Annotated in this window: 42 protein-coding genes, 1 tRNA gene and 3 rRNA genes (1 of these 46 running past the window's edge); 13 read left to right on the top strand and 33 right to left on the bottom strand. The window is 45.2% G+C overall.

What is annotated here, in order from left to right:
* The 5 genes in view from ilvA to ilvG are tightly spaced (at most 51 nt apart) and all read right to left on the bottom strand, a layout consistent with a single transcriptional unit that may run on beyond the window.
* A protein-coding gene (gene ilvA, locus DXX93_RS00230; protein ID WP_116006293.1) for a threonine ammonia-lyase, biosynthetic crosses the window boundary here: on the bottom strand, positions 1 to 436 show its start. It extends 1,124 nt beyond the left edge of the window; 436 of the gene's 1,560 nt are visible here — the first part of the coding sequence; the start codon lies at positions 434 to 436; the stop codon falls past the left edge of the window.
* A 19-nt stretch (positions 437 to 455) separates the two neighbouring features.
* Complete coding sequence (gene ilvD / locus DXX93_RS00225) at positions 456 to 2,330, bottom strand: dihydroxy-acid dehydratase (protein ID WP_116006292.1); 1,875 nt, start codon at positions 2,328 to 2,330, stop codon at positions 456 to 458.
* A gap of 44 nt (positions 2,331 to 2,374) precedes the next feature.
* Positions 2,375 to 3,301 (bottom strand): branched-chain amino acid transaminase, encoded by a 927-nt coding sequence (locus DXX93_RS00220; RefSeq protein ID WP_116006291.1) that lies wholly within the window; start codon positions 3,299 to 3,301, stop codon positions 2,375 to 2,377.
* Positions 3,302 to 3,352: 51 nt separating this feature from the next.
* Positions 3,353 to 3,622 carry an acetolactate synthase 2 small subunit gene (gene ilvM, locus DXX93_RS00215; RefSeq protein ID WP_116006290.1) on the bottom strand — a complete coding sequence of 90 codons (270 nt, stop codon included), beginning with the start codon at positions 3,620 to 3,622 and terminating at the stop codon, positions 3,353 to 3,355.
* A 36-nt stretch (positions 3,623 to 3,658) separates the two neighbouring features.
* The gene (ilvG, locus tag DXX93_RS00210; protein WP_116006289.1) at positions 3,659 to 5,335 is read right to left on the bottom strand and encodes an acetolactate synthase 2 catalytic subunit; all 1,677 of its coding nucleotides are present in this window, start codon (positions 5,333 to 5,335) and stop codon (positions 3,659 to 3,661) included.
* A 568-nt stretch (positions 5,336 to 5,903) separates the two neighbouring features.
* Between ilvG and DXX93_RS00205 the strand changes: the two genes are divergently transcribed.
* The gene (locus tag DXX93_RS00205; RefSeq protein ID WP_116006288.1) at positions 5,904 to 7,427 is read left to right on the top strand and encodes a YifB family Mg chelatase-like AAA ATPase; all 1,524 of its coding nucleotides are present in this window, start codon (positions 5,904 to 5,906) and stop codon (positions 7,425 to 7,427) included.
* A gap of 9 nt (positions 7,428 to 7,436) precedes the next feature.
* On the opposite strand, the gene ilvY is transcribed toward DXX93_RS00205, so the two are convergent.
* Positions 7,437 to 8,327 (bottom strand): HTH-type transcriptional activator IlvY, encoded by an 891-nt coding sequence (gene ilvY, locus DXX93_RS00200; RefSeq protein WP_116006287.1) that lies wholly within the window; start codon positions 8,325 to 8,327, stop codon positions 7,437 to 7,439.
* 159 nt (positions 8,328 to 8,486) lie between these two features.
* On the opposite strand from ilvY, the gene ilvC reads away from it, so the two are divergent.
* Together ilvC and DXX93_RS00190 are read left to right on the top strand one after the other, a co-directional pair.
* Positions 8,487 to 9,971, top strand: coding sequence for a ketol-acid reductoisomerase (ilvC, locus tag DXX93_RS00195; protein ID WP_116006286.1), 1,485 nt, complete (start codon positions 8,487 to 8,489; stop codon positions 9,969 to 9,971).
* A 314-nt stretch (positions 9,972 to 10,285) separates the two neighbouring features.
* Positions 10,286 to 12,193: a methyl-accepting chemotaxis protein gene (locus DXX93_RS00190; RefSeq protein WP_181902094.1), complete on the top strand. Its 1,908-nt coding sequence runs from the start codon at positions 10,286 to 10,288 to the stop codon at positions 12,191 to 12,193.
* Positions 12,194 to 12,357: 164 nt separating this feature from the next.
* On the opposite strand, the gene DXX93_RS00185 is transcribed toward DXX93_RS00190, so the two are convergent.
* Positions 12,358 to 13,398 carry a sel1 repeat family protein gene (locus DXX93_RS00185; RefSeq protein ID WP_116006284.1) on the bottom strand — a complete coding sequence of 347 codons (1,041 nt, stop codon included), beginning with the start codon at positions 13,396 to 13,398 and terminating at the stop codon, positions 12,358 to 12,360.
* 216 nt (positions 13,399 to 13,614) lie between these two features.
* Between DXX93_RS00185 and DXX93_RS00180 the strand changes: the two genes are divergently transcribed.
* Both DXX93_RS00180 and DXX93_RS00175 read left to right on the top strand, forming a co-directional pair.
* On the top strand, positions 13,615 to 15,234 hold the full coding sequence (locus DXX93_RS00180) for a response regulator (RefSeq protein WP_116006283.1): 1,620 nt from the start codon (positions 13,615 to 13,617) through the stop codon (positions 15,232 to 15,234).
* Between the two features lie 103 nt (positions 15,235 to 15,337).
* Positions 15,338 to 16,654: a spinster family MFS transporter gene (locus DXX93_RS00175; RefSeq protein ID WP_116006282.1), complete on the top strand. Its 1,317-nt coding sequence runs from the start codon at positions 15,338 to 15,340 to the stop codon at positions 16,652 to 16,654.
* A gap of 222 nt (positions 16,655 to 16,876) precedes the next feature.
* Here the strand turns inward: DXX93_RS00175 and DXX93_RS00170 are convergent.
* The 4 genes from DXX93_RS00170 to DXX93_RS00155 form a co-directional block, all read right to left on the bottom strand.
* Positions 16,877 to 16,961: transfer RNA gene (locus DXX93_RS00170), tRNA-Tyr, on the bottom strand.
* Between the two features lie 43 nt (positions 16,962 to 17,004).
* Positions 17,005 to 17,119: ribosomal RNA gene (gene rrf, locus DXX93_RS00165) — 5S ribosomal RNA — on the bottom strand.
* Between the two features lie 177 nt (positions 17,120 to 17,296).
* Positions 17,297 to 20,173 (bottom strand): 23S ribosomal RNA (locus DXX93_RS00160).
* A 383-nt stretch (positions 20,174 to 20,556) separates the two neighbouring features.
* Positions 20,557 to 22,113, bottom strand: a 16S ribosomal RNA gene (locus DXX93_RS00155).
* The 16S, 23S and 5S rRNA genes sit together here with 1 tRNA gene alongside, the layout of an rRNA operon.
* A gap of 732 nt (positions 22,114 to 22,845) precedes the next feature.
* Here DXX93_RS00155 and DXX93_RS00150 point away from each other — a divergent pair.
* A complete protein-coding gene (locus DXX93_RS00150) occupies positions 22,846 to 23,388 on the top strand; it encodes a gamma carbonic anhydrase family protein (RefSeq protein ID WP_116009775.1) in 543 nt (180 codons plus the stop codon).
* A 40-nt stretch (positions 23,389 to 23,428) separates the two neighbouring features.
* Here the strand turns inward: DXX93_RS00150 and DXX93_RS00145 are convergent, their stop codons facing one another.
* The 6 genes from DXX93_RS00145 to DXX93_RS00120 all read right to left on the bottom strand — a co-directional run bounded on the left by DXX93_RS00145 (position 23,429) and on the right by DXX93_RS00120 (position 28,853).
* Positions 23,429 to 23,662 (bottom strand): hypothetical protein, encoded by a 234-nt coding sequence (locus DXX93_RS00145; protein WP_116006281.1) that lies wholly within the window; start codon positions 23,660 to 23,662, stop codon positions 23,429 to 23,431.
* Between the two features lie 29 nt (positions 23,663 to 23,691).
* Entirely contained in the window at positions 23,692 to 24,513 is an 822-nt protein-coding gene (gene aroE / locus DXX93_RS00140) for a shikimate dehydrogenase (RefSeq protein ID WP_181902093.1), read from the bottom strand.
* A gap of 182 nt (positions 24,514 to 24,695) precedes the next feature.
* Complete coding sequence (locus DXX93_RS00135; protein WP_116006280.1) at positions 24,696 to 25,436, bottom strand: OmpW/AlkL family protein; 741 nt, start codon at positions 25,434 to 25,436, stop codon at positions 24,696 to 24,698.
* Positions 25,437 to 25,670: 234 nt separating this feature from the next.
* Positions 25,671 to 26,579, bottom strand: a complete 909-nt coding sequence (hemF, locus tag DXX93_RS00130) for an oxygen-dependent coproporphyrinogen oxidase (RefSeq protein WP_116006279.1) — start codon at positions 26,577 to 26,579, stop codon at positions 25,671 to 25,673.
* Positions 26,576 to 27,121 (bottom strand): L-threonylcarbamoyladenylate synthase, encoded by a 546-nt coding sequence (locus DXX93_RS00125; RefSeq protein WP_116006278.1) that lies wholly within the window; start codon positions 27,119 to 27,121, stop codon positions 26,576 to 26,578. Before DXX93_RS00125 ends, hemF begins: the two co-directional genes overlap by 4 nt.
* 103 nt (positions 27,122 to 27,224) lie before the next feature.
* On the bottom strand, positions 27,225 to 28,853 hold the full coding sequence (locus tag DXX93_RS00120) for an acyl-CoA synthetase (RefSeq protein WP_116006277.1): 1,629 nt from the start codon (positions 28,851 to 28,853) through the stop codon (positions 27,225 to 27,227).
* Positions 28,854 to 29,079: 226 nt separating this feature from the next.
* Here DXX93_RS00120 and purE point away from each other — a divergent pair, with 226 nt between their 5' ends.
* Positions 29,080 to 29,562, top strand: a complete 483-nt coding sequence (gene purE, locus DXX93_RS00115; protein WP_116006276.1) for a 5-(carboxyamino)imidazole ribonucleotide mutase — start codon at positions 29,080 to 29,082, stop codon at positions 29,560 to 29,562.
* Between the two features lie 4 nt (positions 29,563 to 29,566).
* Positions 29,567 to 30,718, top strand: coding sequence for a 5-(carboxyamino)imidazole ribonucleotide synthase (locus tag DXX93_RS00110; RefSeq protein WP_116006275.1), 1,152 nt, complete (start codon positions 29,567 to 29,569; stop codon positions 30,716 to 30,718).
* Positions 30,719 to 30,733: 15 nt separating this feature from the next.
* On the opposite strand, the gene DXX93_RS00105 is transcribed toward DXX93_RS00110, so the two are convergent.
* The 4 genes from DXX93_RS00105 to DXX93_RS00090 form a co-directional block, all read right to left on the bottom strand.
* Entirely contained in the window at positions 30,734 to 31,309 is a 576-nt protein-coding gene (locus tag DXX93_RS00105) for a DNA topoisomerase family protein (protein WP_116006274.1), read from the bottom strand.
* Positions 31,310 to 31,459: 150 nt separating this feature from the next.
* Positions 31,460 to 31,936 carry a DUF494 family protein gene (locus tag DXX93_RS00100; protein WP_116006273.1) on the bottom strand — a complete coding sequence of 159 codons (477 nt, stop codon included), beginning with the start codon at positions 31,934 to 31,936 and terminating at the stop codon, positions 31,460 to 31,462.
* A 2-nt stretch (positions 31,937 to 31,938) separates the two neighbouring features.
* Positions 31,939 to 33,039 carry a DNA-processing protein DprA gene (gene dprA, locus DXX93_RS00095; protein ID WP_116006272.1) on the bottom strand — a complete coding sequence of 367 codons (1,101 nt, stop codon included), beginning with the start codon at positions 33,037 to 33,039 and terminating at the stop codon, positions 31,939 to 31,941.
* 181 nt (positions 33,040 to 33,220) lie between these two features.
* Complete coding sequence (locus DXX93_RS00090) at positions 33,221 to 34,351, bottom strand: LysM peptidoglycan-binding domain-containing protein (protein WP_116006271.1); 1,131 nt, start codon at positions 34,349 to 34,351, stop codon at positions 33,221 to 33,223.
* A 115-nt stretch (positions 34,352 to 34,466) separates the two neighbouring features.
* Here DXX93_RS00090 and def point away from each other — a divergent pair, with 115 nt between their 5' ends.
* The 4 genes from def to trkA are packed head-to-tail and all read left to right on the top strand — an operon-like array spanning position 34,467 to position 38,750.
* The gene (gene def / locus DXX93_RS00085) at positions 34,467 to 34,979 is read left to right on the top strand and encodes a peptide deformylase (RefSeq protein WP_116006270.1); all 513 of its coding nucleotides are present in this window, start codon (positions 34,467 to 34,469) and stop codon (positions 34,977 to 34,979) included.
* 28 nt (positions 34,980 to 35,007) lie between these two features.
* Positions 35,008 to 35,991: a methionyl-tRNA formyltransferase gene (fmt, locus tag DXX93_RS00080; protein WP_116006269.1), complete on the top strand. Its 984-nt coding sequence runs from the start codon at positions 35,008 to 35,010 to the stop codon at positions 35,989 to 35,991.
* Positions 35,992 to 35,996: 5 nt separating this feature from the next.
* Positions 35,997 to 37,316 (top strand): 16S rRNA (cytosine(967)-C(5))-methyltransferase RsmB, encoded by a 1,320-nt coding sequence (gene rsmB, locus DXX93_RS00075; protein WP_116006268.1) that lies wholly within the window; start codon positions 35,997 to 35,999, stop codon positions 37,314 to 37,316.
* Positions 37,317 to 37,373: 57 nt separating this feature from the next.
* Entirely contained in the window at positions 37,374 to 38,750 is a 1,377-nt protein-coding gene (trkA, locus tag DXX93_RS00070; RefSeq protein ID WP_116006267.1) for a Trk system potassium transporter TrkA, read from the top strand.
* Between the two features lie 79 nt (positions 38,751 to 38,829).
* Here trkA and DXX93_RS00065 read toward each other — a convergent pair whose 3' ends face one another.
* From DXX93_RS00065 to DXX93_RS00050, 4 genes are all read right to left on the bottom strand, one after another.
* Positions 38,830 to 40,281, bottom strand: coding sequence for a TrkH family potassium uptake protein (locus DXX93_RS00065; RefSeq protein WP_116006266.1), 1,452 nt, complete (start codon positions 40,279 to 40,281; stop codon positions 38,830 to 38,832).
* Positions 40,282 to 40,440: 159 nt separating this feature from the next.
* Positions 40,441 to 41,136 (bottom strand): YigZ family protein, encoded by a 696-nt coding sequence (locus DXX93_RS00060; RefSeq protein WP_258872551.1) that lies wholly within the window; start codon positions 41,134 to 41,136, stop codon positions 40,441 to 40,443.
* The gene (pepQ, locus tag DXX93_RS00055; protein WP_116006265.1) at positions 41,129 to 42,448 is read right to left on the bottom strand and encodes a Xaa-Pro dipeptidase; all 1,320 of its coding nucleotides are present in this window, start codon (positions 42,446 to 42,448) and stop codon (positions 41,129 to 41,131) included. Before pepQ ends, DXX93_RS00060 begins: the two co-directional genes overlap by 8 nt.
* A 188-nt stretch (positions 42,449 to 42,636) precedes the next feature.
* Positions 42,637 to 44,580 (bottom strand): transglycosylase SLT domain-containing protein, encoded by a 1,944-nt coding sequence (locus tag DXX93_RS00050; RefSeq protein WP_116006264.1) that lies wholly within the window; start codon positions 44,578 to 44,580, stop codon positions 42,637 to 42,639.
* Positions 44,581 to 44,845: 265 nt separating this feature from the next.
* On the opposite strand from DXX93_RS00050, the gene tusA reads away from it, so the two are divergent.
* On the top strand, positions 44,846 to 45,088 hold the full coding sequence (gene tusA / locus DXX93_RS00045; RefSeq protein ID WP_116006263.1) for a sulfurtransferase TusA: 243 nt from the start codon (positions 44,846 to 44,848) through the stop codon (positions 45,086 to 45,088).
* An 87-nt stretch (positions 45,089 to 45,175) separates the two neighbouring features.
* On the opposite strand, the gene glyS is transcribed toward tusA, so the two are convergent.
* The 8 genes from glyS to dnaA all read right to left on the bottom strand — a co-directional run.
* Positions 45,176 to 47,251, bottom strand: a complete 2,076-nt coding sequence (glyS, locus tag DXX93_RS00040) for a glycine--tRNA ligase subunit beta (RefSeq protein WP_116006262.1) — start codon at positions 47,249 to 47,251, stop codon at positions 45,176 to 45,178.
* Positions 47,251 to 48,198 (bottom strand): glycine--tRNA ligase subunit alpha, encoded by a 948-nt coding sequence (glyQ, locus tag DXX93_RS00035; protein ID WP_116006261.1) that lies wholly within the window; start codon positions 48,196 to 48,198, stop codon positions 47,251 to 47,253. The genes glyS and glyQ overlap by 1 nt, the downstream gene beginning before the upstream one ends.
* Positions 48,199 to 48,578: 380 nt before the next feature.
* Positions 48,579 to 49,103 (bottom strand): nuclear transport factor 2 family protein, encoded by a 525-nt coding sequence (locus DXX93_RS00030; protein WP_116006260.1) that lies wholly within the window; start codon positions 49,101 to 49,103, stop codon positions 48,579 to 48,581.
* A gap of 255 nt (positions 49,104 to 49,358) precedes the next feature.
* Positions 49,359 to 51,788 (bottom strand): FG-GAP repeat domain-containing protein, encoded by a 2,430-nt coding sequence (locus DXX93_RS00025; protein WP_116006259.1) that lies wholly within the window; start codon positions 51,786 to 51,788, stop codon positions 49,359 to 49,361.
* Between the two features lie 257 nt (positions 51,789 to 52,045).
* Positions 52,046 to 54,481 carry a DNA topoisomerase (ATP-hydrolyzing) subunit B gene (gene gyrB, locus DXX93_RS00020; RefSeq protein WP_116006258.1) on the bottom strand — a complete coding sequence of 812 codons (2,436 nt, stop codon included), beginning with the start codon at positions 54,479 to 54,481 and terminating at the stop codon, positions 52,046 to 52,048.
* Between the two features lie 5 nt (positions 54,482 to 54,486).
* Entirely contained in the window at positions 54,487 to 55,605 is a 1,119-nt protein-coding gene (gene recF / locus DXX93_RS00015) for a DNA replication/repair protein RecF (protein WP_116006257.1), read from the bottom strand.
* Complete coding sequence (dnaN, locus tag DXX93_RS00010; protein WP_116006256.1) at positions 55,605 to 56,708, bottom strand: DNA polymerase III subunit beta; 1,104 nt, start codon at positions 56,706 to 56,708, stop codon at positions 55,605 to 55,607. Before dnaN ends, recF begins: the two co-directional genes overlap by 1 nt.
* Positions 56,709 to 56,735: 27 nt before the next feature.
* On the bottom strand, positions 56,736 to 57,671 hold a 936-nt coding region (gene dnaA / locus DXX93_RS00005; protein WP_115998547.1), incomplete at its 5' end, for a chromosomal replication initiator protein DnaA.

Raw genomic sequence — 57,671 nt, 5'->3', positions numbered from 1 at the left:
ACGCTTGTTGCGCATCGTTATAGCTTTTGCCAACTAAGCGCACCTCTGCCCCTAAACGACGCACATTATCGACTTTAATATCTGGCGTTGTAATTGGCATAAAAATAGTAGCATGAATACCCAGTTTGCTGGCAGCCAGTGCCAAGCCTTGCGCATGGTTACCGGCAGAGGCGGCAACAACACCATGAATGCACTGGGCTTCAGGCAGGTTTGCTAATTTGTTATAAGCACCGCGTAACTTGAACGAATGTACGGGCTGCTGATCTTCCCGTTTTAAGAAAATCTGGTTACCTAAACGCGCTGAAAGTTTAGTCAGTGGCGTTAAGTCTGTTTCCTTGGCAACATCATAAACAGGCGCCAGCAAAATACGGCGCAGATAGTCTACGCCGAGTGCTTGTGCGCTTTGTGCTTGATGTTCACCTGCATGATTAGCCATTGGTTGCCTCTTACTTGCCCTAGGTTTTAGCTGAGCCGTCTGATACGGCACTGTCGAGTAGCTCGCGATTGCGCACTGCGCCTTTGTCTGCACTGGTGGCTAACATGGCGTAGTTCTTTAACGCATAGCTGATTGGACGCACGCGCTCGGCTGGGTGCCAACTGTTAGGCTTAGCATCCATATCAGCACGGCGCTTCGCTAATTCATCATCACTGATATTGAGCTTGATAGCACGGCTTGGAATGTCGATAACAATTTCATCACCATTTTCAACGAGCGCGATTGCTCCGCCACTCGCAGCTTCTGGCGAGACATGACCGATTGATAAACCTGAGGTACCACCAGAGAAACGGCCATCGGTGATTAACGCACAGGCTTTACCTAAGCCCATGGATTTGAGGTAAGTGGTCGGGTACAACATTTCTTGCATACCCGGGCCACCTTTTGGCCCTTCGTAGCGGATCACGACGACTTCGCCTGCGACAACACTGCCATTTAAAATGCCTTCAACGGCATCGTCTTGGCTTTCAAAGACATGGGCAGGGCCAGTAAACGTTAAGTTGTCTTCGCTTACACCAGCAGTTTTAACCACACAGCCATCAAGCGCTAAATTACCTGATAGTACGGCTAAGCCGCCTTCGGTTGAGAAAGCATGGTCAAGCGAGCGAATACAGCCATTTTCGCGATCGTCGTCGAGCGTATCCCAACGACAATCTTGGCTGAACGCTTTGGTGGTGCGAATACCAGCAGGGCCTGCGCGGTAGAATTTTTTAACCTCTTCGTCGTCAGTGACTTTAATGTCGTACTGGGCTAAATGTTCAGTTAGTGAAGTGCCTAGCACGTTAGTGACGTTCGGCTTTAACAGCTTGGCGCGCGCTAGTTCACCTAAAATGCCAATAACACCACCGGCACGGTGGACATCTTCCATGTGGTATTTCTGCGTCGATGGCGCCACTTTACATAGCTGTGGCACTTCGCGAGACAACTTGTCCATGTCAGCCATGGTGTAATCAATACCCGCTTCTTGGGCGACCGCCAACAAGTGCAAAATGGTATTTGTTGAGCCCCCCATGGCAATATCTAGGCACATGGCGTTGTGCATCGCATCGCGGTTGGCGATATTACGTGGCAAGGCTGACGCATCATCGTCGAAGTAGTAACGCTTGGTAAGCTCAACAATTTGCTTACCTGCTTTTTTAAATAACTGCTCGCGATCAGCATGCGTTGCCAGCATTGAGCCATTGCCCGGTAGGGCTAAACCTAGCGCTTCGGCTAAACAGTTCATTGAGTTAGCGGTAAACATACCTGAACAAGAACCACAGGTTGGGCAAGCAGAACGCTCTATTTGGTCACTCTGCTCGTCGCTTACCGTGGGATCTGCCCCTTGGATCATGGCATCGACTAAGTCGAGCTTGATGATTTGATCAGAAAGCTTGGTTTTACCCGCTTCCATTGGGCCACCGGAAACAAAAATGACCGGAATATTCAGGCGCATTGCCGCCATTAACATGCCCGGCGTGATCTTGTCACAGTTAGAAATACACACCATGGCATCCACGCAGTGGGCATTAACCATGTATTCCACCGAGTCGGCAATCAAATCGCGCGATGGCAAACTGTACAGCATGCCGCTGTGTCCCATGGCGATACCATCATCAACGGCAATGGTGTTAAATTCTTTCGCGTTAGCGCCTGCGTCTTCAATGGCACGCGCGACAAGTTGACCCATGTCTTTTAAATGCACATGGCCCGGTACAAACTGAGTAAATGAGTTAACCACGGCAATAATAGGCTTGCCAAAGTCCCCATCCGTCATCCCTGTTGCTCGCCATAATGCGCGAGCGCCCGCCATATTCCGGCCTTGTGTAGACGTTGCTGATCGTAATTTTGGCATTTTCTTATCCTACTATTGCTGTATTCGTTAACTGCTATAAATTGCTAAGCAACTGGCTCTAACCAGTTCCACTTATCTTCTGTCGTGCCATCAAAGATACCGAAGAAGGCATCTTGCAGGGCTTTAGTCACTGGGCCACGTGAGCCTTTGCCAACGGGTAATCCGTCAACGGATTTCACTGGTACAATTTCAGTTGCGGTACCTGTCATAAAGAACTCATCAGCCAAGTAAAGTGACTCACGAGAGATTGGCTCTTCACGCACTTCGTAACCCAAGTCACGTGCTAGGGTAATCACCGCATCACGCGTTAAGCCTGGTAAAATTGAGGCTGTACTAAACGGTGTGTAAATTACGCCATTGCGCACTAAGAATAAGTTTTGCCCTGCCCCTTCACTGACCATGTTATTTACGTCGAGCGCAATACCTTCAGTATAGCCGTGGCGACCCGCTTCCATTGAGATAAGCTGCGAAGATAAGTAGTTACCGCCGGCTTTTGCTGCTGTCGGCATGGTATTAGGGGCAAGACGATTCCAGCTTGAAACCCCCACTTCAACACCACCTTCAATGGCGTCAGCGCCTAAGTAAGCTTCCCAGCTAAATGCCGCAACCATTAAATCCGCTTGTGCATCTAGTGGTGGACGAAGACCCATACCAATGTCGCCGAGAAACGCTAAAGGTCTCAAGTATGCGGCTTTTAAGCCATTTTTAGCCACGGCATCTTTACACGCTTGAACAACCTCTTCATTCGAGTAAGGGATATCCATGCGGTAAACTTTTGCTGAATCAAACAAGCGATCAACGTGTTCTTGTAATCGAAAGATACAGGTACCTTTGTGTGTGTTGTAGGCGCGAATGCCTTCAAACACCGATGAACCATAGTGCAGAGCATGACTCATCACATGCACGGTCGCATCCGCCCAAGGGATGAGTTTACCGTTAAACCAAATGAGTTCTGCGCTTACTTTAGCCATAATAATTCCTATCTAATGGGCCTGATGACCTTATCTGTTATTCCACCGACATTATGCGCGACATTGCGCGCCAGCGGTATCTTGAATTTCAATTGTTTTAATATCGAACAATTTACTTAATTGTAACTGCAACTGGCTAACCGGGTGATCAGATGAGACGGTCATTTCGATATCGACCGCATCACTGCTTTGTTCAGTAAACATATTAATCCCGCTAACTTGAAAACCACGGTAGCGCGTTACTTGTAAAATGCGTTCTAAAACAGTGGTTTGCTGAGCAGCAGAGATTCTTAACGTGTGTTCTGGTCGAGCAGTTTGCATGGCGATTCCTATAGACTTTGTCTTAATGGTTCAGGGCTAGTTAGCGTTATCTTGCGTTTCTATCATTTTGTCGTTGGCAGTTTCCGGTGGCACCAATGGCCACACGTTTTCTGCTTCATCAATTTTGACCTGCAATAAATACGGGCCGTTATGCGCGAGCATTTCATCGATCGCCGAAGATACCTCGGCTTTGGTAGTAATTTGTTTGGCTTTGATGCCAAAGGCATTGGCTAGCATGACAAAATCAGGGTTGTCAGACAGATCGGTTTCGCTTAACCGTCCATTGAAGAATAGGTCTTGCCATTGGCGCACCATGCCAAGCTTGCTGTTATCGATAAGGACAATTTTGACAGGCAACTGAAAGCGCTTAATGGTCGCCAGCTCTTGCACATTCATCATAAACGAGCCATCGCCGGTCACTGCGATGATAGTATCGGTTGGGCGACTCACTTGCGCACCAATAGCAGCAGGTAAACCAAAGCCCATAGTGCCAAGGCCACCACTGGTTAAAAAGTTTTCAGGGCCATCAATGACCATGTGCTGTGCGGCCCACATTTGATGTTGACCAACATCGGTAGTCACCACCGCACCTGCTGGCATTTTGTGCGAGATTTCATTCAATACTTTAGGCGCGTAAATGCCCTCACCCGGATGATTGTAATCCCACGCGAAGCTGTCTTTTAGGTGCTGGCATTTTTGCTGCCAAGGTGCAATTGATAACGGCATGGCAAGCGCGGGCAAGTTGACTTTCAGCTCACCTAGTACCGCAGCATTAGCAAACCGACGTTTACCCACTTCGGCGTGGTCAATATCAAAATGAATGACTTTGGCATGTGGTGCAAATTCGGCAAGTTTACCAGTAACGCGATCGTCGAACCGGGCGCCTACAGCAATCAATAAATCGCATTCTTGTACTGCCAAGTTAGCGGCTTTCGTGCCGTGCATACCCAGCATACCCAAGAAATATTCATTGTCGGCAGGCACTGTGCCTAAGCCTTTTAGCGTCGACACGCTTGGCATTTGCGTATCCGCTAGGAATTGATGAAGTTCAGGTACGGCATCCGCCATGCCAACGCCACCACCAACATACAGGATTGGCTTTTGCGCTTGGCTCAGTAATGCCAGTGCTGTCCCCATATTCGCTGGCTCATTTGAAACAGGGGGCACACTGCTCGGCACAGCTTCCAGAGTTTTAGTCACCGTTGCCAATTGAATATCTTTTGGGATATCAACTAGCACTGGCCCTTGTCGACCTGATAAGGCGATTTCAAATGCTTGGTGAAGTGTTGACGCCAATTCGTTTACATCGCGCACTTGGAAACAATGTTTAGTGCATGCTAACGACAAACCGATGATGTCAACTTCCTGAAAAGCATCAGACCCCATAGCACTGGTCGCCACTTGGCCAGTAATGGCAACGATCGGAATTGAGTCTGCATAAGCATCCGCTAAACCTGTGATTAAGTTAGTCGCACCCGGGCCAGAAGTTGCAAAGCACACACCAACTTGCTTCGCTGCTCGTGCATAGCCAACCGCTGAAAATGCCGCTCCCTGCTCGTGACGGCATAAAAAGTGCTGAACTTCACTGTCATATAGCGCGTCATAAATTGGCATGATGGCACCACCAGGGTAACCAAATACATGTTTTACCCCATGCTGCTGTAATACGTTTAAAAGCATGGTTGCACCTGTATAAGTATGTTCAGTTGTCATTGCCAAATTCGCTATATTATCTTTTTAATCAAAAGGTTAATCTGTCATCTACGGTTTGCTGTTAACTCTGTTTCTCAGCGCGTAAGTCAGTCACTACTTGGGTAAAAAATAAAAACTAAGCCCTAAGTAAAACAAAACCCCCGGTCCTTTCGGAGCGGGGGTTGGTATTTTGTTTTCAGAAAATTTTCTTAGCGCCACCAACTTCCCCGCGATGATTTAATAATCACCACGACGAGAATGTTAATAATCACTGCGCTTACGTTAGTCATGTTTTGCTAAGTTTTTTACCAAGAAAATGTGAATAGTTATTTATCTTTTCTGAAAAAATATTTAACTGGTTAATCTTTTTAAATTAGTATCACAGCCGTTCCCCAGTGTGCAAGTACTTTTCTAAACATTTTTACGTATTTATTCTACTCGCTAACAAATAGTCAATATTGTCCGTATTTATCCAGTGTTTTATTAGCTGACAGTCATGCCAATCTTGAGCAAATTCACCAACAAATTAGCCAACTAAACGCTTTAACACTACACTCAATAAAAGTGGATTGATTTGACAAGGATTTTTATGTCACTCGCCTGTGTTTATAGCCGTGCTCGCCTTGGTTTATCCTCGCCTCTGGTTACCGTTGAAGTACACATTTCAAATGGTTTACCTGCGTTTTCAATTGTCGGCTTACCTGAAACCTCGGTAAAAGAATCGAAAGACCGGGTGCGTAGCGCCCTCATTAATTGCGGTTATGAATTTCCTGCAAAACGCATCACGGTCAATCTGGCACCAGCAGATTTGCCCAAAGAAGGCGGCCGCTTTGACTTACCGATTGCCATGGGTATTCTGGCGGCTTCTAGCCAGCTGCCGGATCATGATTTAGCCCAATATGAATTTGCTGGGGAGCTAGCCTTATCAGGCGCATTAAGACCCATTGTTGGTGAAATTCCGTTGACGCTCGCCTGCCAAGCAGCAGATCGCACACTGGTGCTGCCAACGAAAAACGCCAATAAAGCGCAATGGCTTGAAGCCCCGAAAGTTATCGCGATTGATCACCTACAACAGCTCTTCCCACACTTCGCCAGACAGTCACTATTGCCATTTTTTACTGGCCAGAAAGAGCAGATGCCAAGTAATAAAGCACAACTGGATATGCAAGATGTTATTGGTCAGCCCTTGGCAAAGCGCGCATTGGAAATCGCCGCCAGCGGTGGCCATAATTTGTTGTTTGTCGGCCCGCCGGGGACAGGGAAAACCATGCTAGCGAGTCGCTTACCGGGGATTTTGCCGCAAATGAGCCGCGACGAGGCGGTAGAAAGCGCCGCCATTCTGTCAATTAGCCAACACGACATCGATCATTCCACATGGGGCGTTCGACCATTCCGCTCCCCCCATCACACCGCAACAGCGGCAGCACTGATCGGTGGAGGCTCTAACCCGCAACCAGGGGAAGTATCCCTTGCCCACCACGGTGTGCTCTTTCTTGACGAGCTGCCAGAGTTTGATCGCAGAGTACTCGATGTGATGCGTGAACCCATGGAGTCTGGTGAGGTCACCATATCACGAGCCAATCACAAGCAAACCTTTCCCGCACAGTTTCAATTGGTTGCGGCCATGAACCCCAGTCCAACCGGTTTTTACAATGACAAACGCAGTACCCCGGAGCAAACACTGCGTTATTTAAACCGCTTGTCAGGCCCATTTCTCGATCGCATCGATATTCAAATTGAAGTAGCTCGCCTGCCCAAAGGGATTTGGAGTGATAACCAACAGCAAGAAGAAACCAGCGCGGTGATACGCGAGCGCGTGATGCTCTGCCGCACGGCACAACTCGCTAGGCAGGGAAAAGCGAATGCCCTACTAAGCAGCAGAGAATTACGCCAGCATTGCGCATTATCTCCTGAAGATAACGAGTTTTTAGAATTAGCCGTTGAAAAGTTAGGGTTATCGACACGCGCCCATCACAAAATACTCAAAATAGCGCGAACACTGGCAGATATGGATAACTGCCAAGCCATTGCCCATAGCCACCTTATCGAAGCACTGTCGTATCGGGCGATGGATCGTATTTTACGCCACTTAACCGATGCACTAGCCGTTTAGCACCTTTATTTACATTGGACTAATGGCGATTGATTGCAAAAACGCTTTCACTAAAGGCTGCTCTTTGCGAATGTTTAAGCAACAAACACCTAGATCAAACGGTTTGATGCCATGCTGAATGTCTAAGGCGTACACTCTGTCTTTTACTGGGCTAAGGTCAACCACCACTTGCGGCGCAATACCGATACCACACCCCAATGCCACCATACTTACGATCGCCTCGTGGCCTGAAACCGTTGCGTAGATATTAGGTTTGCCAAACTGCATGCTGCGCAACCACTTTTCAAAGCGCGTTCGCGCCGAACCATGCTCAGGCAGAATGACGGGAATTTGTGACCAATTCACCATATTTGCTTGCAGTTGCTGCTGCACATGACACGCCATGGTAGGCGCAATAATGTTTAACGGCACTTGCTCGATGTGATGAAAGTGATAGCTGCTGGATAAGTTTTCTGGCATCGCCGCTATCGCGATATCGACCTGTTGCTGCTGTACTTGCGGCAATGCGCCTGCGGCATCGCCCGTGGTGAGCATAAGCTCAACCAAAGGGTGCTGCTGACGAAAACTATCAATCAATTTTGGCAGGTGGCTGTATGCTGCTGTAACAGAGCAGTAGATATGAAGTTGACCTGTTAGTTGCGCCTGCTGCTGATTGAGTGACAGTTTGAGCAGGGACAGTTGCTCGAGTTGTTGCTCAGCATAGTGTTTCAGTTGCTCGCCTGCTGAGGTGAGCTTAGCGGTTCGGTTATCACGCACCAAGAGCTGGCAACCAAGCTCCTCTTCGAGCCGAGTGATAGTGCGGCTTAGTGTTGATGGACTTACATAAAATTGCGCTGCCGTTTTGCCAAAATGCAGTTGCTTGGCCAGATGATGAAACATCGCTAACGCTTTGGTATCCATATTATCGACTCCCTCTATCCGAAACCTAGAACCTGAAACCTCAAAAAACAATCACGTTGCCAATATTACAACATAGCAATGCAGATAATTCACTTTAAGCAATAATACCCTTGCGCTATGGTGTCCTCAACTAATTAATTCGGAACATGAGAAACCACTATGGCTAACTACTTCAACACATTGAGCTTGCGTGAGCAGCTTGCACAACTTGGCAAATGTCGTTTTATGAAACGCGAAGAGTTTGCTGACGGCTGTAACTTTATTAAAGATTGGAATATTGTCATTGTCGGTTGTGGCGCACAAGGTTTAAACCAAGGCTTAAACATGCGTGATTCAGGCCTGCGCATCAGCTACGCCTTACGTGAAGCGGCGATTGCTGAAAAACGTCAATCGTGGCGCTGGGCAACGGAGCACGGCTTCACCGTAGGTACATACGAAGAATTAATTCCTCAAGCAGACTTAGTACTTAACTTAACCCCAGACAAACAACACACTTCAGCAGTGAGCGCGGTTATGCCACTAATGAAGCACGGCTCAACATTAGCCTACTCACACGGTTTCAATATCGTAGAAGAAGGTATGCAGATTCGCCAAGACATTACTGTTGTAATGGTTGCCCCTAAGTGCCCAGGTACTGAAGTACGCGAAGAATACAAACGCGGTTTTGGTGTTCCTACGTTAATCGCTGTTCATCCAGAAAATGATCCTAACGGCAACGGCTTGGCGATTGCGAAAGCTTATGCATCAGCAACGGGTGGTGACCGCGCGGGTGTACTTGAGTCATCATTTATTGCCGAAGTTAAATCAGACTTAATGGGCGAGCAAACCATTCTTTGTGGCATGTTGCAAACAGGGGCAATCTTAGGTCACCAGCAGTTAGTCGCTAACGGTGTAGACGCGGGTTACGCTCGCAAGCTTATTCAATACGGTTGGGAAACGGTAACGGAAGGCTTAAAGCACGGTGGTATCACCAATATGATGGACCGCCTATCGAACCCAGCAAAAATTAAAGCGTATGACATGGCTGAAGAGTTAAAAGTGATTCTTCGTCCATTATTTGAAAAGCACATGGACGACATCATCGAAGGCCACTTCTCTGCCACTATGATGGAAGACTGGGCAAACGACGACAAGAACTTGTTAACGTGGCGCGCTCAAACGGCTGAAACGTCTTTTGAAATGGCACCAGACAGTGACGCAGAAATTACCGAGCAAGAATACTACGATCGCGGTGTTTTCTTAGTTGCTATGGTTAAAGCCGGTGTTGAGCTAGCATTTGAGTCTATGGTAGCGGCAGGTATTATCGAAGAATCAGCTTACTACGAATCACTGCATGAAACGCCACTTATTGCGAACTGTATTGCCCGTAACAAGCTATATGAAATGAACGTAGTAATTTCAGATACAGCGGAATACGGTAACTACTTATTTAGCCATGCAGCTGTGCCTTTACTATCAGACTTTGTGAGTAAATTAAGCCTTGAAGATTTAGGTGAAAGTTTAGCGTCAGCAAGCAACGGTGTTGATAACGTGCGGTTAATTGAAGTGAACGAAGCCATTCGCATCCACCCAGTGGAAACTGTTGGTAAAGAGCTTCGCGGTTACATGACAGATATGAAGCGTATTGTCGAAGCAGATCTATAATCGAATAACGATATATAGTTAGGGCTTGGCTTTTGCCAAGCCCTATCATATTAGACACCACAATTTTAACGCTAGCCTTCAACTTACTCGTTTTACCCCCCTTCTGGACTATTCCTCAGTATTTTTACACCTTATTCCGACACTTTTGATATCGCTCAGACGTTATGGGCTATAACGAATTGGTATGCCATTAAATCAGCTGCTATTTCATGGACTTAACAGATAGCCTAAGGCAATTCAATTAGTTTCTAATGGGTTTCCTGAAATAACTTGATAGAATGCGCCGTTTTTGTTTTAGATCAAGGAATAAGCAATTGTTTTCCATTAACAAAAAAATAACATTAGCACTACTTCTCTGCGTGTTATTAACGGCATTATCCGTCGGTACGTTTAGCCAATTAGTCGCCAGAAAGGTTGTAGAAACCCGCTTGCTGGAAAAAGAGCTCCCCAGTGCAATACAGCAAATTAGTGGCGAAATTGACAAAGAAATTGCCTTGATGAGTATCGTTGCCAAGCAACTTGCCAACGATCCTTTTTTACTGAGATGGGCAAAAGCTGGTAGCGACAAAACACAAGAACCACTAGTGATTAAAAAGCTCGCCGAAACGGGCCGAGTTAATCACTTTAGCAGTACTTCATTTGCTGATCGACGCAACGGTAACTATTGGAATGAAAACGGCTTTTTAAGACAATTAACAAAAGCAAGTGGCGAAGACGATTGGTTTTTTGCCTACCGAGACAGCGGTCAAGAAACATCGATTAGTATTTATCGATACCCTGACGGTCAACGAGTCGACCTTTTTGTTAACCACCAACAGCCCAATGGTTTAGGCTTATCGGGCATTGCGAAATCGTTTGAAGATGCCGTTAATCTGCTCAATACATTTCGCCTTGAGAAAACTGGCTTTGTTTACCTTGTCGACAAAAACGGAAAAATCCAGCTCCACAAGAACGAAGCATACATAGGTAAAAACATTACTGATATTTACGGCCAACAAGCAAAACAGCTACTAAACCTTGCGAAGTTCAACCAAATTAATGCGGAAATTGAAAATCAAAACCTATTGGTAAGCTCTAGCTATGTGCCAAGCGCCCAATGGTTTGTCATTGGACAGTTACCTGAGAGTGAAGCCTACGAGCAACTCAATAATGCGACAATTAATATGATTGTTTGGACTTTAGTTATTGTTTTAGCGACGATAGCTGTCGCTTTGGTGATTGCTCGCTCCATTACACAACCGATTAACAAGTTAGCGCAGCTTTTTACCCGTATGGGGCAAGGTGAAGCAGATTTAAGCTACCGCATTCCAGAAAGCGGTCAGCAAGAGCTAGTGGCGGTTGCTAAGGGCTACAATGCATTTATTGGCAAACTGGCTGAGTTATTTGAAACCATCGCCGCAAGTAGCCGAGAGTTGCGAAGCACCGCCGATGAGCTAGCGCTCAAAAGCCAACATACGCAAACCAGCGCCGCGAGCAACGATACCAATACCCAGCATATTTCCAACGCACTTTCGCAAATTAATACAACGGTTTCTGACATTGCGCAAAGTGCGGTACAAGCCTCAGATCTCGCCGAAAACGTTCGCCATAATGACAGCGAAATTACCCATGTGATTGTCGAGACAAAGTCTGATATTGAGCAGCTTGGCGGTAAGATTAACGATGTTTCTAACGTGATCGCGACACTAACAGAGAATACCGAAACGATTGCGCAAGCACTGGGCGTAATCGAAGCTATCTCTGATCAAACAAACTTACTCGCCCTGAATGCCGCCATTGAAGCTGCGCGCGCAGGCGAGCACGGCCGAGGGTTTGCGGTAGTAGCAGAAGAAGTGCGAAGCTTGGCGGGAAAAACGGCTGATTCAACCACAGAAATTCAAACCATCATGGAGCAGCTCAAGCAAACTTCCACAGTGGCAACCTCTGAAATCGAAGCGATTTTGGCTCAGTCTGCCAATACCAAGGCGTCAATCAGCCAAGCACAAGAAAAACTGGAATTAAGTGGTGAGCTGACACTGCAAATAACTGACACCAATCACCTTGTTGCCACAGCAACTGAACAGCAAGCTATTTCGCTCAATGACATCAATAATAACATGTCAGACATTCGCACTATCTCTGAACAAAACATGGCGAATGTCCAGGCAATTGCCAGTAGCGCTGAGCAGTTGAATAAACTGGCAGAAACACTCGATACCTTAGTTAAACAATTTGAGCAATAAGGTTATCGGCATACCGGATATAGCACAAAGCGATGCCAATGCATCGCTTTTTTATTGAACTTCATTTACCGCTGAACGACAACAAATCGAGCTAGGTCAATGTGATAATGAATAACGTCTTTATGCCATAATCGATCTCTGGCTTTGAAATTGAGATCAACGAGTTAATCTACTCGATGCAAATTAACGCCGTGATCTACGAGTCGTTGGTAGAATGCTGGTAAGTCGCAGTCTTTTGTTTGCTCGCAAACAATTGCGTATTTCTTAATTGCTCGCTCATAGCTATTAAGTGAGGCTTGCTCTAACCAAAATAGCGCTAATGAAAAATCAGGCTTCACCAGATCGCCAGCTAAGTATATTTCGGCAAGTTTAATTTGCCCCTCAGAAAACCCTAACTGCGCTGACTTTTCAAACTTAACAAAAGCTTCCACCATGTGGTCTTGGATATAACTTGCCTGTTCATACGCCAAACCAGAAGCATACTCTCTTTCACCAGGAATATAACTGGCACTAAGGCGATAGCCGATATCGTTAATAATGAAGTTGCCATACAAAACATTACCATCTGGGCGAGCTGCAATTAACACCCCATCGCGCCCGTGCAATTGCTGTAAGTCATCGATATGAAAGTGATGATGCTTTTTACCGAAGTAGCTAAATGCTCTCGTTTGGCCTGATGCGATGGCATCGCGAAATGATGATTTGTGGCTGTAAACCATATTACCAAGCACGAGTGAAATGGTATCGCCAGTAACATCAACGACTTTGCCGATTCGATACTTCTCATGTGGACGATAAGCATCAGTTATTTGGCGATTATCGAATAACATAAAGTCGTTTATCTGTGGGGCACTCACAATATACTGAGTTTGGTTTCGTTCCGTCTCAAGCGCTTGTAGCCAAAGATAAATAAAGTAACAAAGCAGAAACGTACCGACAAACTTGACGAGAAAATGATATATGGTAAAAGCTGACCCCAGTAATTGCTGGTATAAGGCCTTATCAATATCCGCTTTGCCAACTAATTGCAGGCAATTGGTACACTCTAGTTGCACCTGCCGACCGGTAGGAAAAAGCGGCAGCGATTGTAAAAACAGATAGGAGTACGAAATTTCGCCTTTAACATTGTGTTTACTATGACCACAAGACTGGCATTGGTGCTGATAAGTGATACCGCCGTTAAAGCTTGATTCGCCGTATTCCATTACTTACTCCTTGTTTTTATTACCTCATTTATAACAGATGCTCATTGCGTGGACAACTTTCGTACTAACTTACTCGTAGTAAAGCTGATAAACAGCCAATGGCGAGTGGAGTATGACCCAAATCATTTATTACCTTCCTTGTACGACTCCGCAGTAGACATCACAGGTAAGTTTAGTTAAAAACAACAGTAACGAGATTCAACCATAAGCTTTGCAATGGCCCTTAGTAATTATCGCGACAAGCGGTTTCTAATTATCGACAGCCTCAAGCCTTCTCGCGATTTGCTCAAACAGTTCGCGTTCAATCTTGATCCTGAGGTGGTTGAAGCTTGTGGTTACGCCAACGACATTGTACTGCGCTGTGCTCAAACCCATTACGATGTGCTTTTACTTGGCTACAACCTTGGCGAAAGCCAAAAGAACGGCCAGCAACTGCTCGAGGAGCTGCGCGAAAACGGCCTTGTGAATCGCCAATCCGTGGTCATTCTAATCACCGCGGAAAACTCACAAGCTATGGTGCTGGCGGCACTGGAGCACAAGCCTGACGACTACCTCACCAAACCCTATCGAATAAAAGATCTGCGCGACAGGCTTGAGCGTTGCTATCGAAAAAAGCATCACATGAAAAGCATCTATCAAGCCCTCGACAGTAGTGACGCCAATACCGCCATTGAACTTTGCAATCAAGCAATAGATAGTAACTCGCCCTATAAAGCTGAGTGCTATGGCATTAAATCAAGACAACTATTTGAGCTACAAGAGTACGAACAAGCAGCGACGATTTACCGCCAATTCAAGCATCAACGAAACTGCCAGTGGGCGACTATCGGTTTGGGCAAAATAGCGCTGAAACAGCAAGACTTCTCTGGTGCGATCAACCTCTTTACTAACTTGGTCGAGCAACACCCCTTATATTTATCGTCATACGATTGGTTAGCGACCTGTTATGAAGCAATAGAGCAATACATAAAAGCACAAGAGGTACTCGAAACCGCGATAAAAATCTCCCCCCTATCCGTAAAAAGGATAGAGCGATTTGCCAAGCTCTGTTTTGACAACGGCGAGTTTGACAAAGCAACACAAGCATTCGAACAGAACTATCAGTTGTCATATAACTCAATTCACCACAAGCCAGATAATGCATTTAATTTTTCAGAGTCTTTAAACTTATACGCCGATGAATTAACAAGTAGTGAATTAAAGCAAAGAAAATTGCGGGTGATTAATGCCCTGAATGAAACCAACAAAACGTTTAAAAGCCCAGACACTCGCGTACAAATGCAACTGCACAGTGCTCGTATCATGATGAAAACACACGAAGAATACGACGCCCAACGCATACTCAACAACAGTGAGAGTTACATTGACAAAGTCAGTGAGCAGCTCACCTCAGAGACCTTAATTAAGGCGTCTAGGTTGCTTAACGAGCTTGACCGAAAAGAAATCGCAAACACTTTGATTAATTTAGTTGTTGAGCGAGAGCCCGACAATGCCGATTTAATGGCAGAAGTGGATATGTTGCTTGATGAGTCTCTTAAACGCGAAGAGTTCGTCGTTGCACAAAAAGCACTTAACCAAGCAGCACAGTATTACCGGCAGCAAAACTATGGACAGGCTTTGCTGGGGCTTTTTGCCGCACAGCAACTATACCCGAACCATATCGGTATTAAACTCAACTTTGTGCAAGTACTTTTAGCTTATTATCAAGAGAGTAAAGACAGTTCAAAGCTGAATGAAGCCAATGACCTTTTAGCCTCACTTGTCGGATTGCCAAGTAACCATCCTGCATACCAAAGGTATCAAACATTAAACCAGCAGTATAAATCACTCATATAGCTAACTATATGAAATACTTATATTTCATAGAAGTATTGACATACCACAAAATTGAATTGAATATAATTTAAACACCGCTAACTCCCCCGATGAGGAGAACCTCTTGGATCAAAGTACTGCGCAGCAAGGCTCACTCCCGACACCCACTGGTGCCTATACCACGAATACCAGTAAGTATTACGCCCTCATACTGCTTACCATTGTTTATAGTTTCAATTTTATTGATCGACAGCTACTCGCAATTTTACAAGAAGGTATTAAAGCGGATTTAGGTTTATCTGACGGACAACTTGGCTTACTAACAGGTTTCTCGTTCGCGTTATTCTATGTGATAGCAGGTATCCCGATAGCGAAATGGGCCGATAGCGGTAATCGAAGGAATATTATCTCGATAGCAGTTTTTGTTTGGAGCTTTATGACCGCGATCAGTGGCTTTGTCCAAAACTATATTCAGTTACTGCTAGCTCGGATTGGTGTTGGTATTGGTGAAGCTGGCTGTAGTCCACCTTCCCACTCAATTATTTCTGATATTTTCCCCCGTGAATCGCGAGCAGGCGCCATTGGTTTTTACTCTACAGGGGTAAGTATTGGTATCTTGTTTGGCTTTTTACTTGGTGGCTGGTTAAACGATGTTTTTGGCTGGCGTACCGCTTTTCTCGTCGTGGGTGCCCCTGGCATTATTTTAGCGGTTATTGTGCGTTACACGCTCAAAGAACCTTTACGCGGTTTAGCTGAAAATAAAGTGATTAATGAGCAATCCCCCCCTTCATTTAAAGAAACACTCAAGTTACTCATGAGTCGCTCATCCTTTGTGCATATGGCTTTGGGCTCTGCGCTAACGGCATTTGTTGGCTATGGATTTGTTAACTGGTCGGCATCATTTATGTTGCGCAGCTACGAGATAACTACGACAGAACTAGGCGTTTGGCTAGCAATGATCATTGGTGTTGGTGGTGCTATTGGTGTTTTTGGTGGTGGCGTTCTAGCCGATAAATTAGCCAAGAAAGACGTTCGATGGTACGCCTGGCTACCGGGCATCGCCGCATTACTCGGCTTGCCTTTTTTTATAACGTTTTGCCTGACCAATGACAAATACACTGCGTTATACAGCCTCATTGTTCCTTCTGTCATGGCGAACCTGTTCCTTGGCTGTGTTGTGGCCACCACACATAGTTTAGTGGGTTTGAGAATGCGTGCTATGTCTTCCGCTATTTTCTTTTTAATATTAAATATTATCGGCTTAGGCTTAGGCCCGTCATCGATTGGCTTTCTAAGCGACATACTTTCACCAACATACGGTAGTCAATCGCTGCGCTACGCCATGCTGTATATTTTACCTGTCGTGAGTTTCTGGTCCGTATGTCACTTCTATATAGGCTCTAGAAGCTTGAAAAAAGACCTTGAAAACGCACCAGAATAAGTAGTTATTTTAATTGATATAATGAATAAACCGTCCACGAGGGCGGTTTTTTATATGGTGAAATCAAGTGGCTCTACAACGCTATTGTCACAGTACGAAGCTTTGCGCGCTAGTTTTAGCAAGAGGATCGATTTGAATTTTTATAGATTTTGTTTTGTGATCCAAAGTACTGATTACATTTAGGCATAAAAAAAGCCCGACATCTGTCGAGCTTTATTTATATGGTGGAGGGAGGTGGATTCGAACCACCGAAGGCGGAGCCGTCAGATTTACAGTCTGATCCCTTTGGCCACTCGGGAACCCCTCCAAAACGGGATTAAGCCCAGTTTTAACTGGGCTTAAAATTAAGTGCCTAGCGATGACCTACTCTCACATGGGACCTCCCACACTACCATCGGCGCAGTTGCATTTCACTTCTGAGTTCGGCATGGGGTCAGGTGGTTCTACAACGCTATTGTCGCTAGGCGAAACTTTTATTTACTGCCTTAGCAGTAAATTACAATCTGGAAAACTGTGACGTGCATGGATGCACTAATGTCGACAAGTGTCATGGATGACAGTTGTTTGTCGACGCTATATATTTTAATTCAAGTCGTACTCATGTACGTGATGTTTTGTCAGTCAAAACCATTTGGGTGTTGTATGGTTAAGCCTCACGGGCAATTAGTATCAGTTAGCTCAAGGCCTCACAACCCTTACACACCTGACCTATCAACGTCGTAGTCTCCAACGACCCTTCAGGGACCTTAAAGGCCCAGTGAGAACTCATCTCAAAGCCTGCTTCCCGCTTAGATGCTTTCAGCGGTTATCAGTTCCGAACGTAGCTACCCGGCAATGCTTCTGGCGAAACAACCGGAACACCAGAGGTTCGTCCACTCCGGTCCTCTCGTACTAGGAGCAGCCCTCTTCAATTCTCAAACGCCCACGGCAGATAGGGACCGAACTGTCTCACGACGTTCTAAACCCAGCTCGCGTACCACTTTAAATGGCGAACAGCCATACCCTTGGGACCGACTTCAGCCCCAGGATGTGATGAGCCGACATCGAGGTGCCAAACACCGCCGTCGATATGAACTCTTGGGCGGTATCAGCCTGTTATCCCCGGAGTACCTTTTATCCGTTGAGCGATGGCCCTTCCATACAGAACCACCGGATCACTATGACCTGCTTTCGCACCTGCTCGACGTGTCTGTCTCGCAGTTAAGCTGGCTTATGCCATTGCACTAACCGTACGATGTCCGACCGTACTTAGCCAACCTTCGTGCTCCTCCGTTACGCTTTGGGAGGAGACCGCCCCAGTCAAACTACCCACCAGACAGTGTCCCCAACCGAGATAATCGGCCCAGGTTAGAACATCACGCATACAAGGGTGGTATTTCAAGGTTGGCTCCACTCACACTGGCGTGCAAGTTTCAAAGCCTCCCACCTATCCTACACATGTAGGAGCAATGTTCACTGTCAAGCTATAGTAAAGGTTCACGGGGTCTTTCCGTCTAGCCGCGGGTATACGGCATCTTAACCGCAATTTCAATTTCACTGAGTCTCGGGTGGAGACAGTGTGGCCATGATTACGCCATTCGTGCAGGTCGGAACTTACCCGACAAGGAATTTCGCTACCTTAGGACCGTTATAGTTACGGCCGCCGTTTACCGGGGCTTCGATCATGAGCTTCGCAGAGCTAACCCAATCAATTAACCTTCCGGCACCGGGCAGGCGTCACACCGTATACGTCATCTTTCGATTTTGCACAGTGCTGTGTTTTTAATAAACAGTTCCAGCCACCTGGTTACTTCGACCGACCTCAGCTTAGGGAGCAAGTCCCATCACCAGAGCCGGCGTACCTTCTCCCGAAGTTACGGTACTATTTTGCCTAGTTCCTTCACCCGAGTTCTCTCAAGCGCCTTAGTATTCTCTACCTAACCACCTGTGTCGGTTTGGGGTACGGTTCCTTTATATCTATGCTTAGAAGCTTTTCCTGGAAGCAGGGCATCAACAACTTCAACGCCGTAGCGTCTCGTCTCGACTCTCAGCCTTAGAAACCCGGATTTGCCTAAGTTTCCAGCCTACAATCTTTCACATGGACAACCAACGCCATGCTTGCTTAGCCTTCTCCGTCCCTCCATCGCAATATAAAGAAGTACAGAAATATTAATCTGTTTCCCATCGACTACACCTCTCGGTCTCGCCTTAGGGGCCGACTTACCCTGCCCTGATTAACATGGGACAGGAAACCTTGGTCTTTCGGCGAGGGGGTTTTTCACCCCCTTTATCGTTACTCATGTCAGCATTCGCACTTCTGATACCTCCAGCATGCTTCTCAACACACCTTCAACGGCTTACAGAACGCTCCCCTACCACTTGAGCAAAAGCTCAAATCCGCAGCTTCGGTGCATAGTTTAGCCCCGTTACATCTTCCGCGCAGACCGACTCGACTAGTGAGCTATTACGCTTTCTTTAAAGGATGGCTGCTTCTAAGCCAACCTCCTAGCTGTCTATGCCTTTCCACATCGTTTCCCACTTAACTATGACTTTGGGACCTTAGCTGGCGGTCTGGGTTGTTTCCCTCTTCACTACGGACGTTAGCACCCATAGTGTGTCTCCCGGATAGTACTCATTGGTATTCGGAGTTTGCAAAGGGTTGGTAAGTCGGGATGACCCCCTAGCCTTAACAGTGCTCTACCCCCAATGGTATTCGTCCGAGGCTCTACCTAAATAGATTTCGGGGAGAACCAGCTATCTCCCGGCTTGATTAGCCTTTCACTCCGACCCACAGGTCATCACCGCATTTTTCAACATACGTGTGTTCGGTCCTCCAGTTGGTGTTACCCAACCTTCAACCTGCCCATGGGTAGATCGCCGGGTTTCGGGTCTATACCCTGCAACTGAACGCGCAGTTAACACTCGCTTTCGCTACGGCTCCCCTAATCGGTTAACCTTGCTACAGAATATAAGTCGCTGACCCATTATACAAAAGGTACGCAGTCACCCTAAGGCTTCCACTGCTTGTACGTATACGGTTTCAGGTTCTATTTCACTCCCCTCACAGGGGTTCTTTTCGCCTTTCCCTCACGGTACTGGTTCACTATCGGTCAGTTAGGAGTATTTAGCCTTGGAGGATGGTCCCCCCATGTTCAGTCAACATTTCACGTGTGCCGACCTACTCGATTTCACTTATGTTTGTCTTCGTGTACGGGGCTATCACCCTGTATCGCCAAGCTTTCCAGCTTGTTCCACTAACGCCCATAAGCTTAAGGGCTAATTCCCGTTCGCTCGCCGCTACTAAGGAAATCTCGGTTGATTTCTTTTCCTCGGGGTACTTAGATGTTTCAGTTCTCCCGGTTCGCCTCAATAAGCTATGTATTCACTTATTGATAGTGCCTTATGGCACTGGGTTTCCCCATTCAGAAATCCTAGGTTATAACGGTTTTTATCACCTTACCTAGGCTTATCGCAGATTAACACGTCTTTCATCGCCTCTAACTGCCAAGGCATCCACCATATACGCTTAGTCACTTAACCATACAACCCCAAATAGTTTTACTTATTTAAGTCATCAAGAGACAAGCCTTGATGCTAATGTATGACTGACATTTTCACGTACTCAATCAAATGAATGATTGGAGTATGCTTGAATTAGATTGAAATAAGATAAGGAAAAATCTTATTTCAGGTTTGATGCTTACAGCGCGACACTGTAATCATCATTCGAAATAATTAAGTTACTAATTATTTCGGGATATATATCAGCTTTCCAAATTGTTAAAGAACATTGTTTCAATAAGAAACTAAAGTTAACTGCTCAATAAGCCTTTAACTTTAACTTCTCAGTTAAGGTCATTTCTTCAATATCGTTATCAATGCAATGTGTGTGAACACTCAACATGGTGCGTTCTACGTCAAGATAAGGAGGTGATCCAACCCCAGGTTCCCCTAGGGTTACCTTGTTACGACTTCACCCCAGTCATGAATCACAAAGTGGTGACCGTCCTCCCTAAGGTTAAACTAGCCACTTCTTTTGCAACCCACTCCCATGGTGTGACGGGCGGTGTGTACAAGGCCCGGGAACGTATTCACCGCGACATTCTGATTCGCGATTACTAGCGATTCCGACTTCATGGAGTCGAGTTGCAGACTCCAATCCGGACTACGACGTACTTTCTGGGATTCGCTCCACCTCGCGGTCTTGCTGCCCTCTGTATACGCCATTGTAGCACGTGTGTAGCCCATCCCGTAAGGGCCATGATGACTTGACGTCGTCCCCACCTTCCTCCGGTTTATCACCGGCAGTCTCCTTAGAGTTCCCGACACGACTCGCTGGCAAATAAGGATAGGGGTTGCGCTCGTTGCGGGACTTAACCCAACATTTCACAACACGAGCTGACGACAGCCATGCAGCACCTGTCTCACAGTTCCCGAAGGCACGAAACTATCTCTAGTAACTTCTGTGGATGTCAAGGGATGGTAAGGTTCTTCGCGTTGCATCGAATTAAACCACATGCTCCACCGCTTGTGCGGGCCCCCGTCAATTCATTTGAGTTTTAACCTTGCGGCCGTACTCCCCAGGCGGTCAACTTAGCGCGTTAGCTACGCTACTCACGTTTCAAGAACACAAACAGCTAGTTGACATCGTTTACGGCGTGGACTACCAGGGTATCTAATCCTGTTCGCTCCCCACGCTTTCGTGCCTCAGCGTCAGTATCTGTCCAGGTGGCCGCCTTCGCCACTGATGTTCCTTCCAATCTCTACGCATTTCACCGCTACACTGGAAATTCCACCACCCTCTACAGTACTCTAGTCAAACAGTTCCAAATGCAGTTCCGAGGTTAAGCCCCGGGATTTCACATCTGGCTTATCAAACCGCCTACGCACGCTTTACGCCCAGTAATTCCGATTAACGCTCGCACCCTCCGTATTACCGCGGCTGCTGGCACGGAGTTAGCCGGTGCTTCTTCTGTCGCTAACGTCACAGCTAGCAGATATTACCTACTAACCTTTCCTCACGACTGAAAGTGCTTTACAACCCTAAGGCCTTCTTCACACACGCGGCATGGCTGCATCAGGGTTTCCCCCATTGTGCAATATTCCCCACTGCTGCCTCCCGTAGGAGTCTGGGCCGTGTCTCAGTCCCAGTGTGGCTGATCATCCTCTCAAACCAGCTAGAGATCGTCGCCATGGTAGGCCATTACCCCACCATCTAGCTAATCTCACTTGGGCTAATCTTTTGGCACGAGGTTCCGAAGAATCCCCCGCTTTGGTACTTCTCTTACGAAAAGCACATTATGCGGTATTAGCAGTCGTTTCCAACTGTTGTCCCCCACCAAAAGGCATATTCCCAAGCATTACTCACCCGTCCGCCGCTCGACGCCAAAGGAGCAAGCTCCTCTTCGTTTCCGCTCGACTTGCATGTGTTAAGCCTGCCGCCAGCGTTCAATCTGAGCCATGATCAAACTCTTCAATTAAAATCGTTTGTGATGACCTTCTGTTAGGAAAGACATCGGCTCAATGAATTCTGTACAAATAAAACTTATATATTAAGTAGTTTTTGCATGAGTTCACTGAGTTAATTTTGGCAAACCTAAGTTTGCTTATTTGTAAAATCAACATCATGTGAATGCTCACACAAATTGCATGATAACTAATTGTTAAAGATGCCTACACGAAGTAGGTATACCGAACCGTTCATGGATGAACGTTTTGTTCGGTGCGAGTTAACAATCGCATTCGTTGTTAAACCGCTTACTCTCTCGTTGAGAGCGGATGCGCATTCTACGCTTCCTAGTTTTGATGTCAACAACTTTTTGAAAAAATCTTTAATTCATTTTTCTAAGTTATCTGACCGGTTTACTTAGCAAACTTACTAACTAAACTTATCAAAACACTTCGTTGGGCTGTCCCGTGGAAGTGGATGCGCATTTTAGAGATTTTTAGCTGGGCGTCAACACCTTTTTGAAAGTTTTTTGATATTTTTATTTATTCGGTTTATTTTTGTACAAACCACGTATTTATTGAGCAAAAACACCTAGATTACCCCAAATCTATCTATTCCAACTCGCATTAACGCTAAGTTAGGAGACAATCGTAAAAACATAAATTTATCCAGGCTAATTCCTTCTCAAAAGAGCAACTACTTATTTAGTTTTGCTTTTTTGCTACTATTGTTGGTAAATATGTTTTCTAAATACGAGTTTGCCATGCCGTTATCAATCAGATCATATAAAGGTGTTACCCCTAACATTGATAGTACTTGCTATATAGATGAGAGTTCAGTGTTAGTTGGTGATGTTACCATCGCAGCGGATGCCAGTATTTGGCCTATGGTTGCTGCACGCGGTGATGTAAATACTATTAGCATAGGTGAAAGAACGAATGTGCAAGACGGGACGATTTTACATGTCACGCGAAAAAGTGCCCGAAACCCCGAAGGTTTTCCACTTGTTATTGGTGATGATGTCACTATAGGTCATCAGTGCATGCTTCACGGTTGCCAGCTAGGTAATCGCATACTTGTCGGAATGGGAGCGATTATTATGGATGGTGCGGTGGTACAAGATGATGTGTTTATTGGCGCAGGCACATTAGTACCTCCCAATAAAACACTAGAAAGTGGTTATTTATATGTTGGTAACCCAATGAAGAAAGCACGACCGTTAACAGAAGCTGAAATTGTTTTTCTAAAACAGTCAGCGATTAACTACGTTGAATTAAAGGATGATTACTTAAAAGAGAGCGTTTAATTAGCTCTCTTCTTTTTATAGGTTTAAGAATGAATTACCGTTAGCTTAACTTAATATGTATTTCATTCGACTCTAGCTCGTTATCTTCAAACCACATTTCTGCAATTTCTTCTAAATCGTAACGAGTACAGCTGCTGATCTCGTCGAGTTTTGACAATGAATATGAGTGAAAATAGATAGTCACCAGTTGCCCTGCCACCATCCCTGACATTTGCCAACAGTCTTTATCAGCGTTAAATGCTAAGTCATCATTAAATAATATCGATTGATTCATATAAGGTATTCGCCTTTTGTGCTTCGAGTTTAGCTAGTAAGCTCAGCTCGAAGCATAGTCAAAACAGGCTCTTTAGCCGGCTCAACCCCGCGCCAAACTCTAAAGCTTTCTGCAGCCTGACCCACTAGCATTCCAAGACCATCAACAATTGTCGTGGCACCATGCTCTGCTGCCCAAGTGAGAAAACAGGTTGGTTTATCTTGGTACACCATATCGTAAGCAAAACACCCTGCAGAGAAAATACTGGGGGGCACTGGCGGTAATTCCCCCGTTAAACTGGTAGAGCTGGAATTGATAATCACATCAAAGCTATGCTTCGCTGCCAACTCAGTTATAGATAATGCATGAATATTGCCAAACGCTTGAAACTTGTCTGCAAGCAATTCTGCTTTTTCATGGGTGCGATTAACAATAATCAAAAGCTCTGGCTGGCAATCAAGTAACGGCTTAATGACACCGCGCGCAGCCCCACCAGCACCGATTAATAGCACCTTTTTGTTGAGCTTAGCGCCATTTGCTAACAGATCATTAACTAAACCCGCGCCATCAGTATTGTCACCAGATATTGTTCCGTCGCTGTGGAATGTAAGTGTATTAACGGCACCTGCGAGTTTTGCTCGTTCGGAAAGCTGCCCGGCTAGCTTATATGCTTGTTGTTTAAATGGCATGGTGATATTGCAGCCTTTTCCACCCGCAGCGACGAATTGCTGAATACCCTTTTCAAAGTTATCAGGTCCAGGGTCTATTGCTGTATATTCGATATTTTGCTGCGTACTCTCAGCGAACTTTTGGTGAATTTGGGGCGACTTAGATTGGGTGATCGGGTGGCCAAAAACGGCATATTTATCCATTGGCGAGTTAATTCCTGATAACAAGCATTAGTTTTCAGGCATTAAAGAACGTTTTCGAGTCGCTGACAAGTAGCTTTTGTGTGTACTTATGCGGAATGGATTTAATATATGCTCTAGAAGCTCTCAAAAACAAAAAAGCCGCACTTAGTTACCCAAGTGCGGCTAGCCAAGTTCAACAGAGATTAGAACTTGTAACCAATCATTAGCGAGTAAACCATAGGGTCAATATCTACGCTAACTTTACCTGGTACTGCACCGCCAACCGCTGTGAATGAACCATCAGTGTCGATGTCAATGTAACGTGCTGAAGCATTGATTGACCAGTGCTCATCAATTAAGTAGTCAACACCAATTTGTGCACTCAAACCAAGTGAGTTATCTAAATCTAGATCGTTAACATCTAAGTTTGGACGCGGAGCATCAAGCAGCGTCTCACCAAGGCCAACAATTTCAGGGCTGTTAGCACCTTGTAATGCTGAGTTGAAATCTTCTTCAAAGAAAATAGTGTAGTTAATACCAACACCAACGTAAGGCTTGAAGTTTGAGTTAGTATCAAAATAGTAAAGTGCACTTAATGTTGGTGGTAAGTGCTTAGTTTCACCCAAGTTAGTAGAGCCTGCACCCGTATGAACAGTGATGTCATGTTTAAATGGTGTTGCTGCTAATAATTCTAACGCCCAGTTTGAATCTAGAAAGTAAACGAAGTTCAAACCTAGTTGTGTATCATCTTCAACAGATGCAGAAATAGGACCTGCACCTAAGTTTACAGTTTGGTCAGCAGCAAAGATTGTTGCTTTATCGCTGCTTGGATCAACCATAGTTGCACCACCACGTACAACGATGTCGCCAGCTTGATAACCAGCTGCCAATGCACCAAATGTCATTGAAGATAAAACCGCTAGAGTAATAATGCTTTTTTTCATGAGAGTCTTCCCCTTAAATAATTGACGCTAGTCTACTGATATCCTAGTCGGCAAAAGTTGATTTACCTCAAGGTTCTTCCCTCAGATCGAGTAAAGAAAGCCATTAGCAGAATAAATAATGATCTAAATCAATAAATCAGCGGGAGCTAAATTTGAAAGGAAGAAAAATAGAGTAAGAAAAAAGAACAATGCAGCTTAGTTTACCAAGCTAAGCTGCACATTAAGCAGGTTCTTTTAGGCTAGCCAGTCTCTCGGTACGAGAAATTCATTTAGCCTAGCCTCGTCACTTCCTGCTGCGGCTTGGTAGTTATACTCCCAACGAGCCAGTGGTGGCATAGACATCAAGATCGATTCGGTACGACCACCAGACTGCAAACCAAATAAGGTTCCACGGTCAAACACCAAGTTAAATTCGACATAGCGACCACGGCGATACAACTGGAATTGGCGCTCACGCTCACCATAAGGTGTAGCCTTGCGCTTGCCGATAATTGGTGTGTAAGCGTCGATATAGCCTTGACCAACCGCTTTTACATAATCGAAACACGTTGCGAAGCCCCAATCGTTGAGATCATCAAAGAACAAGCCACCAACACCGCGAGTTTCGTCTCTGTGTTTCAAGTAAAAGTAATCATCGCACCACTTTTTGTGCTCAGCATAAACGCTGTCACCAAAAGGTTGACATAAATCATGTGCTGTTTGGTGCCAGTGCAATACATCTTCTTCAAATGGATAAAAAGGCGTTAAATCAAAGCCACCACCAAACCACCATACCGGCTCCTCGCCTTCTTTTTCAGCAATAAAAAAGCGAACATTAGCATGCGATGTTGGGATATAAGGATTTTTAGGGTGGATAACCAATGAAACGCCACAAGCCTGCCAACTACGGCCAGCAAGTTCAGGTCGATGTGCTGTCGCTGAAGGAGGTAGTTTGTCGCCAGCAACAAGCGAGAAGTTCACCCCACCCTGCTCAATTACTGCGCCATCAGTCAACACGCGCGTGCGGCCACCGCCTCCCTCGGCTCGCGTCCAATTGTCTTCAACAAATTGACCCGTGCCGTCTGCTTGTTCTAGCGCCTGACAAATTGCGTCTTGTAGCGATTTAAAATAGTCGACCACTAGGTCGATGTTGATATCACTCATGATCGGAATATTTCTCCAGTTAAACCATCAATAATTGTCGATGGCTGCTCGAAACCTAAGGTTTCACCTTTAATTACATAGTCCAAGTGCTCAGCTAACGCTTGCTCGACTTCTTGCCAAGTCTTACACGGAGGGTGTCCCGATAAATTTGCACTGGTAGAAACGATTGGCTTGTTCGTTTTATTACACAAGGCAACAACATCTGGCTGGCTCGTAATTCGAACCGCCAGTGTCGAAAACTTGCCGGTTAACCAAGCGGGTGTTGAAGGTAAACAAGGAAGTACTTGGGTGATGCCGTCAGGCCAGCGCGATAAAACAGCAAATCGCTTATCTTGAGGAATTTTACTATCGTCAATATAAGGTAAAAATTGCGAATAATTACTTGCCAGTAAAATTAACCCTTTTTCGATCGGACGCTGCTTTATTGCCAATAACTTTTGCACAGCTTGTTCGTTGTCGGGATCGCAACCTAAGCCAAACACAGCTTCGGTTGGATATGCTATAACGCCGCCGCTTTCAAACGCCTCTACAGCTGAAGTCATTTACACTCGGACTCTTGTTTATATAAAGAGCGCTATTATAGCTAGTTGTTAACGAGAATACAGGGCCGTAACCAAAGGCCCTTTCTGACCAGTACTAAAATTCCTAACCAAACAGCGAACGTACCTTTTCCCGTAAAACAAATTTCTGAATTTTTCCCGTCGACGTTTTTGGCAACTCACTAAACACGACACTGCGCGGTACTTTGAAATGCGCCATATGTTCACGGCAGAAACTGATGACTTCATCCTCTGACAAGACATAGTCAGCTTTGAGCGTAACGAACGCACAAGGAGACTCGCCCCAAGTGTCGTCCGCTCTTGCGACAACAGCAGCTTCTAAAATCGCCGGATGTTGGTACAACACGCCTTCGAGTTCAACTGACGAGATATTTTCTCCGCCTGAAATAATGATATCTTTTGAGCGATCGCGGATTTCGATAAAACCATCAGGATGTTTGACGGCAAGATCACCAGAATGGAACCAACCATGTGCAAACGCTTGTTCGGTTGCCGTTTCGTTTTTCAAATACCCTCTCATGGTGGTGTTGCCACGAAACATGATCTCGCCAATCGTTTCCGCATCCGCTGGCACAGGTAACATGGTTTCGGGGTCTAGCACATCAACGGCTTCTTGGGTGGGATATCGGACGCCCTGTCTAGCTTTTAATGCGGCGCGTTCATCGCTGTCTTTGTCATCCCATTCCGATTTCCATTCGCTGGCCACACAAGGGCCGTAAACTTCGGTTAAACCGTAAGTCTGGGTAATCTCAAAGCCAAGCGTTTCCATCCCTTTAATGACTGCTGCTGGCGGTGGTGCGCCAGCCGTCATCACCTTTATACCGCGCGGAATGGATTGCAGTAGTGATGACTCAGCATTCATGATGGTATTGAGGACAATGGGCGCACCACAAAAATGACTCACCTGATGCTCGTTCATCTTAGCGACAATACTGTTAACTTCCACATGCCGCAAACACACTTGAGTGCCACCCACAGCAACTATTGACCAAGGAAAACACCAACCATTGCAGTGAAACATGGGTAGCGTCCACAAGTACACGGGGACATCGGATAACGACCAGACTAAGGCATTGCCAATCGCATTAAGATAGGCTCCACGATGCGAATAAACCACTCCTTTGGGATTGCCTGTAGTACCAGACGTGTAATTTAACGCCAGCGCTTGCCATTCGTCGGTAATCAAATGTAGATCAAAAACATCGTCACCTTCATTCAGCAAAGTATCAAAATCGAGTTCACCAATTCGTGCGGTTGCTTGAGTGCATTCAGGGTCGACAATATCAATCACTAAAGGTTGACGAGACGATAGCGCAAGTGCCGTTTTCATGACCTCAGCGTAGGCCATATCAACCAGTAAAACATCACACTCTCCATGATCTAGAATAAACGCTAGCGCTTGGGCATCAAGTCGGGTGTTAAGGGAATTAAGCACAGCCCCAGTCATAGGTACAGCGTAGTGCGCTTCAATAAACGCAGGAATATTGGCTGCCATAACGGCAACCGTATCACCCTTTTTCACCCCGCGTTTCACTAATGCACTGGCAAAGCGATTAACCTCAATTTGAAAACGTTGGTAGCTTATGTGCTCCTTGCCATGAATAATCGCTATTCTTTCGGGGAAAGTATCAGCAGTGCGTTTCAAAAAATTAATTGGCGTAAGTGGCACATAGTTCGCCTGACATTGATCTAAACCATGCTCAAAAATATTCATAGTGCCCTCTATTGAATCGTTGAATATTCCACCAGCTTATCAAACCTAAAAGTTAATGAAATTCTCCTTTAGTCTAATACTAAAATTGTCCGCTTGGTCAGGAATTTAGCGGTCAAAAGATGGTTTTCGATGATTCCGTAATGTGAAAAACGGGGGTATAATGCGCGACCATTCGCTAGGTTATAAAACCTACAATATTTCAGTTTAACTCAAGGGCGGTTTAGCAATGAAAGTCGGTATTATCATGGGGTCAAAATCGGATTGGCCAACGATGCAGCATGCGGCGGAAATGTTGGATTTATTTGGTGTGCCATACGAAACGAAGGTTGTGTCAGCGCATCGTACTCCTCACTTGCTCGCCGAATATGCGGAGTCAGCAAAAGATCGCGGGATTAAAGTCATTATTGCTGGTGCTGGTGGTGCCGCACATTTGCCCGGTATGACAGCCGCATATACTAGCTTACCCGTGCTTGGTGTTCCGGTTCAATCGAAAGCACTAAGTGGCCAAGACTCATTACTTTCTATTGTGCAAATGCCGAAAGGCATCGCAGTTGGTACTTTAGCCATTGGCAATGCGGGCGCTGCAAATTCAGGGCTTCTAGCGGCACAAATTATTGGCACCCATGACGAGAAAGTGATGGCGGCTGTTGAAAAATTCCGCACCGAGCAAACTGAAACGATTTTAGCTAATCCAAACCCTGCAGAGTAATGTGATGAACGTACTTATTTTAGGTGCAGGGCAATTGGCGCGTATGATGTCGCTTGCCAGCAAGCCTTTAAATATCCAAGTGCGCGCTTACGATGTTGGCGCTAATAGTGTAGTTGACCCATTAAATCCGGAAGTGAGTTATGGCGACCTTAACTCAGGCATTGCATTCGCCAATGTGATCACCGCTGAATTTGAGCACATCACTCATGATGTATTAGCCCAGTGTGAAGCCAGCGGTAAGTTAAAACCGAGTAGCCGCGCGATTAAAACAGGTGGCGATCGTCGCTTGGAAAAGGCACTACTTGATAAAGCGGGCGCTGACAACGCCAAGCACCAAATCATCGAAAATAAAGCTGACTTCGACCACGCCCTGCAAACATTAGCATTGCCGCTAATTCTCAAGAGTGCCCTTGAAGGGTACGATGGCAAAGGCCAGTGGCGATTAAAAGAAACAGACCAAGCGGATGAGATTTGGGCTGATATTGAGGCCTTTTTCCACGGCAGTAAAAGCACAGTAAAACAGGCGGTAATTGCCGAGCAAATGGTGTCTTTTGAGCGCGAAGTCTCCTTAGTCGGCATGCGTGATATCAAGGGGAACACCAAAGTATACCCGCTCACAGAAAACCATCACACAGATGGCGTACTTACCGTGTCTATTGCTCTAAACGACAATGCGGCGCTACAAGCACAAGCTCAGCAAATGTTCGATAGCATTGCCAATACGCTTGACTACGTGGGTGTGTTAGCGATTGAGTTTTTCCAAGTAGGTGATCAACTGCTGGTGAATGAAATTGCTCCGCGCGTTCACAATTCAGGGCATTGGACACAGCAAGGCGCCGATACTTGTCAATTTGAAAATCACATGCGCGCAGTATGTGGCTTGCCTTTAGGCAGTGGTGAGTTAGTTCGACCAACTGCGATGATCAATATTCTGGGTGAAGACAGCGTACCCAATGCGATTTTAGATATTCCGAGTGTCAGCTTGCATTGGTATGGTAAAACCAAACGTGCGGGTCGCAAAATGGGTCACATTAACTTGTCAGCAGCCACTAATCAGGCCTTATTCGAACGGCTAGAAAAAGTCGCAATGCTATTGCCTGCACAGGCATTTAGCGATATTCAAGAGTACGCGCAGAAGCTAGTAAATAAAGGCTAACCGCCAAGTGCTAATCTATTCACTTTGCGTTGACTGAAAATGACCGCATTTTTTGTCAGCGCATTGTAGTTTCTCCCCTGCCGCCATTTGGCGTCGTAGCAACAAGGCAAAGCCACACTGCTGGCACTCACCAGCAACCGGTTCATGGTTCACCGCAAACTTACATTTTGGATAATTGTCACAGGGGTAAAAGGTTTTTCCGTAGCGGGTTGTTTTTGCGGTTAACTGGCCTTTTTGGCAACTTGGGCAACTCACCTTGTTTTCTGGCTCTGCTTCATGGTGTTCATGCTCAATATGGTGACAGGCAGGAAAATTAGTACAGCCAATAAACATGCCATAACGCCCCTGCTTGACCGCCAGTTCATGACCACATTCTGGACACTGCGACCCAGCTAGCACTTTGTCTTCAACTTTTTCGTGCTCAACAACGGGACGCGTATATTGGCATTTAGGGTAGCTATTGCAACCAATAAAAGCGCCTGCTCTACCGCGTTTGATGCTGAGCTCACTGCCACAGTCTGGGCAGACACCATAGGCTTGCTCTAAGGCGTGCTCGTGTTGGCTGAAAAGAGGATCATTAGATTGTGACATAGCAATACAAGCGCCGTAAGCAACAAAGTCAGATGAGTGTTATGGCTATTATGCCACAGCTAGTCAGCTGGGATCACCCTACCCAAAATCGGATAGTTATGACGTTCACCGCCCAAGTGAGCGAACGTCAGTGGCTTTTATCAGCTGCGCTCAGTGAAGTGGGCCGTCTGGACGCTCATCAAAGATGAGGTCTTCCATTTGCGAATAAGCTTTTTCACGCCCCGGTACATTAAACAGTACCATCAGCACCACCCACTTTAAGTCATCTAAATAAAAGTCTTTAGTGTCGAGCTCCATGATGCGATCGATCACCATCTCTCGGGTTGTTACATCAAGTAAATTAACCTGCTCCAGGAACAGTAAAAAACCACGACACTCAGTATCTAGGCGCTGCATTTCTTGTGCAGTATAAATACGAGTAGAAGGGCCACATAGGCGAGTTAAATAAGGGTGAGCATCATTGTTCTGCAAATCAGCCAGTTTTTCTAACCAGCTAAGTGCTTTGTATATTTCATCTTGATGAAAGCCAGCGCGCGTCAGTTCATCGGTTAGCTCGTCATGGTCAACCATGATTTCGGCTTCGGAGTGAATATAATTCTCAAAAAGGTACATAAGAATGTCGAACATAATTACCCCCTATGTAATCGAAGATAGCCTCCAGGTACCGCAGATACCAGACCACTAAGCTCAAGCATTGTCAGCCGGGTTAATACTTCGTCTGTTGGAAGTTTGCTCCGGGAAACCACCATGTCTACGGGGGTGATTTCATAATCCACACTAGCTAACAATGCATCGTTTAACAACCCCTGTTGATGAGTTTTTACAATTTTTTCATCAACCTGAATAACATGACCGGACGAGCCAGGAATAACTAACTCCTCGATGATGTCGGCGGCACAGTCAATTAATTTAGCACCTTGTTTAATTAACTGATGACAACCTTTTGCCATGGGGTTAAGCGGGGACCCCGGTACTGCGAACACTTCTCGATTTTGCTCAAGTGCGCTTTTGGCCGTTACTAGCGAGCCACTTTTAACTTCTGCTTCGACGACAACAGTCCCTAAGCTCAAGCCACTAATAATGCGATTTCGACGCGGAAAATGCCCCGGTTTAGCAACCGTGCCAGGCATAAACTCAGTGACAATCACTCCGCCCTGTTCAATCATATTACGGGCTAACAGCTTATGACGAGCAGGATAGACTTTATCAATCCCCGTGGCGATAACTGCAACCGTGTTTTGCCGTGCATGTAATGCCCCTTGATGAGCCGCAGCATCAACCCCTAATGCCAGACCGCTGGTGATAGTCAACACACTCGACAGCTCACTCGCTAACTGACTTGCATATTCGCGACCCGCTTGAGTTGCGGCGCGGCTACCCACAATGGCAATTTGTGGGGTATTCAATATTGTTTTATCGCCCTTTGCCCAGAGTACCAGTGGTGGGTCGTAAATTTGCGCAAGCAAACTTGGGTAAGCGGGATCAGAATATGTCACTATCTGACTCTTGGCTTGATCACTCTTAGCAATGATATCGGCAATAGCTTGCCAGTCTGGCGCCGCAATAGCGTTTGCTTGGTTTTTGCTAAGCCCGAATGCTTGCAGTTGTGCAGCCTTGTAACTAAACAGCTTGGTTAAGCCGTGCTCCTTTACGAGTGCTATCTTGCGATGAGCCGCCAAGCGCGGCACTAATTTTAGCGCCAGCCATAACTGAATGTCGTCCTTATCCAAAGCAACCTCCCTGTGCCTTATCGTTTTAGACTACCTAATCACTTTATCCATTTTCGTTCACTGAGCTTATTTCGCCAGCCAATAACGAGTAACCCACTAGCAGCATACGTGACAAAAACAAAAAAGGCATACCACTATAGTTATAGCTGGTATGCCTTTATTTTCAATCAGTTGTAACGATTTAAGGTTTAGGTGCGGCGACGATATCCAGTAAACGGGCAGGTTTTGAGGTACGTAAAATCAATGCCATTGACGCTTGATCATAAACCTTAAACACCATGACTTCGCCAAGTGGCTCTTCTGGCATATCATACTCGGCCTCACCACCACTGGTTAATCGATCCCAGCGAGAAGCTGTTGCTTTGTATTGTGGGCCGTCTTTCGTTTCGACCACGGCTGGGCTCTGACGTTGAATCGACAAGACATCACCCACTTTTACTGCGTGCTCGCTGCCGCGGTTGATCATCACCACTTCAAGTTTACCAAACTCTCTACCATCGGTTGCTGACTTCACAATTACACCACGGAGCGAAGGGTCAGCACTTTGCATCGTAAAGAATGAAGGAAGTAGCTGCCCCTCGTTTATCGGCAGTACTAAATTACCTGAGCGAATTTCACGATTGGCAGAATTAACCAACATGGTACTTGGACGGCGCTCTGCCATATTGCCTGCGCGAACAACTTGTGCCGTGCCGGTAAGCTTTACATTATAGCCAAGTGACTTATCCGTTTCTGGGTCGATGATTTCTTCATCAACGTAGTACATAGCGTAGGACTTACCCGGGATGAGGTCATCATTCACATAAACTTTAAACCCGTCCATACTCGACTTGTAACCTTCATCGCTACCAATCACATAAGGTAGGGTGTCAACTTGCGCTTGGGTGAGTAAATGATCGTATTGAATATATGGCGCAATTACGTGCAGCGGTAACGTTGCTACTGGCTCTTTCTTCGCTTGTTTGCGCAGTTTGGGCGACAGCTTGATTGTTGGCTTCTCACGCGGCGTAATTTCGACAGGTGGTGCAGTGGCTTCTTCAACAATTAACTGAGGCTCACCTTGCTCGTCATAAACTAGACGCAGCACATCGCCAGGGTAAATAAGGTGTGGATTATCAATTTCAGGATTTAGCCGCCATAACTTTGGCCACAACCAAGGTTGTTCTAGAAAGATTGAAGAAATGTCCCATAGCGTGTCTCCCTTCTCAACGATGTAAGTCGTAGGCGCCTCTTTGTTTAACTCAAGTACATTGGCAACCGCAAGCCATGGCAAAGTGAAGAATGTTGCTGAGAGTATAATTTTTTTTATCATGCTACTCTTGTCCATTTTATACAAAAACTTCAAACCACTATTATTAATGTTATTTAATGGCTAAAATTGAAACATAACATCCTAGCCTAATTATCGCTATTTATTTGTAAAAATTATGACCGTTTTATCCGTTTTACGCTTTCCTGATGAGAGATTGCGCACCAAAGCCGAGCCTGTAACCCAAGTTAATGATGAGATTAGAAAAATTGTCGATGACATGTTCGAAACCATGTATGACGAAAATGGCGTTGGCCTAGCTGCCACCCAAGTGAATATTCATCAGCGTATTGTTGTGATGGATTGCAGCGAAGACAAAAGCGACCCACTCACGCTAATCAACCCTGAAATCATCAAAAAAAGCGATGAAACCTTTGTTAACGAAGAAGGCTGTTTATCGGTACCGGGTTGTTACGCCAAAGTCACACGCCACGAACAAGTTACCGTAAAAGCGCTGGATCGCAACGGTAACGAGTTTACGCGTGATGCCGATGAGCTGCTCAGTATTTGTATTCAACACGAACTTGACCATTTAGCTGGCGTGTTGTTTGTTGATTACTTATCACCGCTAAAACGCAAACGCATTCAAACTAAGCTTGAAAAAGAAGCTCGCAGCGCCGCCAAAGCTTAATCTAACCTCGCTAATTTAAGGTAAGCCATTGACTACTCCTCTTAATATCGTTTTCGCCGGAACGCCGGATTTTGCTGCCCAGCATTTACAAGCGCTGATCGACTCAGAGCACCATGTGATTGCCGCCTACTGCCCGCCAGACAAGCCCGCCGGTCGAGGCAAAAAATTAACGGCCTGTGCCACTAAAGTACTGGCACAGTCGCATGATATTCCGGTTTATCAACCCAATAATTTCAAGGAAGTACAAGACCAGCTTGACTTAAAAGCACTAAATGCTGATGTGATGGTCGTCGTGGCCTACGGATTATTGCTACCAAAAGTGATTTTAGACGCACCGCGATTAGGATGTATCAATGTGCACGGCTCATTACTGCCCAAGTGGCGAGGTGCCGCCCCGATCCAGCGCTCGCTAGAAGCAGGCGACACTGAAACTGGTGTAACGATTATGCAAATGGATGAAGGCTTAGATACCGGCGATATGATTTTAAAAGCTAGCTGCCCTATCTTGCCGACAGATACCAGTGCGAGCCTGTATGAAAAATTAGCAGCGCTAGGTCCGCAAGCCTTGGTTGACACCTTAGCCTTGATGGCCGCTGGCGATTATCCCCGTGAAGAGCAAGACAACGAACAAGCCACTTATGCCGCCAAGCTAGATAAAGCGCAAGCGGAAATTAATTGGCAACAAAGTGCACGCGACATTGATTTAAAGCGCCGCGCCTACTTCCCTTGGCCCGGTTGCCATATCAATCTGGTTGATCAAGAAGGTAAATCGCACACAGTCAAAGTGCACCAAGCCAGTGAAATTGAGCAAGATGTTAGCGCATTATCAGCGGGGGAAATTATAAGCGCAGACAAAACAGGCATTGTTGTCGCCACGAGTGAAAACGCTTATCGCTTAGAGGTGTTGCAACTACCGGGCAAGAAGCCACTCCCTGTACAAGACGTACTCAATGGCCGCGCCGAATGGTTTGTCGCAGGACAATCAATTACCGGCAGCGGGCAAGGTAACTAACCCAAATGAGCGCCAATATTAGAGCACAAAGCGCCAAAGTCTGTTTTGCCGTTGTTGAACAAGGCCGCAGTTTAGCCGAAGAAGTACCGTTAAAAGCAGCCAAGCTTGAAGGTAAAGATAAAGGCTTACTGCAAGAGCTTTGTTACGGCGTATTGCGCCACTTACCAGAGCTAGAAAATGATGTCCGCCAGTTTTTAGCCAAGCCCTTAAAAGGCAAACAGCGCGTTTGTCACTTTTTAATTTTGGTCGGCATTTACCAGCTTAAATACACCCGTATCCCCGACCACGCAGCGCTCAATGAAACCGTAGCCTCGACGGCAAAATTAAAAAGTGGCCATCTGAAAAATTTGGTGAATGGCGTGCTAAGAAACTTTCAGCGACAGCATCAAAATTCAGATAAAGAAGAAAAAGCAGAAGTGAGTACAAACTCACTTCCCGAGCCTGTTTATTACAACCACCCTAGCTGGTTTATTAAATTGGTTAAAGCCGCTTATCCAGAGCAATGGTCGACGATTTTAACCGCTAATATGCAGCGCCCGCCGATGTGGTTACGAGCCAATGTTAGCCAGCAGTCTAGCGATGAGTATCAGCAACAATTGGCAAAGCTCGACATTAATGTTGCAGCAATCGAGCCTAACACTCATGCCGTTAAGCTAGATCAAGCAATAGAGGTTAATAAACTGCCAAACTTCAGCGCTGGGGCAGCGTCAGTGCAAGATGCTGCGGCGCAGCAATCAGCTCGATTATTGGATTGTCAGCCTGGCGATCACGTACTCGATTGCTGTGCGGCACCTGGCGGTAAAACTTGTCACCTGATAGAGCAGACACCAGAGGTTGCCAGTGTAACGGCACTTGATGTCGATGAGCGTCGGCTGGCGCGCGTACAAGAAAACCTTGAGCGCATCGGCTTAGCCGCAAAATTGCAGTGTGGCGATGCGACTAAGCCAGAGTCATGGTGGGATGGCACGCTATACGATCGCATTTTGCTCGACGCGCCGTGCTCTGCAACAGGCGTCATTAGACGCCACCCAGATATTAAGTGGTTGCGCAAGGCCGATGATATTGCGGCACTTGCCCAGCTACAGGCGCAGATACTGAGAAAAATGTGGTCATTACTCAAGCCCGGTGGTACTTTGCTATACGCCACTTGCAGCGTGTTACCACAAGAGAACAGTCAGCAGATTGCGCAATTTCTTGCCTCGCAAAATGACGCGCAATTGGTTGATTTGCCCGAATATCAAGGCAACATCGGTTGGCAGATTTTGCCAGGTGAACAAGATATGGACGGTTTTTACTACGCCAAATTGGTCAAAAGCGCAGGTTAGATAAGCACAATAGCAGCAGAGCTGCCGACCATCGACAGCAGCAAAGAATAGTAAATTATGAAAATAATAATAATTGGCGCTGGCCAAGTGGGCGGTACCTTAGCGGAAAACCTAGTTGGTGAACGCAACGATATCTCGTTGATTGATACCAATAGCCAAACCTTGTTAGAGCTACAAGATAAGCTCGATTTACAGGTCATTACCGGCCAAGGCTGTCACCCTGACGTACTGGCACGTGCAGGTGCTGATGATGCTGATATGATCATTGCCGTCACCAACGACGACGCAACCAATATGATCGCCTGCCAAATCGCTTACACACTCTTTAGCACACCGAAAAAAGTGGCGCGTATCCGTTCATCAGAAATTGTTGAGCGCAAACGCGAGTTATTTAACAAAGATCATATCCCGGTTGACCATGTGATAGCACCAGAGCAACTGGTGACGCGCGATATTATTCATTTAATTGAATACCCGGGGGCACTGCAAGTACTGGAATTCGCCAATGGCAAAGTCAGCCTAGTTGCCGTTAAAGCCTACTACGGCGGTTTACTCGTCGGTCACGCCTTATCAACGCTCAAAGAGCACATTCCGAACGTTGATACACGTGTAGCAGCGATATATCGCAATGGTCGCCCGATTCGCCCACTGGGTACGACGGTCATAGAAGCTGATGATGAAGTGTTCTTTATCGCCGCCAGTATTCATATTCGCGCGGTGATGAATGAGCTACAAAAACTCGAGCCAGCGTATAAGCGCATTATGATTGCCGGCGGTGGTAACATAGGTGCAGGTATTGCCAAAAAGCTCGAACAAAACCATCAGGTTAAATTGATTGAGCGCTCACCAGAGCGCGCTAAACAGTTAACCCAAGAGCTCGATAAAACGCTCATCTTCACGGGTGATTCCTCTGATCAAGAATTGTTGCTTGAAGAGCATATTGATCAGTTTGATGTGTTTATTGCCGTGACCAATGACGATGAAGCCAATATCATGTCGTCACTGTTGGCGAAAAAACTCGGTGTGCGCAAAACCATGGTGTTGATTCAGCGTGAAGCCTATGTGAACTTAGTGCATGGTAGCAGTATCGACATTGCCATCTCACCGCAGCATTCAACGATTTCCGCGCTACTCACTCACGTGCGTAAAGGCACGATTAATAATGTGTATAGCTTGCGTGGCGGCGCCGCTGAAGCGATAGAAATTGTCGCCAAAGGCGACGAAACCTCATCAAAAGTGGTTGGCCGAGAGATTCGCGATATCAAGCTTCCCCCTGGAACCACCATAGGCGCAATTGTCCGTGGTGATGAGGTCATTATCGCTCATTCAGATAGCGTGATCATGGAAGATGACCACGTCATTCTGTTCTTAGTGAATAAGAAGTATATTTCTGATGTTGAGAAGCTATTCCAAGTCGGTGTCATTTACTTTTAGTGTGCGCTATCTCAAAAACGAAAAAAGCTGGTTTTTACCAGCTTTTTTAATGACTACGTTTCGCTTATTTCGATTGGTATTAGTTGCGCCAGAACGCCGGTGTAAACAGCACCAGTAACGTAAAGATTTCCAAGCGACCAAACAACATCGCAACAATTAACACCCACTTACTAAAGTCGCTAATTGAAGCGAAGTTCGCCGCCACTTCTCCCAAGCCTGGGCCTAAGTTATTCATGCACGCGGCGACGGCGGTAAAGGCACTAATATCATCCATACCTGATGCCAACAGCAATAACATACAAATGACAAATACCGCCGCATAAGCAGAAAAGAAGCCCCATACCGCTTCTACCACGCGATCAGGTAGCGCCTTGCGACCTAACTTAATGGTAAATACCGCTTTGGGGTGCACCAGTTTGTTAAGTTCGCGAATACCTTGTAAATACAATAGAACAACGCGAACGACTTTCATGCCACCACCAGTACTACCAGCACAGCCGCCAATAAAGCTGGCAAAAATAAGCAACAATGGCAGTAACGTTGGCCAATCAGCAAAGGAAGTCGTCGCAAAGCCGGCTGTCGTGCTAATCGACACCGATTGAAATAGTGCTTGATCAAGCGCAACATCAGCATCTTGATAGGTGCCATGGCTCATCAACACCCCAAAACATATTGCCGTTAATATTACCTGAAGAGCAATAAAAAATTTAAACTCAGGATCAGCAAAATAATTGCGAATAGACTTGTTCTGTACTGCGGCATAATGCAAGGCAAAGTTAATCCCAGCAATAATTAAAAAGACCACACAAATCAGATTAATGACAGGGCTATTGAAGTAGCCCATGCTGGCGTCATGCGTTGAAAAGCCACCAATGGCAATGGTGGCGAATGAGTGACAGATGGCATCAAACACCGACATTCCTGCCAGCCAGTAAGCGAGCGCACAGGCAATGGTTAACGACAAGTAGATATACCATAAGTGCTTGGCCGTATCGGCGATGCGCGGGGTCATTTTCGAGTCTTTAACGGGCCCCGGCGTTTCGGCGCGATAGAGCTGCATACCACCAATGCCAAGCATCGGGAGCACGGCTACCGCGAGCACGATAATCCCCATACCGCCGAGCCATTGCAATTGCTGACGATAAAAAAGCACAGCATGTGGTAAACCATCGATTTGCGTTAAAATCGTTGCCCCGGTAGTGGTTAACCCAGAGAATGACTCAAAAAAGGCATCTGTTGTGGTCAGATTCGGGGTTTCCAATAGCATCAATGGAATCGCAGAGAAACTGGCAAGCACCGTCCAAAACAAGACAACGATTAAAAAGCCTTCCCTTGCCCTGAGATCATCTTTTTTAAAGCGATTGGGATACCATAGTGCCAAGCCGATAAGTAAGCACCACATAAAGGCCATTAAGAAGGGAACACCGCCACCATCCCGGTAGATGAGTGACACAATAGCAGGCGGTAACATAGTAACGCTAAGTAGCGCCACCAGCAGCCCTAAAATACGGATAATGTTTCTATATTGCACTTAGTATTGGTACTGACTTTGGGGTACTAATTTCTGGTACTAAAGATACTGTAATGATTTTAGTAACGGATTTAGTACTGGCATTGTTATCTGCTTAGCTTAACGCACTAAAGTTTAAGCCCATCACCCGTTGCCAAATAATTCCAATAGCTAAAATAACTAAAGGTGATTTGCTTTGACTAAGGTTAACGCCCCACTGGATAAGGTAAGCAGTTGTTGTTCAAATAGTTTAAGCTGATCAATGGGGATAGCCAATACAAACTTAATATTTTCTTGATATTGCTCATCAAGGACTTGCGTATTGGTCAGTTTGATCAGGTGCTGAATATCACTCACTTGCTGATAACTCACGTTCAGCGCACGTGTCTTCGTCAACACTTTATGCGTGGTGGGTAGCTTGGGTAATGCTGCTTTGAGCGCGCCACCATAGGCACGTTGCAAGCCCCCTGTTCCCAGTTTTACTCCACCGAAATAGCGAACAACGATGGCGGCAACTTGCCCAATGCCACTCCCTTGTAACATGGCTAGCATCGGCCTGCCTGCGGTGCCACTGGGTTCACCATCATCCGAAAAGCCATAGGCTTGACTGTCTTGCGGTGCAGCGCTGACAAACGCATAACAGTGATGATTTGCATTAGGATGTTCTTGTTGCAGCTCAGTTAATCGGGCTTTCATTACCTCGTAACTGGTACAGGGAAACAAGTAGCAGAAGAAGCGACTGCGATTGACTTGGGTTTCCACCAAGACCTCGTCAGTCGCAATTAAATAGCCAGAGGTACTCGTACTACTCGGGCTTTCCTTAGCGTTTTTTTCCTTGGCTTTTATTTCCTTAGTGGCGCGACTCGGCTCAGCCAAGGTCTAAATCTCGGGTCATGTTCTCATTATGCGATTGATGGACAATAATATTGTCTTCGATGCGTATACCGCCAAATGGTTTGAATTTTTCTACCTGCGCCCAGTTAACCGCATGACTGTGCTCGCCAGCTTTTAGCTCCCCTAAAAGTGAATCAATAAAGTACAACCCCGGTTCAATGGTAAACACTTGTCCTGCCTCAACAGCGCGCGAGGTACGCAAGAACGGATGCTTAGCTGGCGAGTCAATATGTGTACCGCGCTCGTCGGCCATAAAGCCACCCACATCATGCACCTGCAGGCCCAAGTGATGGCCTAAGCCATGTGGAAAGAATGTCGACACAATGCCCTGCTCGGCCGCAACTTCCGCACTGCAATTAATGATGTTAAATTCAGCCAACACGCGGCCAATATCAAGGTAAGTTTCACAGTGCAATTCAACATAGCTCTTTCCCGGTTTTAAGCCATCAACCGCGTTAAGCATTAACTTATCCATACGCGCGATAAGTTCAGCAAAGTCATTTTGCTCAAATGCGTAGGTACGGGTAATGTCTGATGCATAACCATGGTAGTTCGCCCCCGCATCAATCAAGAAAGATCTGTGTTGCGCTGGCTTGTCACGCTCTAACGCTGTGTAATGCAATATCGCCGCATTCTCATTCAGTGCAACAATATTGCCGTATGGGGTTTCGCTATCGGTATGGGAAGTTGCTTGCAAATAGGCGCGCTGAATTTCAAATTCAGACTCACCTGCCATAAACGCCGCTTTTGCCGCGACATGACCGGCAACAGCACGCTCATTTGATAGACGCATCAACGCCTGTTCGTAAGGGGTTTTATAAGCGCGGTGAAAGTGCAGATAACTCAATGCACCGTCTGGGTTGATTTGCTCAAACCCAAGCGCCTTCGCCACTTCAATATGTTCGCCGAGATAAGCATAGTTAGCCTTGTCATAAGGTAACAACGCATCCACCTGAGCAGCATTGGTGATCACTTTAATGTCAAAAAATGGCGTCCAGAAGTCGTCTTGTAAGGTTTCAACTTTGTGCCAAAAATCGACCGGCTGATAGTAAACAAGCACAGGTTTATCGTTGCCATTAATTAATAACCAGCTGTTAGTGACATTTGTTAAGGGTAGCCAATGCTTAAAATGCGGATTAACTTTAAAGGGATACGAGTTATCGTCTAAAAATACTTTTAATTCTTTACCGGAATGAATCACTAACCCCTCAAGGTTTTCGCGATTAAGTACGTTACGCGCACGCGCTTGCAATTCATTAATGTGATCAGAATAAACATTGGCTAGATTAGTCATAGATGCTCTCTTGTGGCATTTATTTTCTGTGTACGTGCGGTGTTAACAGCCGTGCTAATAACAACGGATTAAACCAACTAAATTGCTCACTGGAATCAATTGGTATAAACCGTACACAATTTTAAATTTGGCTTATTTTAACCAGTAAGGATGAATAAACGCAGTAAAAAGTTAGCTGGTGATAGCAATTACTTCGCCAAAGGCACACTGCCGATTTGCATGCCAAGTACGGTACTAAATGGCGATTCGCCGTCGCTCTTTAATTTGTGCTGATATATTTGCTTATACGCCAGCACACTTTTGACATATTCACGCGTTTCTTTAAATGGAATGGTTTCTATCCAAATATCTGCTGGCAGCGTCTCGCCTTTTTCTAGCCATTGCTTCACTCGATAAGGCCCTGCATTGTATGACGCGGTCGCTAACACTAAGTTGCCTTCATATCGGTCAAGCAAGCGCTTTAAGTACTTAGTACCGAGTTTGATATTATTTTTTGCATTGCTGAGATAACGACTGGAAACGGCCTTTCGCTCTAACTGTTTCGCCGTTGCTGGCATGATTTGCATCAGGCCACGTGCACCTGCTGACGAGTGCGCATCACGCATAAACGAACTTTCGCGGCGCGCAATCGCAAATGCCCAACTGGGGTCGATACTATTTTTATCGGCGTAATTGGCAATGTCGTCGCGATATGCCATGGGAAAACGCATTTCAACATCGTCTAGATAGCCTTGCGCAGCCAAAGTAAAGATGGGCCGATCAAACCAGCCTTGCTGATAAGCAAACGAAGCAGCGGCCAGCTTCTCGCTTTTTGATAGCTTAGACAGCCAGTAATTCCACTCTTTGCGCGCTTGGCTATAACGCTCAAGGTGGAAGAGTTCAAACGCGCGCTTGGCCGCTGGGTTTTCAATAATGTTTGCAACGACTTTGGTGTCAACCATCAGTGGGTTGTGCTGTAAATTGATATTGTGACTAAGCCATTTGGCCGCCATAAAGCCGTAGTAATGACGTTTTTGAGCAAGTTCGAGCATCAACTCACGCGCTGCTTGATCACGCCCTATTTCGGCCATACTGCGCGCATACCAATATTGCCATTGTGATTTTGCTTGAATCTGGCTTGGCATGGCCAACAACGTGCGTTGAATTTCAGGCCAATTTTGCGCTTTGAGCGCTGTTGCCAACTGCCATTGCACTAGGTTGCTATCCAGGTTTTCAGGTTTTACCTTAGCAAGCCATATACTCGCTTGCGGGTGATGTTTGGTCGCAAGAGCCAGTGCAAAACGCTTGGTCAGATAATCTTGTTGCTGTTGGCTAAATACGAATTTTTGTTGGGCTTGCTGATAGGTTTTCAGCGCCTTTTTGGGATCTCGCCAAATCAACCGTTTTAAGCCATAAGCCATGATCTGAGTTTCTTTGGCATCAAAACGTTTAAAGCGCGACAGCTGACTGATATAACTTGGGTCGCGCCTTACGCGGTGAAACAATTTGCCTAAATACTGTTGTTCTTTTGGCAGCAGCCCAGTTAGATAAGGAATTAAGGTATGTTTACCGCCATCTGCGGCCAGTGTCAGCCTTTGCCATACCAAGTCAGTAGTTAAATAACCCGCTTTTTGCCAACGCTTAAAAATAGGATCACACGCTTTAGCTTGCGATTTCCCCACTAACCACCATTGCTTCACCTGAGGCAATACCACCTTTTCAGGCATACCACCGGCAAGCTGATAGCTCAGTTGGGTACAATTTAGCTTAGCATCACTATTTGGCTTAAAGAATTTTAAAAAGAGGGCTTTTTGTTCACGTTTTGCTAAGTAATCAAGCCACTTCTTACGCAAAGGCCAATCAAGTGGTGTGCCTTGGTATTTCGCCAAAAACGCCCCTATTTCTGTTGCATCCTTGAGACGAATTTTGTCCATTAACCGTTTTTGATCGAGATATGGCTGCAACGGATAATAATGCAACTGCTGGTACAGGTTCTGATATTCAGGAGACTCTGGCTGCCAAACGTGCTTTTCTGCCTTGAGAAATGTCGCCCGTTGATCGGTTGAGGCATGAGCACTTGGTAAAGCAATTAAACTAGATACAGCGGCACTAGCAACAAAACACAATGAAATGAAAAGCTTATTAGATGACATAAAGCATGCAGTGAAAAATAGGCATACTTGAATTATTCACGCATCGCTGTGCATTGCAAGCACTGAGGCGCGGTTTTATCGACAGAATTTAGAAGTCTTACCAGATAAGCAATGAATATCGCGTCTATCGTGACCTCCCCTCGTAACAGTGTGTAAAATTTATACGGGTAAACTTTTAATGGTGAAATGGATCAGGTAGGATTGCCGCCCGATTAATTAGTACGACTTTTAACGCTAACAAGACAGTGATAGTTAAGGTTTATAGATGAGCGATCACCTAATAGAAACAGACCACACCCTCGATGCGATGGGCTTGCGTTGCCCCGAGCCAGTGATGATGGTACGTAAGCATATTCGCAATATGAAAAGCGGTGAAACACTGTTTATCAAAGCCGACGATGCATCAACAACGCGCGATATTCCCAGTTTCTGCCGCTTTATGGAACACGAATTAGTTACACAGCACAGTGCTGATGGTATTTTTACCTATATTATTCGCAAAGCATGAAGATAATTTCTCTTTAAATCAAAAACTTAAAACAAAAAAGGAGGCAAATACCTCCTTTTTAATCTCTCTACTTTGCCATCACTCAGGTTATTGCAATACCGAAATATCGGCAACCGCCAAGAAGCTGTTACGGATATTGTTCAGTAGCGTTAAGCGATTCGTTTTTACCGCTTCGTCATCTGCCATGACCATGACGTGTTCAAAGAAGTTATCAATTTCTTCTTTGATGGTGGCTAATGAAGTTAACACACTTTGGTAGTCTTTATTTGCCATCGCTGGTGCAATCTGCTCTGCGACTTTAGCAAAGGCGCTAGCTAATTGCTGCTCTGCTGCTTCTGATAATAACGAAGTGTTCACCTCAGCTAATAACTGACCATCGAATTTCGCTAAGATATTACCAACACGTTTGTTAGCTGCCGCTAAGGTTTCAGATTCCGCTAACGTTTTAAAATGCGCCACGGCGCTGACACGTTGTTGGAAATCTAACGGCGATGTTGGCTTGTTCACTAACACGGATTGAATAACATCAACGCTAATACCTTGCTCTTCAAAGTAGGCTCTAAAACGCCCCATCACAAAGTCAATCACATCAACGGCGACTTTGTCGTTAGTCAGTTTGTCACCGAATAACGTTTGGCTATGCGCAATTAATGAAGCGATATCTAGGTTTAGCTCTTTTTCAATAATGATACGAATCAAACCAATGGCCGCGCGGCGAAGTGCAAATGGGTCTTTGTCACCTTTTGGCGCTTGACCAATTCCAAAGATACCAACCAAGGAGTCAACTTTGTCGGCAATCGCCACGGCACAACCAATGTTTGCTTCTGGTAAGCTATCACCTGCAAAGCGCGGACGGTATTGATCTTCTAGTGCTTGCGCAATCGCTGCTGACTCGCCATCGTGCTGAGCATAGTATTTACCCATAGTCCCTTGAACTTGTGGGAACTCTAACACCATCTCACTCATGAGGTCTGTTTTACTCAATAGACCAGCGCGATGCGCATCAGCTTTATTCTCGCCAACTTGCTCAGCGATAAAGCCACTTAATGCTGCGATACGCTCAGACTTATCTTTTAACGTGCCCAACTGTTTTTGGAACAATACAGATTCAAGACTCGTTAAGCGTGATTCCAAGCTTTGTTTTTTGTCGGTTTTGAAGAAGAATTCCGCATCCGCTAAACGTGGACGAATCACTTTTTCGTTACCGAAGATGACTTGCTGTGGGTCTTTACTGTCGATATTAGCGACAAAGATAAACTGGTTTTTCAATTGACCATTTTTATCTTTTACCGGGAAGTATTTCTGGTGATCTTGCATCGAGTAAATTAATGGCTCTGCCGGCACTGACAAAAACTCTTCGTCAAAGCTCCCCACTAACGTTACTGGCCATTCATTGATGCTGGTTACTTCTTCAAGTAGGCCGGCATCAACAATCGCATCACCATTAATATCTGCAGCCGCTTTCGCTACTTGCTCAACGATAAGTGCTTTGCGCTTGTCGTAATCCGCAATAACAAAAGCAGACTCTAGCACAGCTTCATAGTTGTCGGCATGATCTAAGGTAATCAAACCGTCGTTTTCTTGGTAGTGGAAACGGTGACCTTGCAATTGGTTTGCCGAGGCAACACCAAGCGCTTCACCCGCAATTAATTCATCACCAAACATCATAGTTAATGTGTGCACTGGACGAATAAACTGGATGCGCTCATTGCCCCAGCGCATTGGTTTCGGGATAGGTAATTTACCCAGAGCTGTCACTACCATTGCCGGAATTAATTCAGCAACAGACTTACCGGTTTGGCTCGCCTTATGTAATAGCCACTCACCTTTATCTGTCGTTAGACGCTCTGCTTGTTCAACCGTAATACCATTTGAACGCGCCCAACCTTGAGCTGCTTTTGTTGGCTGACCATCGGCATCAAACGCCACATTCGTTGCTGGGCCACGCTTTTCAACTACTTTATCTGCCTGTTTCGCAGCAAGTGCTTTCACTTGTACCGCCAAACGACGAGGCGATGCAAACCACTTACTGCTTTCAAACGCTAGATCAGCTTGCTCAAGTTGCGCAACGATTTGTTGATGAAACGTACTCGCCAGTGTGCTTAACGCTTTGGGTGGTAGCTCTTCTGTACCTAATTCGATTAAGAGTGTTTCAGTTGCCATTATGCCTTGCCCTCAGCTGATTTATCTTCTGTTTGCTCAGTTGCTTGCGCGTTACCACAAAGTGGGAAGCCAAGTGCTTCACGAGCGTTGTAGTAAGCTTCAGCACACGCTTTGGCTAAGGTTCTAACACGCAAGATATAACGTTGGCGTTCAGTAACAGAAATTGCATGACGCGCATCAAGCAAGTTGAATGCATGAGATGCTTTCATGACTTGCTCGTAGGCTGGCAACGGTAAGCCCTTTTCAATCAGGTCTTGTGACACTTTTTCACACTGATCAAATTGGTGGAACAAGTCATTCACATCAGCGTGCTCGAAGTTATAAGCCGATTGCTCAACTTCGTTTTGATGGAAAACGTCGCCGTACATCACTTTACCCATAGGACCGTCTGTCCACACTAGGTCGTAAATACTATCAACGTTTTGAATGTACATGGCTAGGCGCTCTAGGCCGTAAGTAATTTCACCCGTCACTGGTGCACACTCTAAACCACCCACTTGTTGGAAGTAAGTAAACTGAGTGATCTCCATACCGTTTAACCACACTTCCCAACCAAGGCCCCATGCACCTAAGGTCGGTGATTCCCAGTTATCTTCAACAAAACGAATATCGTGAACTAACGGGTCAATACCAAGCTCTTTAAGTGAGTTTAGGTATAACTCTTGGATGTTTTTAGGATTTGGTTTTAGCATTACTTGGAATTGGTAGTAGTGCTGTAAACGGTTCGGGTTTTCACCATAACGACCATCAGTTGGGCGACGACATGGCTGTACGTAGGCACTGCTCATTGGCTCTGGGCCAATAGCGCGTAAGAATGTCATTGGGTGGAAAGTCCCCGCGCCTACTTCTAAATCTAACGGCTGAATGATTACACAGCCTTGGCGAGACCAGTAATCTTGCAATTGCAAGATTAGCCCCTGAAAGGTTTTAATATCAAAGCTACTCATGTCGTTCCAAATGCGAGCCTAATGCTCTTTTTGCTAGCAGCTGTCAGGCGTTTTAACGGTGAAAAACCTAAATATCCCCTGACAGCTTAAATGAATAAAAAAATAGTCGCCTAGTATACCCAATGGCGTTTATTTCGCCTAGGGCTAGCGCCTAAGAAACATAAGGTTTTCACATATTCATAGCATGGCAAACAAGGCGATAAATAGGACGAGTTAATCTAGGCAAGTAAATAACATATCAGCGCTGTTAGTGACACTCGCATTTACCATTTAACCCGTGGTCAATATTGTAATGCTGCAAATAAAAAGCCCCACTACACAGTGGGGCTTTATTCTATATGCTAAATACGATTATTTAGTCGCTCTGTATTTTTAGTGGCCTAGTGTTTTTGATTGGCACGAACCGTTTCAATATCCAAGTAAGTCACCTTCTCTTTAACCAATCCATTTTCGAAAATGATGATATCAGCGGCAGGAATAGAATACGCCTTATCTGATGGTTTAAAGACATGAGGGCCTACTTGTGGCACTAAGTTAGCCTCGATATGCATGTCATATTCAAACACCCCATAGTTATCACCTATGATGACTTTTTTCGGGGTAGAAGCGTAATTCGGCATTGACGTGAAAATTGCCGTTAACAATTCACGCAGTTCCGCTTTACCTTTTGCAGGCTTAACACCAGCAACCATAATACGAAATACTGTATCTTCAGTGTGAAGTGCTACCGCAGCTTCAACATCCTGCTCTGCCCACGTTTTACCATAAGCTTTCAGTAATGCAGGAATATCTTGCTTTACCACTTCCTTTTCAGGCTCCCCCGCTAACGCCCATTTAGGTAAGACAAGTGCGGCTAGCATTAACGTGATGGCATATAAGCGACGATTAGTTTTTTGTTTTGACACTGTGATTTCCCTTAGCAACAGATTGTAATGTCTGTAACTAGGCTAGCATGAGCGTTTATAACGAACAATGCTAATAAACGCATACTACTATTAGTTAGTATTATATTGACCATATGGACAACTTATTTAGCTATATTGCCTATACTTGTCTTTTATCTCTCTATCAACCATATGGATTGAAAAAGAAAAAGGCCACTTAGCAAGTCAGTAGCTAAATGGCCTTTTCATTTATTAGTGCATTTCTTTGAATTGCCCTTAGTCGGTCAATACATTCTGCTGTATCAATAACTCGCGTCCATTGCTCATGACCACATCAGGGCGGCCATCGGCATTAATGTCCTCAATCAAGGCGTCTTGAGAAACGTAAGGGACCCTCACTGAAGCAGCAAAAGTGCCGTTGGCTTCTTGAAAGACCAGCAGTGAATAATCAAAATTCACATTGATCAGCATATCCTTGCGGCCATCACTATTGAAATCAGCAAAACGGGCAGGACGATCTTCTTGAACTTCCGAATTGAAAAAAGGGCTATTTCTGTCCAAGGTATCCAGCATCAGCGACGACGTACCATTCAAACCTTGATCCGACTGTTGATACACGAACAACTCATGACCATGGCGCCAACCGCCAAGAGCAAAGACAATTTCCCCTTGGCCGTCTGCATCTAGATCCTCAACGGCGAAGTTGTGTACGTCGCACCGGCGGGTATCAGTGACGTTGCAATCATCATCAACTTGGATTTCATCGAACAAAACAAAATTTTGCCCTTCCAGGTTATACACTTGTAAAAATAGATCACCGCTAAATCCATTGCGAGCCAGTGTCAAAAACTCTGCCGTACTGTCCCCATCTATATCTCCCAAGGTATAACCAGAAATGGCATGGGTAGTAGGCTTTTCAATCGCCACATTAATATCGAAAAGTACAAATTCAAATTCGCCTTGCTCCGTTTGCAGTCCTATGTGAACGTCTTTATCGGCACCGCTATCAGCATGAAACAAGATATCTGGTAAACCATCACCATTAAAATCGGCAACACGAGGCCACTCTAAATCGGCTCTAGGCACCTCAGTTAGCTCAACCTGTTCGCCCAGTTCACCTGTGGCTGAAATGGAATAAGAGACCAACATGGATGTTAGTCCGCGCCCCTCTAAAAACAACCACTCGGTTGTTCCATCGGCATCGATGTCGGCAAAAGTATGACGACTGCGACTAAGATTAAAGTCGAAAGTATTCGTGGCAGCGTGATCATATTGACCTTGTTCAGCATAATTGAATACATATCCATGCTCGCCGGTATGGTGATGTAAAAACAACTCGCTTTGACCATCCTGATTAGCGTCAAATGCTATCATGGAGTTAAGCCTAACATAACGACCATCCGCCACTAGTTCCTGTCGTTCAACGTCAAAGGCATTGAGCTCATTGAAGCTGACAAAAACAGAATCGGTTGCATGCCTGCCATCTTCGTCGGTCACCCTAAGTTGCAGACAATAGCCACCATAGGTATTAGTGATCATTGTGGCCGTGGCAGACTCCGCATCGATAAGTTGCGTATCAAAATCGTTGCCATTAAATCGCAAGGCGGGCTGGCAGGAGATAGAAAAGGGATTTTCAACACGCCATTGATAACTCAGTGCATCCCCATCGCCATCAAAGCTGAGTAACCCGGATACCTTAACCTGATCGGTATCGCTGTAAAGCACCGCAAAATCTTCACCGGCAAATGCAAACGGGGCGGAATCGGCTTTTGGCTCACCAAGATGAATAAGTGCCTCACTATCGATGGAGTCACCACCGGTTTCATCCACCTTCAGATAGAGGATAGAGCCATAATCATCGTGATCGTGCTTTAAGAAGGAGAAGGACGCGCTGGAATCCTGATTGCCGGACAGGGTGATCTTACCAACCCCAACAACATCTGTGGTGCAATCATTTTGGTTAGGCGACACACACACTAAATCGGTGTTGCTATCAATATCAACATAGCCCAGATCTGACACATACAAGCGCCCTTGCAAGGACAGCCCTATTTCATTGGTCAGTAAACGGCGATCTTGGTACTTAGTGGTTTGCGAGTAATTTTCAAACCAGTACTGTTTACTCGCTTGGTTATCTAGGATTTCAAGCGATGAAGTACTAAATACCTCTAGGGCGACGTCTTCGTCATACTGATAACTGAGCTCTCCTTGCAGTCGTAGGTCAATTTCCGCATCGCTCAGACTGGCATTGATAAATTCAATGCTACCACGACTTAAGTCATCGCGGAAAAAGTCCCACTGCTCGACTTTAAAGGTGATCTTGCCGTCGAGTAAAGTACCAGAGCAATCGTCATAAGACGAAAAATCTAAGGCCAGCGTACCAACCAAAGTACTTGAGTTGCGGTTGTCGCTAAAGGTAGCTGAGCCACCACAGCCGCCGACAAGTTGATCACCTTGCACCGAGGATTGGCCGTCAGAAGAGGCCGTATCTAAGCCTGCAGAGAGCAAATCGTCAATCAGTAGCTCAACGATTGATTCGGCATTGGCTGCGGAAATATCTACTTTAGATTGTAACCCCGTATACAAAGGAGCCCCCTGTTGAGAGATCGGTGGTTGGGGCGATGTAGCGTTTTGACTAGAACCACCGCCACCGCAGCCAGCGATGAGCAACGAAATAAAAGCGAACGAAGAGACCTTGAGATTCATTTGAATTTCCCTATAAAAATACCATGTACTCGAGAAGTGTCAGCCGATAACAGATAACAAAGTGACAAACTTATATTGGTAATATACCGTGAATTTAACGATTTATCGACTGGTTATTCAGTGAGGTGTGGATGTCACTCTGGATGAAAGTCGATACAAAAAAGCCATCTACGATAATGTAAATGGCTTTCTAGTAGCTTATTAAAATTGTAAGAGCGTTAATTTTGAATGATAAGTTCCCACAAGTAACTTAAATACTAGACGTCTAAGTTGGAAACCTTAAGCGCATTATCTTCAATAAAGTTACGACGCGGTTCAACATGATCACCCATTAAAGTATTAAACAGTTGGTCTGCGGCGATTGCATCTTCAATGGTTACTTTTAACATTCGACGTGTTTCTGGGTCCATGGTTGTTTCCCAAAGTTGATCTGGGTTCATCTCACCTAGACCTTTGTAACGTTGAATGTATTGGCCACGCTTCGACTCTGCCATTAGCCAATTTAAGGCTTCTTCAAAAGAAGACACAGGCTTCACTTTCTCACCGCGCTTAACAAAGGCACCGTCTTCCATTAAGCCATTAATCGCGCTGTTAAGCTTCATAATCGCTGCAAACTCTTTCGAGTGGATAAAGTCATAGCTACAGCTGTATTGCTTGTCTATGCCGTGTTGACGAACATTAAACACAGGGTGGTAAATATTACGCTCAGCATCGTGCTTCACGTCAACTGAGTAAATTGAACCATTACCTTCTTGGTTTTCAAGCAGCTCAATTAAGTTTGCTGCCCATGCTTCAACTTTGGTTTGCTCAGCAAAGTCTTCAACCGCTACCCTGTTGCTGTAAATCATTTTCTCAAGGATATCTTGCGGGATCTGACGCGAGATTCTAGAGATAGTTTCCATGGTTGCACGGTACTGATTGACCAACTGCTCAAGCGCAATTTCAGAAATTGCTGGTGCTGATTCATTCACATGAATTTCAGCATTCTCAAGCGCGAGTGTGGTCAAGTATTCAGTTAGTGCTTCATCATCTTTGATATAACGCTCTTGCTTACCTTTTTTCACTTTATACAGTGGAGGTTGAGCAATGTATACGTGACCACGCTCCATAATTTCTGGCATTTGACGGTAGAAGAACGTCAGCAACAAAGTACGAATGTGTGAACCATCAACATCCGCATCGGTCATGATAATGATACTGTGGTAACGTAGCTTCTCTGGGTCGTATTCGTCGCGACCAATACCTGTACCTAACGCTGTGATTAACGTGCCTACTTCGGCAGATGAAATCATCTTGTCAAAGCGAGCCTTTTCAACGTTTAGAATCTTACCTTTCAAAGGCAATATTGCTTGGTTTTTACGATTACGACCTTGCTTCGCTGAACCACCCGCAGAGTCACCCTCCACTATGTATAGTTCAGACAGTGCCGGATCTTTTTCCTGACAGTCAGCTAATTTACCTGGTAAACCGGCGATATCTAACGCACCTTTACGGCGTGTCATTTCACGTGCTTTACGTGCCGCTTCACGCGCACGAGCAGCATCGATAATCTTCATGATAATGGTTTTAGCAGTACCTGGGTTTTCTAATAAGTAATCACCTAGCTTCTCACCCATGGCTTGTTCAACTGCCGTTTTCACTTCAGATGACACTAGCTTATCTTTCGTTTGAGACGAAAATTTAGGATCAGGTACTTTCACTGAAATAACCGCAGTTAAGCCTTCACGTGCATCATCACCAGAGGTATTGGTCTCACCTTTTTTGGTTTTGTTTAGCCCTTCTTTCACCATGTAGCTGTTAAGCGTACGAGTGAGTGCTGCTCTAAAGCCACTCAAGTGAGTTCCACCATCGCGTTGTGGGATGTTGTTGGTAAAACAGAAAATACTTTCTTGGAAACCATCATTCCACTGCATCGCGACTTCAACAGTAATGCCATCTTCGCGCTCTAAATCGAAATAGAAAATTTCTTCATTTACCGGTGTTTTGTTGGTATTTAGATAATCGACGAACGCTTGAATACCACCTTCATAATGGAAGTGTTCGCTCTTATCAGCTTCTCGCTCATCAATTAATTTAATAGAGACGCCAGAGTTAAGGAAGGAAAGCTCACGAATACGCTTGAGTAAGATGTCGTAGTGGAATTCAATATCAGAAAAAATTTCTGCACTTGGCCAGAAACGTACTTCAGTACCTGTTGACTCAGTTTCACCGACCACGGCAAGAGGCGCTTGTGGTTCACCTAAGTGGTATTCCTGCTCGTGTACTTTGCCAGCACGACGAATCGTTAACATCAACTTATCGCTCAGGGCGTTTACTACCGAAACACCTACACCATGAAGGCCACCCGAGACTTTATAACCAGAGTCTTCACCACCAAATTTACCACCAGCATGAAGTACTGTCATAATAACTTCTGCTGCTGAAACGCCTTCTTCTGGGTGGATATCGGTTGGAATACCACGACCATCATCCCTAACAGACACTGAACCATCTAAATGAATGGTAACGATAATATCGTTACAGTGCCCTGCCAACGCTTCATCAATAGAGTTATCTAAAACCTCAAATACCATGTGGTGTAAACCTGTACCATCATCTGTATCACCGATGTACATACCAGGTCTTTTACGAACAGCATCAAGCCCTTTTAGGACTTTAATACTGTCCGAACCATAATCGTTTTCTACTGTCATAGCGTTTAGCCTATTTCTTCTATTCTTGAAATTTTGCCATGTTCCACGTGAAACATAGTGTAGTTTTCTTGTTGATTCAGTTTGTCGTGTTCAAGCTTGTCTAGCAAGGGTTGAATTGCTGCAACATCTATCGCAGATATCGCAACCTGACAATTTAATAGTTTCAATGCTTGATAAAATCGACTGCGAGAGTCTACATCTAATTCCGCACCGATATCATCGATAAGCAAAATTGCTTTTACTTGTTTAACTTGCTCTATCAGTTTCATTTGAGCGAAAGTTAATGCAACTAAAAACAACTTTTGTTGACCGCGAGACAACTTGAGCTCAATAGGTTTACCTGACACTAAAAACTTAATATCAAATTTGTGTGCACCTGCGGCCGTAAACCCCTGTTTAAATTCCTTTTCCTTAGCAGCTAACAATGTCTCTGCTAATTCTTTATTTGCAGCCCACCCTCGAAAATAACTTAATTGAATGTCCGAAGCTAACTCTGGCATTAATACACTTAGCCAAGTAGATAACTCTGTTGCTAGTTGGTTACTGTAATTTTGCCTAAGCTCTGAAAGTGCGAGCGAGGCATTTACAAATTCGTTCGTCCAGTAAGCGAAATGTTGGTTATCTAATCGGTTCTTTATACAAGCATTTCGATGTTTAAGTATTTTAGAAAATACTTTCCACGCAGAGCCAAACTTATGTTCCACGTGAAACAATCCTAAATCCAAAAACCGTCTTCGCTCTTTAGCGCCACCAAAAAATAATTTAAAACTTTCTGGTGTCACTATCTGAACAGCAAAATGGTCAGCAAGCTCAGAAAGCTTGTTGATTCTATTTCCCTGCTTCTTAATTAAAAAGCTGACATTATCTTTATGCTTGCTTAGTCCAAAACTAAGCTGCTCTTCATCTTTGACATTGATAAAGAACTCTTCTTTATCAAAATGGCAAACCGTTTCAGATTTCGTTGTTCTGAATGATTTACCATGCCCTACAAAAAAAATAGCTTCTAAAAAGCTACTTTTTCCTGAGCCATTGTCACCAAGTATAAAATTTAACTGGCGATTAAGTTGTATGCGTTGCTCTGCTAAGTTACGAAAGTTGTTTACGTAAACTGAATCTATACTCATTACAAACGCATTGGCATAACCACGTAAAGTGCTTCGCCCGACTCACCACCTTCAATGACAACACTGCTGTTGGCATCCGCTAAGGTAAATTTAACTTCTTGTTCTTTAATCGCATTAAGTACGTCAAGCACGTAGCTAACATTAAAACCGATTTCTAAGTCTTCGTATGGGAAATTGATTTCTACAACTTCTTCCGCTTGTTCTTGCTCAGGGTTGTTCGCCGTAATTTTTAATTCATTCGCTGCAAAATTTAAACGAACGCCTTTGAATTTTTCATTCGATAAAATAGAGGCACGAGATAGCACTTGGCGAAGTAAATCTTTATTGGTTTGTAAAACCTTGTCACCGTTTCTCGGCAGAACACGTCGATAGTCAGGAAAACGGCCATCGACTAATTTACTCGTAAATGAATATTCGTTATCGATAATTCGAATGTGATTAGCGCCTAAAAATAACTGAATTTCTTCGTCCACAGGATCAAGCAAACGAATAATTTCTAAAATACCTTTTCTCGGCACAATAACTTGGCGCGCTGGTAGCGTTAAAGATTCATTCGCTATTTTACAAATAGCTAAACGATGCCCATCCGTAGCAACAGAGCGAATTTCAGTCCCCTCTGTTTCAATAGACATGCCATTTAGATAATACCTAACATCTTGATTTGCCATAGAAAAATGAGTACTTTCAATCAGACGTAAAAGCTCAGATTTCATAATTCTGAACTCTACATCGCCTTTCCATTCTTCAATATTGGGAAAATCTGTGGCCGGTAGTGTAGACAATGAATAGCGACTGCGACCGGTACTGATAATTACCGTTTCATCTTGTGCTTCGAAAGTGAGTTGCGAGTCTTCTGGTAAGCTTTTACAAATATCTAAAAGCTTTTTGGCAGGTATCGTGAGTTTACCGCTGTCGCCTTCGTTATCAATCTGTGTACCGGCAACCATTTCTAACTCTAGGTCAGTGGCAGTTAAGGTTAACGACTGATCATTAATCTCAAAAAGGATATTACTTAAAATAGGTAACGTGCTTTTGCGCTCAACTGCACCTGATACCAATAACAAAGGTTTAAGTAATGATTCCCTATTAAGTGAAAACTTCATGCTATATACCTGTTTTATTTTATTCCGTTAGGAAGACAGTGTTCTTATTAAGTTTGAATAATCTTCTTTAATGTCGTGCGTTTCTTCGCGCAAGTCTTTCACCTTGCGGCAAGCATGTAAAACCGTTGTATGATCACGTCCACCAAAGGCGTCACCAATCTCAGGTAAGCTGTGATTGGTTAACTCCTTAGATAATGCCATTGCAATTTGTCTAGGTCTAGCAACAGAGCGACTACGTCGTTTTGACAATAAGTCCGCCACTTTAATTTTGTAATATTCAGCAACTGTTTTTTGAATATTATCAATCGTGACAAGCTTGTCTTGCAAGGCTAATAAATCACGTAGCGCTTCACGAACAAAGTCAATCGTAATTGGTCGTCCGGTGAAGTTTGCATTAGCAATAACTCGGTTTAACGCACCCTCTAATTCTCTCACATTTGAGCGCAAACGTTTAGCAATAAAAAACGCGACTTCATCCGCTAAATTGATTTGGCTTTCTTGTGCTTTGCGCTTCAAAATTGCCACACGCGTTTCCAGTTCTGGTGGCTCGATCGCAAGTGTTAAGCCCCAGCCAAAACGAGATTTCAGACGATCCTCTACCCCTTCGATCTCTTTTGGATAACGATCACTGGTCAGAATGATCTGTTGGTTGCCTTCCAGTAACGCATTAAAGGTGTGGAAAAACTCCTCTTGTGTACGCTCTTTGTTGGCAAAAAACTGAATATCATCGATCAACAGCGCATCGACTGATCGATAGTATTGTTTGAACTTTTCTATCGCATTATTTTGCAGCGCTTTGACCATATCTTGGACAAAGCGCTCTGAGTGCATGTAGGCGATTTTCGCTTTAGGATCATTGAGTAAAATGCCATTGCCCACAGCATGTAGTAAGTGAGTTTTACCTAGACCTGTGCCACCGTAAATAAACAAGGGATTGTAAGCTGACCCCGGATTATCAGCGAC

This window comes from Thalassotalea euphylliae (genome assembly GCF_003390335.1).
Classification (GTDB): Bacteria; Pseudomonadota; Gammaproteobacteria; order Enterobacterales; family Alteromonadaceae; genus Thalassotalea_F; species Thalassotalea_F euphylliae_B.
Note: the sequence above shows the minus strand (reverse complement) of the source record. Positions and strands in the feature narration are given on the sequence as shown.

Bases quoted from the DNA above. Each gene is read 5' to 3' on its own strand.
- DXX93_RS00150 (WP_116009775.1), top strand. From the start codon at position 22,846: ATGCCGTTATCAATCAGATCATATAAAGGTGTTACCCCTAACATTGAT.
- ilvM (WP_116006290.1), bottom strand. From the start codon at position 3,622: ATGCAAACTGCTCGACCAGAACACACGTTAAGAATCTCTGCTGCTCAG.
- gyrB (WP_116006258.1), bottom strand. From the start codon at position 54,481: ATGACAGTAGAAAACGATTATGGTTCGGACAGTATTAAAGTCCTAAAA.
- DXX93_RS00220 (WP_116006291.1), bottom strand. From the start codon at position 3,301: ATGGCTAAAGTAAGCGCAGAACTCATTTGGTTTAACGGTAAACTCATC.
- DXX93_RS00110 (WP_116006275.1), top strand. From the start codon at position 29,567: ATGAACGTACTTATTTTAGGTGCAGGGCAATTGGCGCGTATGATGTCG.
- hemF (WP_116006279.1), bottom strand. From the start codon at position 26,579: ATGAGTGATATCAACATCGACCTAGTGGTCGACTATTTTAAATCGCTA.
- purE (WP_116006276.1), top strand. From the start codon at position 29,080: ATGAAAGTCGGTATTATCATGGGGTCAAAATCGGATTGGCCAACGATG.
- rsmB (WP_116006268.1), top strand. From the start codon at position 35,997: ATGAGCGCCAATATTAGAGCACAAAGCGCCAAAGTCTGTTTTGCCGTT.
- pepQ (WP_116006265.1), bottom strand. From the start codon at position 42,448: ATGACTAATCTAGCCAATGTTTATTCTGATCACATTAATGAATTGCAA.
- tusA (WP_116006263.1), top strand. From the start codon at position 44,846: ATGAGCGATCACCTAATAGAAACAGACCACACCCTCGATGCGATGGGC.
- DXX93_RS00185 (WP_116006284.1), bottom strand. From the start codon at position 13,398: ATGGAATACGGCGAATCAAGCTTTAACGGCGGTATCACTTATCAGCAC.
- ilvD (WP_116006292.1), bottom strand. From the start codon at position 2,330: ATGCCAAAATTACGATCAGCAACGTCTACACAAGGCCGGAATATGGCG.
- glyS (WP_116006262.1), bottom strand. From the start codon at position 47,251: ATGGCAACTGAAACACTCTTAATCGAATTAGGTACAGAAGAGCTACCA.
- aroE (WP_181902093.1), bottom strand. From the start codon at position 24,513: ATGGATAAATATGCCGTTTTTGGCCACCCGATCACCCAATCTAAGTCG.
- ilvC (WP_116006286.1), top strand. From the start codon at position 8,487: ATGGCTAACTACTTCAACACATTGAGCTTGCGTGAGCAGCTTGCACAA.
- def (WP_116006270.1), top strand. From the start codon at position 34,467: ATGACCGTTTTATCCGTTTTACGCTTTCCTGATGAGAGATTGCGCACC.
- DXX93_RS00025 (WP_116006259.1), bottom strand. From the start codon at position 51,788: ATGAATCTCAAGGTCTCTTCGTTCGCTTTTATTTCGTTGCTCATCGCT.
- DXX93_RS00145 (WP_116006281.1), bottom strand. From the start codon at position 23,662: ATGAATCAATCGATATTATTTAATGATGACTTAGCATTTAACGCTGAT.
- recF (WP_116006257.1), bottom strand. From the start codon at position 55,605: ATGAGTATAGATTCAGTTTACGTAAACAACTTTCGTAACTTAGCAGAG.
- glyQ (WP_116006261.1), bottom strand. From the start codon at position 48,198: ATGAGTAGCTTTGATATTAAAACCTTTCAGGGGCTAATCTTGCAATTG.
- ilvY (WP_116006287.1), bottom strand. From the start codon at position 8,327: ATGGATACCAAAGCGTTAGCGATGTTTCATCATCTGGCCAAGCAACTG.
- DXX93_RS00105 (WP_116006274.1), bottom strand. From the start codon at position 31,309: ATGTCACAATCTAATGATCCTCTTTTCAGCCAACACGAGCACGCCTTA.
- dnaN (WP_116006256.1), bottom strand. From the start codon at position 56,708: ATGAAGTTTTCACTTAATAGGGAATCATTACTTAAACCTTTGTTATTG.
- DXX93_RS00120 (WP_116006277.1), bottom strand. From the start codon at position 28,853: ATGAATATTTTTGAGCATGGTTTAGATCAATGTCAGGCGAACTATGTG.
- ilvG (WP_116006289.1), bottom strand. From the start codon at position 5,335: ATGACAACTGAACATACTTATACAGGTGCAACCATGCTTTTAAACGTA.
- DXX93_RS00135 (WP_116006280.1), bottom strand. From the start codon at position 25,436: ATGAAAAAAAGCATTATTACTCTAGCGGTTTTATCTTCAATGACATTT.
- DXX93_RS00090 (WP_116006271.1), bottom strand. From the start codon at position 34,351: ATGATAAAAAAAATTATACTCTCAGCAACATTCTTCACTTTGCCATGG.
- DXX93_RS00050 (WP_116006264.1), bottom strand. From the start codon at position 44,580: ATGTCATCTAATAAGCTTTTCATTTCATTGTGTTTTGTTGCTAGTGCC.
- DXX93_RS00125 (WP_116006278.1), bottom strand. From the start codon at position 27,121: ATGACTTCAGCTGTAGAGGCGTTTGAAAGCGGCGGCGTTATAGCATAT.
- DXX93_RS00205 (WP_116006288.1), top strand. From the start codon at position 5,904: ATGTCACTCGCCTGTGTTTATAGCCGTGCTCGCCTTGGTTTATCCTCG.
- trkA (WP_116006267.1), top strand. From the start codon at position 37,374: ATGAAAATAATAATAATTGGCGCTGGCCAAGTGGGCGGTACCTTAGCG.
- DXX93_RS00100 (WP_116006273.1), bottom strand. From the start codon at position 31,936: ATGTTCGACATTCTTATGTACCTTTTTGAGAATTATATTCACTCCGAA.
- DXX93_RS00180 (WP_116006283.1), top strand. From the start codon at position 13,615: ATGGCCCTTAGTAATTATCGCGACAAGCGGTTTCTAATTATCGACAGC.